The organism is Microcoleus sp. bin38.metabat.b11b12b14.051, from assembly GCF_013299165.1.
Taxonomy (GTDB): domain Bacteria; phylum Cyanobacteriota; class Cyanobacteriia; order Cyanobacteriales; family Microcoleaceae; genus Microcoleus.
In genome coordinates, this window is sequence record NZ_JAAFKD010000032.1 from 1 (window position 1) to 57,671 (window position 57,671).

At 46.3% G+C, this 57,671-nt stretch carries 48 protein-coding genes and 1 pseudogene; 27 read left to right on the forward strand and 22 right to left on the reverse strand.

Going from position 1 to position 57,671, the window contains the following annotated elements:
* Window positions 1-175, forward strand: a 175-nt coding sequence (locus QZW47_RS24860) for a zinc ribbon domain-containing protein (protein WP_293133331.1), incomplete at its 5' end; no start/stop codon positions are given.
* Window positions 176-219: 44 nt separating this feature from the next.
* Here the strand turns inward: QZW47_RS24860 and QZW47_RS24865 are convergent.
* The 5 genes from QZW47_RS24865 to QZW47_RS24885 all read right to left on the reverse strand — a co-directional run bounded on the left by QZW47_RS24865 (window position 220) and on the right by QZW47_RS24885 (window position 6,986).
* Complete coding sequence (locus QZW47_RS24865) at window positions 220-510, reverse strand: sulfurtransferase TusA family protein (protein WP_293133126.1); 291 nt, start codon at window positions 508-510, stop codon at window positions 220-222.
* 638 nt (window positions 511-1,148) lie between these two features.
* A complete protein-coding gene (gene dnaJ / locus QZW47_RS24870) occupies window positions 1,149-2,282 on the reverse strand; it encodes a molecular chaperone DnaJ (protein WP_293133129.1) in 1,134 nt (377 codons plus the stop codon).
* Window positions 2,283-2,417: 135 nt separating this feature from the next.
* Window positions 2,418-4,574, reverse strand: coding sequence for a molecular chaperone DnaK (dnaK, locus tag QZW47_RS24875; protein ID WP_293133132.1), 2,157 nt, complete (start codon window positions 4,572-4,574; stop codon window positions 2,418-2,420).
* Between the two features lie 290 nt (window positions 4,575-4,864).
* Entirely contained in the window at window positions 4,865-5,656 is a 792-nt protein-coding gene (gene grpE, locus QZW47_RS24880; protein WP_293133135.1) for a nucleotide exchange factor GrpE, read from the reverse strand.
* A 1,165-nt stretch (window positions 5,657-6,821) separates the two neighbouring features.
* Window positions 6,822-6,986: a hypothetical protein gene (locus QZW47_RS24885; protein ID WP_293133137.1), complete on the reverse strand. Its 165-nt coding sequence runs from the start codon at window positions 6,984-6,986 to the stop codon at window positions 6,822-6,824.
* Between the two features lie 198 nt (window positions 6,987-7,184).
* Between QZW47_RS24885 and QZW47_RS24890 the strand changes: the two genes are divergently transcribed.
* The 4 genes from QZW47_RS24890 to QZW47_RS24905 all read left to right on the forward strand — a co-directional run bounded on the left by QZW47_RS24890 (window position 7,185) and on the right by QZW47_RS24905 (window position 13,101).
* Window positions 7,185-9,194, forward strand: coding sequence for a GspE/PulE family protein (locus QZW47_RS24890; protein WP_293133140.1), 2,010 nt, complete (start codon window positions 7,185-7,187; stop codon window positions 9,192-9,194).
* 212 nt (window positions 9,195-9,406) lie between these two features.
* Window positions 9,407-10,501 carry a type IV pilus twitching motility protein PilT gene (locus QZW47_RS24895; protein WP_293133143.1) on the forward strand — a complete coding sequence of 365 codons (1,095 nt, stop codon included), beginning with the start codon at window positions 9,407-9,409 and terminating at the stop codon, window positions 10,499-10,501.
* Between the two features lie 210 nt (window positions 10,502-10,711).
* The gene (locus QZW47_RS24900; RefSeq protein ID WP_293133146.1) at window positions 10,712-11,839 is read left to right on the forward strand and encodes a type II secretion system F family protein; all 1,128 of its coding nucleotides are present in this window, start codon (window positions 10,712-10,714) and stop codon (window positions 11,837-11,839) included.
* A 647-nt stretch (window positions 11,840-12,486) separates the two neighbouring features.
* Window positions 12,487-13,101: a hypothetical protein gene (locus QZW47_RS24905; protein ID WP_293133149.1), complete on the forward strand. Its 615-nt coding sequence runs from the start codon at window positions 12,487-12,489 to the stop codon at window positions 13,099-13,101.
* Between the two features lie 41 nt (window positions 13,102-13,142).
* Here the strand turns inward: QZW47_RS24905 and QZW47_RS24910 are convergent.
* Window positions 13,143-13,372, reverse strand: a pseudogene (locus QZW47_RS24910) (saccharopine dehydrogenase-like oxidoreductase); the annotation flags it as partial.
* Window positions 13,373-13,625: 253 nt separating this feature from the next.
* On the opposite strand from QZW47_RS24910, the gene QZW47_RS24915 reads away from it, so the two are divergent.
* From QZW47_RS24915 to QZW47_RS24935, 5 genes are all read left to right on the forward strand, one after another.
* Complete coding sequence (locus QZW47_RS24915; protein ID WP_293133152.1) at window positions 13,626-13,964, forward strand: CU044_2847 family protein; 339 nt, start codon at window positions 13,626-13,628, stop codon at window positions 13,962-13,964.
* Window positions 13,948-15,495, forward strand: coding sequence for a serine protease (locus tag QZW47_RS24920; protein ID WP_293133155.1), 1,548 nt, complete (start codon window positions 13,948-13,950; stop codon window positions 15,493-15,495). The genes QZW47_RS24915 and QZW47_RS24920 overlap by 17 nt, the downstream gene beginning before the upstream one ends.
* Window positions 15,496-15,651: 156 nt before the next feature.
* A complete protein-coding gene (locus tag QZW47_RS24925; RefSeq protein ID WP_293133158.1) occupies window positions 15,652-16,569 on the forward strand; it encodes a hypothetical protein in 918 nt (305 codons plus the stop codon).
* Between the two features lie 563 nt (window positions 16,570-17,132).
* Entirely contained in the window at window positions 17,133-18,794 is a 1,662-nt protein-coding gene (locus tag QZW47_RS24930) for an ABC transporter substrate-binding protein (protein ID WP_293133161.1), read from the forward strand.
* A gap of 327 nt (window positions 18,795-19,121) precedes the next feature.
* Complete coding sequence (locus QZW47_RS24935; RefSeq protein ID WP_293133164.1) at window positions 19,122-20,132, forward strand: ABC transporter permease; 1,011 nt, start codon at window positions 19,122-19,124, stop codon at window positions 20,130-20,132.
* Window positions 20,133-20,295: 163 nt separating this feature from the next.
* On the opposite strand, the gene QZW47_RS24940 is transcribed toward QZW47_RS24935, so the two are convergent.
* Window positions 20,296-20,706 carry a hypothetical protein gene (locus QZW47_RS24940; protein WP_293133167.1) on the reverse strand — a complete coding sequence of 137 codons (411 nt, stop codon included), beginning with the start codon at window positions 20,704-20,706 and terminating at the stop codon, window positions 20,296-20,298.
* 108 nt (window positions 20,707-20,814) lie between these two features.
* Between QZW47_RS24940 and QZW47_RS24945 the strand changes: the two genes are divergently transcribed.
* The 5 genes from QZW47_RS24945 to QZW47_RS24965 all read left to right on the forward strand — a co-directional run bounded on the left by QZW47_RS24945 (window position 20,815) and on the right by QZW47_RS24965 (window position 28,170).
* Window positions 20,815-21,000, forward strand: coding sequence for a hypothetical protein (locus QZW47_RS24945; protein ID WP_293133170.1), 186 nt, complete (start codon window positions 20,815-20,817; stop codon window positions 20,998-21,000).
* 151 nt (window positions 21,001-21,151) lie between these two features.
* Window positions 21,152-23,020, forward strand: a complete 1,869-nt coding sequence (locus QZW47_RS24950; RefSeq protein ID WP_293133172.1) for an efflux RND transporter periplasmic adaptor subunit — start codon at window positions 21,152-21,154, stop codon at window positions 23,018-23,020.
* Between the two features lie 357 nt (window positions 23,021-23,377).
* Window positions 23,378-24,595: an ABC transporter permease gene (locus QZW47_RS24955; protein WP_293133175.1), complete on the forward strand. Its 1,218-nt coding sequence runs from the start codon at window positions 23,378-23,380 to the stop codon at window positions 24,593-24,595.
* Window positions 24,596-24,884: 289 nt separating this feature from the next.
* On the forward strand, window positions 24,885-26,105 hold the full coding sequence (locus QZW47_RS24960) for an ABC transporter permease (protein WP_293133178.1): 1,221 nt from the start codon (window positions 24,885-24,887) through the stop codon (window positions 26,103-26,105).
* 337 nt (window positions 26,106-26,442) lie between these two features.
* Entirely contained in the window at window positions 26,443-28,170 is a 1,728-nt protein-coding gene (locus QZW47_RS24965) for a phosphatase PAP2 family protein (RefSeq protein WP_293133181.1), read from the forward strand.
* 197 nt (window positions 28,171-28,367) lie between these two features.
* Here QZW47_RS24965 and QZW47_RS24970 read toward each other — a convergent pair whose 3' ends face one another.
* Window positions 28,368-31,418, reverse strand: coding sequence for a glycerol-3-phosphate acyltransferase (locus QZW47_RS24970; protein ID WP_293133184.1), 3,051 nt, complete (start codon window positions 31,416-31,418; stop codon window positions 28,368-28,370).
* 135 nt (window positions 31,419-31,553) lie between these two features.
* Here QZW47_RS24970 and QZW47_RS24975 point away from each other — a divergent pair, with 135 nt between their 5' ends.
* Together QZW47_RS24975 and QZW47_RS24980 are read left to right on the forward strand one after the other, a co-directional pair.
* Entirely contained in the window at window positions 31,554-31,748 is a 195-nt protein-coding gene (locus QZW47_RS24975; RefSeq protein ID WP_293133187.1) for a hypothetical protein, read from the forward strand.
* Window positions 31,749-32,145: 397 nt separating this feature from the next.
* A complete protein-coding gene (locus QZW47_RS24980; protein WP_293133190.1) occupies window positions 32,146-33,558 on the forward strand; it encodes an HD domain-containing phosphohydrolase in 1,413 nt (470 codons plus the stop codon).
* A gap of 124 nt (window positions 33,559-33,682) precedes the next feature.
* Here the strand turns inward: QZW47_RS24980 and QZW47_RS24985 are convergent, their stop codons facing one another.
* Window positions 33,683-33,850 carry a hypothetical protein gene (locus QZW47_RS24985; protein ID WP_293133192.1) on the reverse strand — a complete coding sequence of 56 codons (168 nt, stop codon included), beginning with the start codon at window positions 33,848-33,850 and terminating at the stop codon, window positions 33,683-33,685.
* A 26-nt stretch (window positions 33,851-33,876) separates the two neighbouring features.
* Between QZW47_RS24985 and QZW47_RS24990 the strand changes: the two genes are divergently transcribed.
* The 3 genes from QZW47_RS24990 to QZW47_RS25000 all read left to right on the forward strand — a co-directional run bounded on the left by QZW47_RS24990 (window position 33,877) and on the right by QZW47_RS25000 (window position 36,115).
* Window positions 33,877-34,470 (forward strand): pentapeptide repeat-containing protein, encoded by a 594-nt coding sequence (locus QZW47_RS24990; protein WP_293133195.1) that lies wholly within the window; start codon window positions 33,877-33,879, stop codon window positions 34,468-34,470.
* Window positions 34,471-34,596: 126 nt separating this feature from the next.
* Window positions 34,597-35,352, forward strand: a complete 756-nt coding sequence (locus QZW47_RS24995; RefSeq protein ID WP_293133198.1) for a DUF2993 domain-containing protein — start codon at window positions 34,597-34,599, stop codon at window positions 35,350-35,352.
* A gap of 472 nt (window positions 35,353-35,824) precedes the next feature.
* The gene (locus QZW47_RS25000) at window positions 35,825-36,115 is read left to right on the forward strand and encodes a DUF1816 domain-containing protein (RefSeq protein WP_293133201.1); all 291 of its coding nucleotides are present in this window, start codon (window positions 35,825-35,827) and stop codon (window positions 36,113-36,115) included.
* A gap of 296 nt (window positions 36,116-36,411) precedes the next feature.
* On the opposite strand, the gene QZW47_RS25005 is transcribed toward QZW47_RS25000, so the two are convergent.
* Window positions 36,412-36,552, reverse strand: coding sequence for a hypothetical protein (locus QZW47_RS25005; protein ID WP_293133204.1), 141 nt, complete (start codon window positions 36,550-36,552; stop codon window positions 36,412-36,414).
* 430 nt (window positions 36,553-36,982) lie between these two features.
* Here QZW47_RS25005 and QZW47_RS25010 point away from each other — a divergent pair, with 430 nt between their 5' ends.
* Window positions 36,983-37,255 (forward strand): DUF1816 domain-containing protein, encoded by a 273-nt coding sequence (locus tag QZW47_RS25010; protein WP_293133207.1) that lies wholly within the window; start codon window positions 36,983-36,985, stop codon window positions 37,253-37,255.
* Between the two features lie 222 nt (window positions 37,256-37,477).
* On the opposite strand, the gene QZW47_RS25015 is transcribed toward QZW47_RS25010, so the two are convergent.
* The gene (locus tag QZW47_RS25015; RefSeq protein WP_293133210.1) at window positions 37,478-38,281 is read right to left on the reverse strand and encodes an FkbM family methyltransferase; all 804 of its coding nucleotides are present in this window, start codon (window positions 38,279-38,281) and stop codon (window positions 37,478-37,480) included.
* 203 nt (window positions 38,282-38,484) lie between these two features.
* On the reverse strand, window positions 38,485-39,498 hold the full coding sequence (locus tag QZW47_RS25020; RefSeq protein WP_293133212.1) for a J domain-containing protein: 1,014 nt from the start codon (window positions 39,496-39,498) through the stop codon (window positions 38,485-38,487).
* Window positions 39,499-39,842: 344 nt separating this feature from the next.
* Here QZW47_RS25020 and QZW47_RS25025 point away from each other — a divergent pair, with 344 nt between their 5' ends.
* Both QZW47_RS25025 and QZW47_RS25030 read left to right on the forward strand, forming a co-directional pair.
* On the forward strand, window positions 39,843-40,022 hold the full coding sequence (locus QZW47_RS25025; RefSeq protein ID WP_293133214.1) for a hypothetical protein: 180 nt from the start codon (window positions 39,843-39,845) through the stop codon (window positions 40,020-40,022).
* 351 nt (window positions 40,023-40,373) lie between these two features.
* Complete coding sequence (locus tag QZW47_RS25030) at window positions 40,374-40,664, forward strand: hypothetical protein (RefSeq protein ID WP_293133217.1); 291 nt, start codon at window positions 40,374-40,376, stop codon at window positions 40,662-40,664.
* An 87-nt stretch (window positions 40,665-40,751) separates the two neighbouring features.
* Here QZW47_RS25030 and QZW47_RS25035 read toward each other — a convergent pair whose 3' ends face one another.
* Window positions 40,752-42,041 carry a glucose-1-phosphate adenylyltransferase gene (locus tag QZW47_RS25035; protein WP_293133220.1) on the reverse strand — a complete coding sequence of 430 codons (1,290 nt, stop codon included), beginning with the start codon at window positions 42,039-42,041 and terminating at the stop codon, window positions 40,752-40,754.
* A gap of 743 nt (window positions 42,042-42,784) precedes the next feature.
* On the opposite strand from QZW47_RS25035, the gene QZW47_RS25040 reads away from it, so the two are divergent.
* A complete protein-coding gene (locus QZW47_RS25040) occupies window positions 42,785-44,251 on the forward strand; it encodes an alpha-amylase family glycosyl hydrolase (protein WP_293133223.1) in 1,467 nt (488 codons plus the stop codon).
* Window positions 44,252-44,831: 580 nt separating this feature from the next.
* Here QZW47_RS25040 and QZW47_RS25045 read toward each other — a convergent pair.
* Complete coding sequence (locus tag QZW47_RS25045; RefSeq protein WP_293133226.1) at window positions 44,832-45,293, reverse strand: DUF2358 domain-containing protein; 462 nt, start codon at window positions 45,291-45,293, stop codon at window positions 44,832-44,834.
* Window positions 45,294-45,351: 58 nt separating this feature from the next.
* On the opposite strand from QZW47_RS25045, the gene QZW47_RS25050 reads away from it, so the two are divergent.
* Window positions 45,352-45,924: a hypothetical protein gene (locus QZW47_RS25050; protein ID WP_293133229.1), complete on the forward strand. Its 573-nt coding sequence runs from the start codon at window positions 45,352-45,354 to the stop codon at window positions 45,922-45,924.
* Between the two features lie 49 nt (window positions 45,925-45,973).
* Here the strand turns inward: QZW47_RS25050 and QZW47_RS25055 are convergent, their stop codons facing one another.
* Window positions 45,974-47,296 carry a histidinol-phosphate transaminase gene (locus QZW47_RS25055; protein ID WP_293133232.1) on the reverse strand — a complete coding sequence of 441 codons (1,323 nt, stop codon included), beginning with the start codon at window positions 47,294-47,296 and terminating at the stop codon, window positions 45,974-45,976.
* Between the two features lie 289 nt (window positions 47,297-47,585).
* Here QZW47_RS25055 and QZW47_RS25060 point away from each other — a divergent pair, with 289 nt between their 5' ends.
* Window positions 47,586-47,873: a WGxxGxxG family protein gene (locus tag QZW47_RS25060; RefSeq protein ID WP_293133235.1), complete on the forward strand. Its 288-nt coding sequence runs from the start codon at window positions 47,586-47,588 to the stop codon at window positions 47,871-47,873.
* Here the strand turns inward: QZW47_RS25060 and QZW47_RS25065 are convergent.
* The 7 genes from QZW47_RS25065 to gor form a co-directional block, all read right to left on the reverse strand.
* Window positions 47,846-47,986, reverse strand: coding sequence for a hypothetical protein (locus QZW47_RS25065; RefSeq protein ID WP_293133238.1), 141 nt, complete (start codon window positions 47,984-47,986; stop codon window positions 47,846-47,848). The two genes, QZW47_RS25060 and QZW47_RS25065, sit on opposite strands and share 28 nt — an antisense overlap.
* Window positions 47,987-48,031: 45 nt before the next feature.
* On the reverse strand, window positions 48,032-48,739 hold the full coding sequence (locus QZW47_RS25070) for an ROK family protein (RefSeq protein ID WP_293133241.1): 708 nt from the start codon (window positions 48,737-48,739) through the stop codon (window positions 48,032-48,034).
* Between the two features lie 155 nt (window positions 48,740-48,894).
* Window positions 48,895-49,581 (reverse strand): YqiA/YcfP family alpha/beta fold hydrolase, encoded by a 687-nt coding sequence (locus QZW47_RS25075; protein ID WP_293133244.1) that lies wholly within the window; start codon window positions 49,579-49,581, stop codon window positions 48,895-48,897.
* Between the two features lie 351 nt (window positions 49,582-49,932).
* Window positions 49,933-50,421 (reverse strand): Spy/CpxP family protein refolding chaperone, encoded by a 489-nt coding sequence (locus tag QZW47_RS25080; RefSeq protein WP_293133247.1) that lies wholly within the window; start codon window positions 50,419-50,421, stop codon window positions 49,933-49,935.
* 20 nt (window positions 50,422-50,441) lie between these two features.
* On the reverse strand, window positions 50,442-50,876 hold the full coding sequence (locus QZW47_RS25085) for a hypothetical protein (protein WP_293133250.1): 435 nt from the start codon (window positions 50,874-50,876) through the stop codon (window positions 50,442-50,444).
* Complete coding sequence (locus QZW47_RS25090; protein WP_293133253.1) at window positions 50,873-51,610, reverse strand: sigma-70 family RNA polymerase sigma factor; 738 nt, start codon at window positions 51,608-51,610, stop codon at window positions 50,873-50,875. The genes QZW47_RS25085 and QZW47_RS25090 overlap by 4 nt, the downstream gene beginning before the upstream one ends.
* Window positions 51,611-51,883: 273 nt before the next feature.
* Complete coding sequence (gor, locus tag QZW47_RS25095; RefSeq protein WP_293133256.1) at window positions 51,884-53,227, reverse strand: glutathione-disulfide reductase; 1,344 nt, start codon at window positions 53,225-53,227, stop codon at window positions 51,884-51,886.
* Between the two features lie 935 nt (window positions 53,228-54,162).
* On the opposite strand from gor, the gene QZW47_RS25100 reads away from it, so the two are divergent.
* Window positions 54,163-57,063 (forward strand): HEAT repeat domain-containing protein, encoded by a 2,901-nt coding sequence (locus QZW47_RS25100; protein ID WP_293133259.1) that lies wholly within the window; start codon window positions 54,163-54,165, stop codon window positions 57,061-57,063.
* The last annotated feature ends 608 nt before the right edge of the window (window positions 57,064-57,671 follow it).

Here is a 57,671-nt window from a genome sequence, read left to right on the forward strand (position 1 = left end):
GCCTCTGAATATCCGGGAATGGTCTTGCCCTAAATGTGGGACAAACCACGACCGCGATGTAAATGCAGCAAATAACATTTTGGCGGCTGGGCTAGCCGTTTCAGTCTGTGGAGCGACCGTAAGACCAGAACAGAGTAAATCTGTGAAGGCGGGTGCTACGAAGCAGAAAACCTAAGAAGTGATTCTTAGAATCCCCGTCTCTTCAGAGCGGGGAGTATGTCAACCGGCTTCCTGGAGTTCTGGGCGCTGCACTTTCATCGCAAAAAAGCCGGACTCCGACTCATCCGCCATAAATTGAGTTTCGAGAATTTGATAGCCTTCCATTTTCAGACTATCAGGCACTTGTTCGATCGGCTCCCCAGCATCCAGCCACACTTCCAAAACCGCACCCGGTGCCATTTGCTCCAAACGCAATTTAGTGCGGACAAAATTTAGAGGACACGGAGTCCCCCGCAGATCGATCTTGGCATCTGGGGATTTGGGATTTTCAATTGTGGATGTTGAAGTCATAGTGCGTTTTTTATTCTCAAATTTCCGATCTCAAATCCTGAAAGCCTAATTTTTTAGTAAACCAATTGCCGATAAATTATTCTTCCTGGGAATTTTGAGACCAATTGGTCTCATTTTTTTAACAGAGAATTAAACCACTTGTCGGCGAATTATTCTACCGCCGATTTTTGAGACCCAATGGGTCTCATTTTTTGAGGACTACTCCCACAAATTGTCGAACAATTATTTTTCTTGGACAAAATGTGCGCAATTGCGCACACTTTTTTTAACAGAGAATTAAACCACTTGTCGGCGAATTATTCTACCGCCGATTTTTGAGACCCAATGGGTCTCATTTTTTTTTGAGGACTACTCCCACAAATTGTCGAACAATTATTTTTCTTGGACAAAATGTGCGCAATTGCGCACACTTTTTTTTAACAGAGAATTAAACCACTTGTCGGCGAATTATTCTACCGCCGATTTTTGAGACCCAATGGGTCTCATTTTTTGAGGACTACTCCCACAAATTGCCGAGTAATTATTTTTCTTGGACAAAATGTGCGCAATTGCGCACACTTTTTTGAGAGATAATCCAACAAAACGCTGGCGAATCATGAAACAGGAAAATTTGACACCCACGAGTGTCAAATATTTGCTTATTTCTGAAACAAATTGCCCAGAAATCCTTCCAAGCCACCTTTACCAGTACGATCGCCCTTCAGCTTAGCAAGCTGCATCAGCAACTCCCGTTCCTCAGCCGTCACCTTAGTCGGAATGTCAATAGACACCAGAATTAAATGGTCACCGCGACTGACTGGATTGCCCAACTTAGGAACTCCTTTTTTCTCCAGAGTCAGAACTGTATTCGCCTGAGTTCCCGTAGGAATCAGCAATTCCGTCGGCCCATCTACAGTTTCAACTTCCAACCGGCAGCCCAAAATTGCTTGCAAGTAACTAATCTTGACTTCCGAATTAACGTTAATCCCATCCCGCCTAAATAGCGGATCTTCATTCACCGCCAAGAACACGTAAAGATCCCCTGGCGGCCCTCCCAGCTTTCCAGCATCCCCTTCATTGGAAACGCGCAAACGAGTACCGTTGTCAACCCCAGCCGGAATAGTGATTTTCAGCTTTTTCATCACTTCTTTCTGCCCGCGGCCACCGCAAGTTTCGCACTTGTCCTCAATCACTTGCCCAGTGCCGTTGCAGGTGGGGCAAACTGAAACTTGAGTAAAGCTGCCGAAAGGCGTGCGGGTAGCGCGTCGGACTTGACCGCTGCCGGTACAAGTCGAACAGGTTTGAGGTCTGGTTCCCGGTTTGGCGCCAGTCCCGGTACAAGTTTCGCAAGTTTCTAGGTGCTTGATGCGGAGTTCTTTTTCCCCACCAAAAACTGCTTCGCGGAAATCCAGACGCAAATCGAGCCGCAAATCGTCGCCGCGCACTGGGCCGCTGCGTCTGCGACCTTGTTGCTGGCCCGCTGCCCCTCCTTGCTGAAAACCCTGAAAGAAGCTTTCAAAAATATCAGCAAAGCTGTCGCCAAAGTCTTGGAAACCAGGGCCCGCCGCAGCACCGCTCACGCCTGCTTCGCCGAAACGGTCGAAACGGGCGCGGGTTTCGGGTTCTGAGAGTACCTCGTAAGCGCGGTTAATTTCTTTAAACCGCTCCTCCGCACCGGATTCTTTGTTGACATCTGGATGGTACTTGCGAGCTAGACGGCGGTAAGCACGCTTAATTTCCTCTTTATCTGCGCTGCGAGAAACGCCTAATATTTCATAGTAATCACCGGCCATAGAGCTGCTTGCCTGGAGGTAAATAACAAAAAGTGTACGAAAAAGAAACGGGCGACCTTTCCTGAAATTATGAATTAAAAATTAAAAATTCTCATTGTTAATTTTTAACTTTTAATTTTTAGCTGTTGAGTTGTTCTAAAGGAAAGGATTCATCTCATCAACGTCAGGTTCGGGAACCTTCGGTTTTGGTTCCGGCTGTCGCTTTGACTGTCGTTCCGGTTTTGGCTCCGGTTTTGGTTCCGGTTTTGGTTCCGGTTTTGATTCCGGTTTTGGTTCCGGCTGTCGCTTTGACAGTCGTTCGGGCTGTCGTTCCGGCTGTCGTTCCGGCTGTCGTTTTGGTTGTGGCGGAGGTTCCGGCGAAGCTTCGGGCACCATCTGCAGCTCTTCTGTCAGCAAAACACTGTCGTCGGTAGCTGCAAGCTCTTCTAATTCTGAGATTGTCTCGCTTTCAACTTCCGAGCCTGACGGGGCAGCCCCGCTGCGGGCTTGCTCGTAGACTGCTGTCCCGAGCGAGTATAGCAGTTGTTTGAAAGCTTCGATTGCGGGCGTGAGTTCCTCGCCTGTGATCTCGGGGTTAGCCATCGCCGCCTTCAAGGCTGTTGCTGCTGTTTCGGCTGCGATTTTGAGGTCGTCGCCCAGCAATTGCGCGTTGGTTTTCAAAGTGACACCACAATTATAGACTAGGGTGTCGGCTTGATTTTTGAGTTCGACAATTTGAGCGCGCTTGATGTCCTCGTCGGCGTAAAGTTCGGCTTCTTGCCGCATCCGCTCGACTTCGGTTTCGCTCAATCCTCCTGTATTGGAGATTTGGATGCTTTGTTCTTTGCCGGTTCCCTTGTCTTCTGCGGCTACCTTCAGAATGCCGTTGGCATCGATTTCAAAGGTAACTTCGATTTGAGGAACGCCGCGGGGAGCTGCGGGAATGCCTTTGAGCAGAAATTTGCCAAGACTTTTATTGTCTTTTACCAATGCGCGCTCGCCTTGGAGGACGTGAATTTCTACGGAGGTTTGTCCGTCAACAGCCGTGCTGTACATTTGCGATCGGCTGGTAGGGATAGTTGTATTGCGCTCAATGACTTTCGTGAATACCCCGCCCAAGGTTTCAAGGCCTAGGGAAAGCGGCGTCACATCTAGCAACAGCAAATCTTTGACTTCACCGCCCAAAACTCCGGCTTGAATTGCCGCGCCTACGGCTACAGCTTCGTCGGGGTTGACAGATCGATCGGGAGTGACACCGCCAAAATACTTGCTAATTGCCTCTTGAACTGCCGGAATCCGGGTGGAGCCTCCGACTAAAATAATCCTGTCTATGTCTTTGGGGGTAAGACTTGCGTCTTTGAGGGCTTGAGTCACCGGATCGATCGTGGCCTGCACCAAATGACCTACAAGTTTTTCAAACTGAGCCTTAGATAGTTCCATTTCCAGATGCTTAGGCCCTTTGGCATCAGAGGAAATGAACGGCAGATTAATCGAGGTAGATTCGCGGTTAGAAAGTTCTATTTTGGCTTTTTCTGCGGCTTCTCGGAGGCGCTGCAAAGCCATTTTGTCTTGTGAAAGGTCGCTGCCTTCTTGAGTTCGGAAAGCTTCTACCAGCCACTGAACTATGCAGTCATCGAAGTCATCTCCGCCGAGATGATTGTTACCTGCGGTGGCGTTGACTTCAAAAATTCCGTCTCCCAGTTGCAGGATCGAAACATCGAAAGTACCGCCGCCCAGGTCAAAAACCAAGATTTTCTGTTCAATATTTTGCTTGTCGAGGCCGTAGGAAAGAGCAGCCGCCGTCGGTTCGTTGACGATGCGGAGGACTTCTAAACCCGCGATCGTACCTGCGTCCTTAGTAGCTTGCCGCTGGGCGTCTGTGAAGTAGGCGGGTACTGTAATTACGGCTTGGGTAACAGGTTGTCCCAAATAAGCTTCAGCATCTTGCTTGAGCTTTTGGAGTACCATTGCCGAAATTTCTTGGGGGGTGTGAACCTTGTTCCGAATTTGGACGTTAACAGTGTCGTCTTTGCCTTTGATGCAGGTATAGGGAGTCCGGGAGCGTTCTTCTTCCGTGTCGTCCCACCTGCGCCCGATAAATCTTTTGATACTGTAGACAGTATTTACAGCATTAGTTACAGCTTGTCGCTTTGCCAGTTGACCTACTAAGCGATCGCCCCCCTTGCCAAATCCTACGATGCTCGGAGTTGTGCGGCCGCCCTCGGAATTGGCGATCACGACGGGTTTACCGCCCTCTAAAACTGCTACGCAACTGTTAGTCGTGCCTAAGTCAATTCCAATAATTTTCCCCATAGCGCCTCATAAAACTTTGTGGGATGTTTGGAAACCTCCAACTACAAGTTGGGGGAGGAAAAACGACTCAGCTTGTTTTAACAAGCATCACCCGACCGGAATTGTAGGAAACAAACTTGATGTCCTAAAGCAATATCAAAGACGGGTAAAAACATTTTTCAGAATTTCTGGAGAAAGCGCCGACCTGCTTTTAGTCTCGATCGAAGAACTTGGTGAGTCTCCCGCCGCTCTGCCCCCGAATTCTATTCGGGGGTCAGTGACTTCGAGGAATGTGGTAGCTTCTCTCCCGATTAACTTTCCGAACTATCGGGATTTTCATCTGAGGCTACCACAGATAGCCCAGCCGCCGCAACTTTTACTTTGGCGTGCCGCAAGACGCGATCGCCTAGAATGTAGCCGCGTTCTAGTTCTTGGATGATTGTACCTTCCTCGTGTTCGTCAGTGGGCTCGCTGAGGAGAGCTTCGTGGAGGTTGGGGTCAAACTGTTCGCCTTCTGGGCGCATCGGAGAAACCCCGATTTGCTTGAGGCCATCTACCATTTGCTTGTAAACGCTTTGGTAGCTTTTGTGAATGTTCATTTCGCCGTCTGTTTGCGGCTTGATGTGCGATCGAGCGCGCTCGAAATTGTCGATGACCGGCAACAGGGGCTTAATCGTGAGACATCTTGCCTGTAAATCTAACTCTTCTTTTTCCTTTTGGGTGCGCCTGCGGAAGTTGTCAAAATCTGCTGCTAGGCGGAGATTTTGATTTTTTAGGTCTTCTAGTTGAGCGGATGCGGCTTGCAACTGAGTTTTTAGGGCCTCTTTTTCATCTGTTACGGAGGCGAGTTCCTTCTTCCAAGACTCCGCCGCGTCTAACTGCGGGCTGTTGGTGGAACTGCCGGTGACGGTTTGCCCGGATGCGTTTGCTGGCGGGCGATCGTCCTGAGCACTTTGATAAGCTCTAGCAAGTTCGAGCTCCCAGTCAGCAGAGCCGTTCGAGTTTGCTGGTGCCGGCGGATTTTCGCTTGCCATTGGAGAGCCCTCTGGGGTTTCCCCAGTTGAGTTAGGATCTCGATCTTGCTGTTTTTCCTCGTCAATCATAAAAGCTGCGCGACAGAACCCTATCAATTCTAGCAGATACATTTAACCCGGTAAATCGAGAGAACTAGAATTTACGGTGTCTGGCACCATCTGATTGATAGGAAATATAGTGCTGAGGAGGAGGCATTTGTCAAAGCTTTGTATATTTTTTTGGGGAAATGACACTTTGTTGTTTTCCTCTATAATGACGTATTTTGGCGCTAACACCAGCTTTGTTGTGTTCTAATTCAGGGCTGGGGCGATCGCATTTTTGCTATTTTTACCAGAAAAAATTGGTTGAAAGTATGTTTATTTTAGGAATAAATTAATATTCGAGTATTAGTTGCTTTAATTATCTTCCTTCTATGTAGAACTCGGTGTCAAGACTCAACTATCAACTGTCAACTTAAAAATTGCTTTAAATGTTGCAGTAAACCGTAAAGTTTAAGTTTTTTTGCCAAGGGTTCAGTAGTTGCTGACAAGAAGCGTGAATGTAAAATCTATCTCGCTATTTTAGTCGCAGGCAAACTCAGATTTTTCTCCCAGTGGCAAGAGTCCGAACCGGTTTTAGTTTCGAGTTTTCAGCCATTGATTTTACGTTGCTAACTCGATAGCCAAATCGCGTTAAAACCCTTATTATACCATTGGCAATCAACAACGATCGGAAGTATTGAGTGGGAGGGTTTTAAAAGAGAGAGCAAGATAAATTTGGAGTGAGCGAACGAGCATAGCCGTTTTCAATAAAATCAGAGATTCACAATTAATTAACAATTAGTTAAGTCCCAAGAGTAAGATTTCACATCTCAGCCCGCTCGGTTGATACTCGGCTAGGGTTAGTTATCTGCTGGTCTAACCCTGAAAGTAAGTTGTTAATCTTGACGGGAATTCGGGGTGCTGTTTTTATGATTGGATACTGGAGTCTCTGGCAGCCTCAAATTATAGCGCATCAAACGATAGGCATTATCAGATTATCAAAAAATAATGCAAGTGTAGTTTAGCCCAAAAGCTAAACAAAAAGAAAAGACCAAAACAATTTAAGGTCTAGGCTGTGATGATTTATCTGGTTTTGGATAAATTTTTCTGAGGGGTTTCGTAAAAGCTATCATCGTGACAGCTCGCATAGCTAATCTTTAGCCTTGTAGAGCTAACGGCGCCGCCGCGGGCGGTGTAATCTCAGCGAACAATTTCAGAATAGAAAACATCGCGGTTCTGCGACAAAGCCCGCCCCGCTGCGATCGAACGGTACGGGCAATCCCCAAGCGCCTACCCTCTGGGCTATAACAAGAGTATCCCGCGGGTCGATCGGGCAAGCAAGCAACTTAGGCATCAACGAACCAGATCCGGTCAGCATCCGCAAATCCCTCAAACGAGTCGTCAATTTGTGGGCGAAACTAAGAGGGGAGTAGGAGTTTACGCTTTACGAATAGGGATTGAGCCATAAAAGTACGATAGCTCATCCACAAGCAAAGCATACGGGGGTTGAAACCCCGAGTTGGTTTTCCTCTCAGCACTTTTTGTGACTGAGTTTCCCACCTATTGAGTGTTTTATATGACTAACGCATCCCAGGGGCTTCGCTCCACATCGATAATTGCGGTCAACAAATTTACTCCGGCTCTCAACAAGATGATTCAGTCGGGCTACGTCAACAGCCAGCAACTGAATGAAGCTCAAATAGAAAGCCGGAAGTCGGGTAAGCGGTTGACGGAGGTATTGGAAGCACTTACCGGGCAGCCGTTGCCCCCTGAATTGCTGCGGCTTTACAAGAAACAGCAGATGTTTGAACGGAAGATTGTCTACGGCGTTGAAGCATATGACCCGGAGATGAGCGAATTGTCGAACGAGCAACTCGGAGCTATGCTCGATCGATTGAAGATTTCGATCGACATTTGTCACCAAGGTAGGTTTTTACCAGTAGCGAAGACTGAAACAGAGCCTCAGGCGGTTTTAGTAGCAATGGTAGACCCCGATAACCTCAACGCCATAGAAGATTTGCGGCGGATTTTACAGCCTCACGGCATGGCTTTGCAGCGACGGGTGATTACGCCAGACGACTATCAGGACATTACTGCAACCTATCAAGACGAGCAAGTTAAGGTAGCAGCCAAAATAGCAGAAGCCGATAAGCAGAGAAAGCTAGAGCTAGGGGAGGGAGATTTTGGCGAGCTCTCGCTAGAAGAGGTGAGTGCGGATCAAGAAGACCTAGCTAACACCCTAGACGATGCTGAGGCGGCTCCGGTAATTAAGGCTGTCAACATCATTTTGGCTAAAGCTTTGTCGGAAAAGGTGTCTGACATCCACGTAGAACCTCAAGAAGAATTCATGCGGATTCGGATGCGGAAAGACGGGGTGCTGCAAGAGTATTTCCGGTTTCCCAAGCAGGTAGTGCAATCGATTACAGCTCGTTTCAAGATTATTGCCAACCTGGACATTGCCGAACGCCGACAAGCTCAAGATGGTCGCATCCGCCGGGTGTTTGAGGGACGCACGGTGGATTTCCGGGTGAATAGCTTGCCTTCGCGGTACGGCGAAAAAATCGTGTTGCGGATTTTGGACAGTTCCAGCACTCAGTTAGGTTTGGGTTTGTTGATCTCGGATCAAGAAACTCTGGCTTTGGTGCGAGAGACTGCTAGCCGTCCGTTCGGACTGATTTTGGTGACGGGGCCGACGGGTTCTGGTAAGTCAACTACTCTGTACTCGATTCTGGCGGAACGGAACGATCCGGGGGTTAATATCAGTACGGCGGAAGACCCGATCGAATATGCTTTGCCAGGAATTACCCAATGTCAAGTAATTCGGGAAAAAGACTTGACTTTTTCTAACATTCTGCGGGCGTTTTTGCGGCAAGACCCTGACGTGATGCTGGTGGGGGAAACCCGGGACAAGGAAACGGCCAAAACAGCTCTGGAAGCTGCTTTGACCGGACACTTAGTGCTGACGACGCTGCACACGAACGACGCGGCTGGGGCGGTGGCGCGTTTGGCAGAAATGGGGGTAGAACCGTTCATGGTTTCGGCAGCTCTCTTGGGCGTGTTGGCTCAGCGTCTGATGCGGCGCGTTTGTGACAAATGCTGCATTCCTTACCAACCTACTACTGAAGAACTCGGCAAGTACGGTCTGTCAGCTTCTCAAGAAATCGATCTGACTGTCAACAGAGCCAACACCATACTGCTGGAGGAAAGGAAAGAACTAGCAGAACGCGATCAACTTTGTCGCAAGTGTGGAGGCCTAGGCTACAAAGGACGGGTAGGGGTTTACGAGTTCCTGAAAAATACTGAGCGGCTGCAAACTCTGATCACTCAAGGAGCTGCCACAGAGCAAATTAAGGAAGCTGCGGTAGAAGAAGGGATGAAAACGTTGCTGGCTTACAGCCTACAGTTAGTGCGGGAAGGCGCGACTACCTTTGAAGAAGTCGAGCGGGTGACGTTTACTGACTCCGGGCTGGAGGCGGAAATGAAAGCCAAACGCAAGCAGGGACTTACCTGCAAAACTTGTCGGGCGGAATTGAAGCCGGAGATGCTGGATTGTCCGTACTGCTTGACACCGCGCTTTTTGGATTGATTGGGGAGTCATTCGTCATTAGTCATTAGTCATTAGTCATTCGTCATTCGTCATTAGTCATTAGTCATTAGTCATTCGTCATTAGTCATTCGTCATTAGTCATTAGTCATTAGTCAGCAGAAAAACAACTAGCAACTGACAACTGACAACTAACAATTGACAAGTGAGTTAAATTGGTCAATAACTATCAACTCGATCTAGGAGAGGTATCTATGGGTCTGATGATTGAAGACGTACTGGAGTCCCTGGTAGAGCAAGGGGGTTCGGACATACACATCCAAGCAGGCGCGCCTATATTCTTCCGCGTCAGCGGGAAACTAACTCCTCAGTCGCAATACGGCGACATTCTGTCTGCTGAGGAAGTGCAGATCCTGATTTTCCAAATGCTCAACAATATGCAGCGCAAGCAGTTGGAAATGGAGTGGGAACTCGACTGCGCTTACGGGGTTCGGGGATTGGCTCGGTTCCGGGTCAATGTCTACCGGGAGCGGGGTGCTTGGGCTGCTTGTATGCGGGCTCTGGCTTCTAAGATTCCTAACGCAGATGCTTTAGGTGTGCCGCAGATTTTGCGGGATCTGACGGAAAGACCCAGGGGTATGCTGTTGGTGACGGGACAAACCGGTTCGGGGAAAACTACTACGATGGCGGCTTTGTTGGATCTGGTCAACCGGACGCGGGCAGAGCACATTCTGACGGTTGAAGACCCGATCGAATATGTGTTTCCGAATATCAAGAGTTTGTTTCACCAGCGCCAAAAGGGCGAAGATACTAAGAGCTTTGCTAATGCACTGAAAGCTGCTTTGCGCGAAGATCCTGATGTAATTCTGGTAGGGGAAATGCGGGACTTGGAAACGATCGGTCTGGCAATTTCGGCGGCAGAAACAGGTCACATGGTGATGGGAACGTTGCACACTAATTCGGCTGCTGCAACGATCGATCGGATTTTGGACGTGTTCCCGCCCATTCAACAACCCCAAGTTCGCGCCCAAGTATCTAACTCTTTGGTGGGAATTTGCAGCCAAAATTTGGTGGTGAAAGTTGGGGGCGGTCGCTGTTGCGCTATGGAAATCATGGTGAATACTCCAGCTATGGCTAACTTGATCCGGGAGGGCAAAACTCCGATGATTTACTCCCAAATCCAAATGGGGGCGAAATTGGGCATGAGAACGATGGAAATGGCGCTGGCTGAACTTTACAAGACCGGTAAAATCAGTTGGGAATCGGCAATGGGCAAGGCTTCTAAGGCTGACGAACTCGAACGCTTGATCGGCCCGGCACCTGTTGGCGAAAAGCAAAAGACTCATTAATTAATTCAGTCAGGCAGTCAGTCGATTTTAGATTTTAGATTTTAGATTTAAAACTATAGTCTAAAATTTGGGGATCGACCGTGATGATTGTCGTGCCTTGTACCAGTTTTTGGGCGGAGTCAGTAGTCATTAGTTAGGAGTTAATACCCAAAAAACTAATGACTAATGACTAATGACTAATGACTTTTAATAAAATTTCAGAGGTGAGCTGTGGCTACCAACGTTGTTCGCGAAAAACCGAAAGGTAGTTTTGATTTGAGTGCAATCCAGGAGCAATTTGAGTATAACCTTACCAGTCTTACTGTTAAGGATATGGCTATTTTTGCTCGTCAGTTTGCGGCTATGTTTAATGCAGGGGTGGCGATCGTGAGATGCCTTTCGGTACTCCACGAGCAGTGTTCTAATGCTAAGTTGAAGCGAGCGCTCAGGAGCATGAATGCTGATGTCCAGGAGGGGATAAACTTGGCAGAGGCGATGTCTAAGTTTCCTGATGTTTTTGACCAACTCTTCGTCAGCATGGTGGCGGCGGGAGAAGTCGGTGGGGTGCTAGATGAAACCCTCGACCGTTTGGCGGTGATGATGGAAAAAAATCACAAAACTGAGGCGGAAATTAAGTCGGCTATGTCTTATCCGAAGACAGTGCTGTTTATCGCGATCGTGATTTTTTTCGCGATGACTATATTCTTGCTGCCAACTTTCGCGAAAATATTTAAGGATATTGGCGCCGATTTGCCAGCTTTTACGCTGTTTATGCTAGGAATTAGCGCGTTTTGTACGGCTTGGCCTCCGATCCAACAAGTGACGGTGATTGGGGTGATTGCAGCGCTAAAAATAGCGTTCGATATGTACTACAAAACTCCTATAGGTCGCCTGCAAATTGATAGGATTGCGATGAAGTTGCCAATTTTTGGAGATTTGATCGAAAAATCGGCGGTGGCGAGGTTTTGCGTCATCTTTGGCTCGCTGACGCGATCGGGCGTGCCGATTCTCAGTTCTTTGGAAATTGTGCGAGATGTGGCGGGGAATCAGGCGATATCGAATGCGATCGAATATGCCAGACAGGAAATTCAAAGCGGCGGCATGATCAGTATTGCTTTGCAAGAACAAGCTGTTTTTCCGTCTTTGGCTATTCAAATGATGGCAATTGGCGAGGAAACAGGGGAACTGGATAAGATGCTGATGAAAGTTGGCGCTTTCTACGAAACGGAAGTGGAAGAAGCAGTCAAAGGACTTACCAGTATGTTGGAACCTCTGATGATTGTGGTCATCGGTGCGATCGTAGCTTCGATTTTGCTGTCGATGTACCTGCCGATGTTCGCAGTGTTTCAGAAGATGTAAAAAGTCAGTTGACAGTTGACAGTTGACAGTTGACAGAAGAGCCCGCCCGCGGAGTCGAGGGGTTGACAGCTTGCCCGAAGAGCGACTTGCCCGCCCGCGAAGTCGAGGGGAGTCGAAGAGTTGTCAGTTGACAGAAGAGCCCGCCCGCGGAGTCGAGGGGTTGTCAGTTGACAGAAGAGCCCGCCCGCGGAGTCGAGGGGTTGTCAGTTGACATTGGCTTTGTTTGAATTTTTAATAATGTTCAGTCAGTGGTAAGCTGTTCGACATTTAAATTGCATGATTACCCCTCCGAAGTCCTTACTACAAGGGAATCAGCTTGGAAATTTAAATGACGATTAGCTTATCGTCTTGGCTACATTTTAAATAACAAATCACCAATTACCGCCAAGTAATCACCAATGACTAATGACGGCAGGAATGCTGTTCGCGAGTTCTCTACTGCACAAATGACCACCCTTCGGCTCCCCTCGACTTCGCGGGCGGGCAAGTCGCTCTTCGGGCAAGATGACAAATGACAAATGACCACCCTTCGGCTCCCCTCGACTTCGCGGGCGGGCAAGTCGCTCTTCGGGCGAGATGACAAATGACAAATGACAAATGACAAATGACAAATGACCAATGACTAATTAATTATTAATTGATTTAAAATGTCTGTCAAACAATCACATTACGAGGCTTTATTAGCACAGTACAGCGAATTTTCGGCGGCGATCGCCCTGCTGAAAAAATATCGGCTGTACATGGAGATGATTCCGAGTATCCGTCGCGCTAACGAAAGTTTAATTAGCATTCCTTTGCCGATTGCGCGCTTGCGGGAGGGGGTGTCCTATGCGGGAGGTGGGGGGACTAGCATATCGCCGGGACAAGCAGTTTGTTTGCCTTGCGATTTGGTGATTTTGATGTGCGATCCAGAGTGGAAAGTTAAAATTGGGGTGGAAATTTTAGTTTTTATTCACCGCCCTGGTGAAGATTTTTCTGATTTGTTGGGGCGCTGGCGGCAGTGTCAGGTTTGGTTGGATAAAACTTACGAGTGGGTGATGCCTTACCGCTACAGACATATTTTTAGCGCTGAGGCTGAGGCTGTTCATCCGCTATTTGTGTTGTTTGATGAAAGTAGCGATCGCATTCAGCGCGGTTTGATGGCGGCGGGTTTGCCGTTTGTGGTGGAAAGTTTTGAGTCTGCAATTGAGGAATTAGAGGATGGAGAGTTTCTCGGTAGCCCAGAATTGGGGAATATGGGTGAGGAGAGTTATGAGTTGTAGCTGTGTGGTGCGATCGATAGTTTGGAAGTTGGTACTGATGATTTTTGGGGATTTCGATTATCTGCGACGGTGCCGAGTTTTACTCGATCGCGATCGTCCATTCCCGCTAGTTCCAACATGATATCATCAGCGTGTTCCATATTTTATAACTTCAATAAACCGTCGGTCGTATCTAACAGTGCTTCCATTTCTGCATCAGTCATTGCTTCGGCTTTTGCGACGCGATAACCGGGAAATGGGCGATGTCTTCGCGGATGGTGGCTTGATAAGCTGTTGCGGCATTTAAATTGTATATCAAAAAACCATCAAAGTATTGTGGGGTGGGCGTCCCGTCCGCCATAAATATGCAATTTAAATGCGCAACAGCTTAAGCTTCCGAATTGGCAATTCCGATGGTAAGGTACGCCGAGCCACTTTGCTACTATAGGTAGTTTCTGAACAGGTAATTTGCATAAGTCTTGTCTATAAAAGAAAATAGAGATACCATATACTACATCGTCCCAAACAAGATAACGAGGTCAAGTGTGAAGCGCATAGTTGAATTTCCTTTAGAAAGTGGCGACTCCATTTTTGTGGAAGTAGAAGATCCAGCCCCAATTGACGATTGCATTGGTTTGCGCGATGAAATCGTTCAAAAGGCGCAACAGACTTTCGAGTCGGCACTGGAAAAAATCAAGCCCCTAACAAATGCGATCATGACCAAGGTGCGTAGCTTGAACGAGCCAGCAGATGAAGTGGAGGTTAAGTTTGGTATAAAAATGAGTGCTGAACTTGGGGCCGTTATTGCTTCTGGCAATGCCGAAGTCAACTATGAAATTACGCTGAAGTGGCAACGAAAGTCAAACGATGACAGTAGCACTTGAACCATCGATCGTCAGGATTTACTCAAACAGTAGCGGCAAAGTTGTTGGTGCTGGCTTTTTAGTCTCTGAAAAGCATATCCTGACCTGCGCCCATGTGGTAGCTGGTGCTTTGGGACTGCCGAAAGAAACTGTCGAGATGCCGGATGCAGAAATCACTTTAGACTTCCCAATCCTGGCATCCCAACGGCCGTTCAAAGCCAAAGTAGTTTTCTGGCGACCACTCAATCGTAATAAGTTTGAAGAAGATATTGCTGGATTAGAGTTAGAGAGTCTTCCGCCCAATGGATTTCGCTGTGTGCGATTGGTTACATCTAACGACTTGTGGGGACATCCTTTCCAAGTTTTGGGTTTTCCAGAAGGTCAAGCCAATGGTGTTCCAGCTTCTGGTGTGTTACGCACACGAAATGCTAAAGGTTGGGTGGAGCTTGAGGATGTGAAACAGATGGGTTATGCCTTAGAACCTGGTTTCAGTGGTGCGCCCGTGTGGGATGACGAACTAAAAGGTGTAGCAGGTATGGCTGTAGCGAGGGAAAAAGAACGACTACAGGTGAAAGCTGCGTTTATTATTTCTGCTACTCAACTGGCTAAAGCTTGGCCTAAATTGAATCAGCAGGTTATCCACCCGGAAATTTGGAGACCTGTACATACCCAAGTTAACGATACTGTGGAACCAAGGCCTATTACTATAAATTTACAGGGACTACCAAGAATTAACTATAACTATGACTTTATAGTTGATAGTGTCAATTATAAAGAATTGAGTGATGCAAGCAGGATTTATAGTCTAAATGTGTTTAACAAGGGCTGCGCTGATGGAGTAATTGAGAGTCGTAGTCAACATGGTGAATTAATCGAGATTCGAGGGATTAAAGGTGTAAGAATTCCAGCTCAGGTTTGGGACTTTGGGGTACAATCAATAGAAAGGTTGTGGCGGCTTTCCACGGAAGGATATGAGTTTCTAGATCCAAGAAATTCATTAGGCAACTCAGAGACAACGGAAGTAAGAAACATAACAGTTCCTCCTGGTGGCATCTTAAAAATCACGAAAATAGGCGAAAATGCTCTGGTTTATAACCAAGCAACATTTTTGTCGGGCTTATGTTTTAAGTCACCAAGCTTTTCTGGACTGTTAGCTCTTTGCGAAAAAATTCAAAAAAAGAACATTGGAAGCCTTGTAAAAAGTGAGATTTTTCGAGGTTTAATGAGAGAAAATCTCAGTTTGCCACTAGATGAAGCTACTAGAATTTTTTCATCTTCAAGCTGGGTCGATAATCAAAAATTAGAAGCTCTGAAGGAAATCTGTGAACTAATGAGGCAAGAGAATATAAATGCTAGCAATTTCCTCGACAATATTTTAGGGAATATGCTCAGGATTACAGGTTTAGAAATGCTCAATTTTCCCTTGAACGTTACTGAGGATTTCATCAAAAATAGCAACGGATTTCTCCAGTGGCTCGATTGGGAGAGAGCGCAAATAGTAGAGGAAAGGCAAGGGGCATTGTTTATTCAACGTTTGCCTCGTTCCAATTAGGTAATAAGCAGAAAGTACGCCCTGCTAATCAGACTTTGCCTGCAACGAGTATCAAGCGATTGGATAATAAAGCAACCTGACTTAGCTGAGAACCCTATTTTTAAAGATGGATTGGTAAGCTACGAATAAAATATGAATTAAATGGAGTAAAAAAAAATGAGCCAGAAAGATCAAAGGCCTTCATCAAGTTCTAATCAAAAGCCTGGAGGGGAAAATGAGAATAGACAGCCAGGAAAAACCAAGACAATCATCTATTTAATTATTTCCGCGTTTATTTTTGGTGCATTCATTGCATCAGGAGTTACTTTCTTACTTCTCAAAGGAGGTTATTTAGCTTTAAACAACCCTACTCCACCACCCATTCCAACGCCGACTCCATTACCCACTCCGTCATTGGTTCCAACGCCGACTCCATCACCAACTACTTCATTGGTTCCAACGCCGACTCCATTACCCACTCCGTCATTGGTTCCAACGCCGACTCCAACTCCAACTGGGAGTCCAAACATTAGTGCACAACCAACTGAATCGCCTCAGTTGGGCAATGAGGTCACTCGTCAAGGAGAAAACAAGAATAATGAACTTCCTGGATATTTTCCAAATAAAGGATTTACCGCGCCTCCGTCTGACTTGAGTCGGTTCAAAAAAGTTAATTTATTGCTCAAAGACATGGTAATATCCGGTGATAATTATATAAATTTTGTGAAAGGAACAATTTTAATTCGTGGGAAGTTATCTTCACCAGTATTTAGCTTAAGAGGAAATACAAACGAACAACGAGTGGGTTTTCAACTAGATGGTTCTCAAAAGGGGTTGCTCCTACAGTTGGGTCAACAAGATTTATCGGCTGGAGATACCAACTTAACTTATTTAGTAAGAATATCAGTTGATGGAAAATTGCTTTGGGCTGGAGAGTGTAAATACGGACCAAACAATCAAATTGTATCTGTACCTCTAGGTGTACCTGGAGCTACAAGTGTAGTGATAGAATATTCTATCACTGAACAGGGAGGTTTTTATTCTTATAATTTCCCCCCCCTGTATTTTACTAGGGCTGAATTGTTGTATCAATAATGGTTGGCAATACTAGCGATCACCTAAAATTTAATATTGATTGATGAGTCGGGAGTTGCTCGGGCTATGGTTAGGTAATATGCCCGGTCATTAAAAGGCTCAAGGTTATATCAATACATCGGACAGTTTTATATCTAGTCGAGTGTCCGAAACCCAGACTGGCTATATGGTAGATTATTATTTCAAAGTTTAAGTAAGCGCGCTAAGTTTCCTAAAATGCGTTAAAAATGGCAGGGCTTCCTCGCCCTAGGCTTACAGGGCCGTTAAAAAACTGTCCGAACTATTGTTATATGAGTTCCCAAAAGTAATGCTAAGTAACTGGGCAAAATTAATTACATCAAAAGTCTTAACTAGGCAAGGCTTTCAGGTGAGAGTTTGTGTAATTAATTCTGTGCAACTACTTACAAAAAAGTGTTTTTTCACGGGTCAGCTATGGCACAGGTGCGTCGCTTTGAGATTGTAGATCGACTTGGGAGATTTTCAATGGCGACGCACCCTACGACTACTGTTACTGACTACAAACTTTTAAGATAGCTGATTTTTACCGGGAAGGAGCGATTGAGATGAAATTAATAAAATCCTGGCGTTTATTTTTATTAGGTCTTGTTTTTGGGATGGCTTTAATTCTATCCAATTGCAGCACTAATTCAAACACAGTTAACAATAATAATTCTCCAACTGCGACAACTCCTGGTGCTGTTCCAGCGGGGGCTTTAGTCTACGGCGCGGGCGGCCCACCGGTGAATCTGGAACCGGGAAATGTTACTGATGGTAATTCGGTGATTGCGATCGACCAAATTTACAATCGCTTGACTGATTTTAAACCGGGAACCGTAGAACTGGAACCGAGTCTGGCGACTAAATGGTCGAGTTCGACAGATGGCAAAACTTGGACTTTTAAGTTGCGATCCGGGGTGAAGTTTCACGATGGGACGGATTTTGATGCGGATGCTGTCAAGTTTAATGTCGATCGCTGGTGGGATGCGAAAAATCCTCAGGGGTATCGGGATTCTGGCAAAAATTATCAGATTTGGAAGGACTTTTTTGCTGGATTTAAGGGCGATAAAGATTCCCTGGTCAAGGATGTGACCGTTGTTGATAAGTCTACGATTAGGTTTGTCTTAAATCGGCCTTTTGCGGCCTTTCCGGCGGCGATTGGGTCGGGTTATTTTGGGATCGCGAGTCCGGCGGCGGTGAAAAAAGTGGGGGCTAAATACGGCACTCCGGGGTCGCTGGCGGTGGGTACGGGGCCTTTTGTATTTAAGGAATGGCGATCGGGCGATCGCATTATCTTAGAAAAAAATCCGAATTATTGGAAAGCTGGAACGCCGAAAGTTAATCAGTTGGTACTTCGTTTTGTGGACGATCCGGCGGCGAGATTGGCTCAATTGAGGGCTGGTCAACTTGATTTTACTGTGGATTTAACGCCGGATCAATTGAAAGAGGTGCAGGCGGATACTAATTTAGAAGCTGTGGTGCGGCCTTCTTTTAATGTGGGTTATTTAGCCTTAAATCCGAGTTATGGGCCTTTGGCTAAATCGGAGGTGCGGCGGGCGATCGCCCAAACAATCAACAAACAAGCTATAGTCAAGGCTTTCTGGGGAGAACTTGGCAAACATGACTCGCAATTTATCCCGCCGTCGCTGAATTGGGCGGAGTCTGACAAAGTTAAAGATTACGAATTTAACCCGCAGCAAGCTAAAGCAATGCTGGCGAAGGCCGGTTATCCGAATGGTTTTGATTTGGATTTGTGGTATATGCCCGTCAGCCGTCCCTATTTTCCTACGCCGAAACCGATTGCTGAGGCTTTTGCGGCGGATTTGAGCGCGATCGGGATTCGGGTAAAATTGCTGACAAAGGATTGGTCTGCTTATTTAGCCGATCGACTAAAACCTCCGGGCTTTCAAGCTTTTATGATGGGTTGGACTGGAGATTATGGCGATCCAGACAATTTTTATTATCCTCACTTCGGGCCTGGTTCGACGGCGGATTTGGGAAATTGGAAAAATCCGAAGGTTTTGGAACTTTTGGATCAGGGAAGGGCGAGTGGGGATAAAGCAGCTAGGGCGAAAATTTATGCGGAAGTTGGCGAGATTTTGTATGGGGAGGCTGTGCGTTTGCCGATCGTACATTCACAGCCACTTTTAGGGAAACGCAAGAATATTCAAGGTTGGATTCCAAGTCCTTTGGGTTCGGAGTCTTTTGAGGATGTCAGTAAATCATAGTCCAATACGGTTGACTTAAGAACAATCTGATGAGCAAAAAATGCCTGTATTGCCTATCAAATCGATCTCTGAAATTTGTCAAAAACTGTTAAGTCAACCGTATTGAATCCTAGTCAAGATTTGGTTTGATTAATAAGTAAGGAAGGTTCGTAGTGCGGACTTCAGTCCGCAGATTTTTCAGAGTGTCTTGAGGATGTGAGTAAGTCATAGTGAAGATTTGGTTTGATTAATAAGTAAGGTTCGTAGTGCGGACTGAAGTCCGCTTTCATGCTGCGGACTAAAGTCCGCACTACGAACTTATAATGAGATCACATTTAAAATAAACTGATGTTCCAATATATTGTTAAACGTTTACTAGGAATATTGCCAGTTTTGTTCGGAATCACTCTGCTAGTATTCATTTTTTTGCATTTGATACCTGGAGACCCGGCGACTGTGCTTTTGGGAGAACGCGGAACTCCCGAACAAGTAGAAATCTTGAGAGCGAGATTGGGTTTAAATCAGGCTTTATTTTTGCAATATTTGGCTTTTTTAGGGAGTTTGATGCGCTTTGATTTGGGAAATAGCATTATTAGCGGAATTCCGATAATTGATGAAATTATAACTCGCTGGCCTGCTACTTTGGAACTGTCGGTGGCGGCGATGTTGGTAGCACTTGCGATCGGAATTCCGGCGGGAATTTTGGCGGCGGTTCGGAAGAATAGCTGGCTGGATAATCTGACGATGAGCGGTTCTTTGATTGGGGTATCTTTACCAGTCTATTGGTTGGGTTTGATGTTGATTTATTTGTTTGCTGTTTATCTGAAATGGCTGCCCCCTAGCGGGCGAATTAGTGTGGATTTGGGGTTTGGTTTTAAGTCGATTACGGGTGTTTATGTTGTGGATTCTTTGCTGAGGTGGAATTTGGCTGCTTTCCGGGATGCGATCGCCCATTTAATCCTTCCAGCCTTGACTTTAGGAACTATCCCGCTAGCTATTATCGCTCGAATTACTCGTGCTGCGATGCTGGAAGTGTTATCGCAAGATTACATCCGCACGGCGCGGGCTAAGGGTTTGCCGGAATTTTGGGTGATTTTGAGACACGCTTTGAAAAATGCGTTTTTGCCGATCGTCACAACTATCGGTTTGCAGTTTGGTACGCTTTTAGGCGGTGCGATTTTGACTGAAACGATTTTCTCGTGGCCCGGAATTGGTTCTTGGATTTATAGCGGTATCCTGACGCGGGATTACCCTATTGTCCAAGGCGGAGTAATTTTTGTGGCTGTGACTTTTGTGCTGATCAATCTGGTGGTGGATATTTCCTATGCTGTTTTTGACCCGAGAATTCAGTACCGTTAATTGAAAGAGTTCAGATTCGGCGATTGAAATCGCATCTACACAAACAAAGATCGGATTCGGCGATTGAAATCGCATCTACACAAACAAAGATCGGATTCGGCGATTGAAATCGCATCTACACAAACTTTCGTCCGCCTGCGCGGACTGAAAGAGTAGGACTAAATTAAACAGAAAATGCTTGTTTAACATCGGGCTGTAGCAGGTAGTAAATGCTAGCGATAGCAAAACCCAGAGATAAAAAATTGACGGCTGCACCTGCGGTACCGAACAGTTTAGCAATTTGGGCGAGGATGGCGATGACATGGATAATGAATGTTCCTGTCCAAGCCCAAGTTTTGAGTTGAAACAAACCCCATGCTAAAACTAAGGAAATAATTCCGATAATAATAGCGATTCCAGCAAAAATTGCAATGAACCCGCCGATGACAGTGCCAACTTTGGCACCGAATCCCACTGCACCGAGACCGCCTAAAACGCCTGCAAATAGTAGGATGAACAAGCCGTCAAGCAGGCTGAAGATGCCGCTAATTAACTGTAAGATTGCCAGAACTGTAACGCTTTGAGGACGATTCATGTTTGGGTTTTTCCATTTTTAACAAATTTGCAAAATATTTTAACCTGTTGCGGGGACAGGGCAGAGATATATTCAGGACTTCGGCACCGCGATCGACAAATCGGGTTTATGAGATTCAATGTCTTAAATATGTTGTCGTTTGTCCCACGCACTGTGCGATCGCCCTACAAGACAAGCCACGACGTACACCAAGCCGATCGCCCGCTGGCCGATCCCGCCTCCGTATATTGTGAGTTGCGTGCGATCGAAGCTTGGGCCCACCTCTTGAGGCTGAAAAAACTTAACATTTTTTAATAAGTTGCAAAGATTAGCTATAATTGTTTACAGGTGCTGGTTGGGGAACTTTTTTTAAATCACCCGATCGGATGAGTCTGAAAGACGATGCCGCGCATCAGAAAAAATTTTACCTTTAAGGTAATCCTGAGATTTAATTAGGTGAGTCGGTATGATCGTTAGCCCCAAAAAGGAAGCTGCTCAGGTCAAGGTGGAAGATACTCAGATTGCAGACACCAAGGCCCCAGAGACAAAAATTGCAGATAAAAAAACCGCCCAAAAGCAGTCCCCTAAGAAACCCGCACGGAAGATGCCGCGATGGGCGATCGGTTTGGTTGCAGCCGGGTTGCTAGCTGTACCGACTACCTTATATATATCAAAAAGTCGATCGCAGCCGAAAGTAGATGCGATCGCAGCAATGACAGTGCCGGTGGAAGCGCAAAACCTGACGGTGCGGATCACCTCTAGCGGGACAGTGCAACCCGTACAGCGCGTGAATCTCAGCCCCAAAGGCTCCGGCCGGATCGCAGAGTTATTTGTCGAACAGGGCGATCGCGTGGAAGCAGGACAAATGGTCGCCCGTATGGAAAGCCGCGACGTGGAAGCTCAACTCGCCCAAGCCAAAGCCCGCGAAGCCAGCATTCGAGCTAAACTTGCCAAAATTGAAGCTGGAAATCGATCGGAAGACATCGCCAGCGCCCGCGCGCGTGTAGAGCAAGCCCAGGCTACTCTAGCGCAACTCCAAGCCGGCAGTCGTGTAGAAGAAGTTGCAGGAGCCAGAGCCCGATTGCAGCAAACTCAAGCCCGTTTAGAGCAACTCAAAGCCGGCAGTCGCGTAGAAGAAGTCAGCCAAGGGCGAGCTCGTCTAGCCCAAGCTCAAGCGCGTTTAGCAGACGCTCAAACTGGCAGTGTCAAACAAGAAATTGCCCAAGCACAAACGCAAATTGAATCGAGTAAAGCCCAAGCTGAACTAACAGCTCAGCGGGTGGAACGCAACCGCCCATTAGTGCAAGAAGGTGCTCTTGCTCAAGATAAACTCGATGAGTTGATCAAAGAAAATCGCACGGCTCAAGCTAAGGTAAGAGAAGCCCAAAAACGCTTGCAACAACTGCAAGAAAGTCGCGAGTCGCAAATTCAGCAACTGCAAGCTGCTGTGGAAGTAGAACAGCAAGGATTGAAGCAGTTACAAAACGGCACGCGATCGGAAGAAATTACCAAAGCCGAAGCAGAAGTTGCCGAAGCTAAAAGCAAATTAGCACAAACCGAAAACGGCAACCGTCCAGAAGAAATCGCTAAAGCCCAAGCCGCAGTTGCTGAAGCAAAAAGCCAATTAGCCGTACAAGAAAACGGCGCTCGCCCTGAAGAAATAGCCTCCGCTAAAGCTGATTTAGCCGAAGCTCAAGCTCAAGTCCGCTTCCAAGAAGTGCAGTTAGAAGATACGAAAGTTCGCGCTCCTTTTGCAGGAGTTATTACCCAAAGATACGCGATTCAAGGAGCTTTTGTAACTCCAGCAACTTCGGCATCCGAGGCGACTTCGGCAACTTCGACATCGATTGTCGCTCTGGCTAGAGATGTGGAAGTTTTGGCGAAAGTCCCGGAGGCAGATATCAGTCAAATTAAACCGGGTCAAATAGTTGAAATTGTGGCTGATGCTTATCCCGATAAAGTGTTTAAAGGCCGCGTTAAGTTAATTGCGCCGGAAGCGGTGAAAGAGCGAGATGTAACTCTGTTTCAAGTGCGCGTTGCGATTGACACGGGCAAGGATTTCTTGCAGTCTGGAATGAATGTAGATTTGAAATTTGTCGGTCAAAAGCTCAGCAATGCTTTGGTTGTTCCAACGGTGGCCATTGTGACTAATAAGGGTCAAACCGGCGTGCTGGTTCCCGATGAGAAGCAGCAGCCGAAGTTTAAGCCTGTGACTGTTGGCTCGACTATTGGTAACAAGATTCAGATTTTAGAGGGTGCTAAAACGGGCGATCGGGTTTTTACTGAACTTCCGGCTGGTAAAAAGTTGGAGGATATTATTAAGAATCAAAAGTAGTCATTGGTCATTGGTCATTGGTCATATCATGTCCGGTGGATTGAGCACAATAAGATTGGTTTGTAGTGCGGACTTCAGTCCGCCAAACGCTCCGGACTGAAGTCCGCACTACGAACAGTTTTGGTTTGTAGTGCGGACTTCAGTCCGCACAATAAGATTGGTTTGTAGTGGGGACTTAAGTCCGCCAAATGCTGCGGACTGAAGTCCCCACTACGAACCGTTTTGGTTTGTAGTGGGGACTTAAGTCCGCCAAATGCTCCGGACTGAAGTCCGCACTACGAACCGTTTTTGCTTTTGATGAGTAAATCCTGCAATAGAAAAATCGAAAATCCAAAATCTAAAATCTAAAATAGACTCATGGATATTGTTGAAAGTGTCAAAATGGCTGTCACAACTTTGACAGCTAATAAGCTCCGCAGTAGCTTGACGATGTTAGGAATTATCATCGGTAATGCTTCCGTAATTTCGATGATTGGTATTGGCGAAGGAGCTCAAACCTATATTGCGGGACAGGTTAACTCTTTGGGTTCCAACTTGCTGTTTATCATTCCCGGAAGTCCAGATGCCCAAAGTCGCCCGGTGATTCCTCCTCAGACTTTGGTGTTGGATGATGCTCTGGCGATCGCCTCTCAAGTTCCTTCTGTCGAACAAGTTGCACCCACTCTCAATGACAGTCAAATCGTTACTTACCGCAATAAAAACGTTTCGTCTTCGATTGTGGGAACTACTCCCGAGTTTTTGTCGGTAAGAAGCTTTGATATTGCTCAAGGTCGATTTTTAAACAAGTTAGATTTAGAAAGACAAGAAAATGTAGTTGCTTTAGGCTCAGAAGCTGCTGAACAATTGTTTGGGAATACGCAGCCTGTCGGTCAATATGTCCGCATAAAAAACGCGACTTTTCAAGTAATTGGAGTGATGCAGGCGAAAGGTTCGAGTTTTGGTGACAATCAAGATATGAATGTTTATTTGCCGCTAACAACGATGGCTAACCGCATTGTCGGTCGCTCGTCTCCTTACGGCACTAAGGTAACATTTATTTCGGTTTCGGTGAAAGATGAGAAGTTAATGAGGGCGGCGCAATTTCAAATAGAAAATTTGCTGCGCTTGCGCCACAATATTACTAAAGAGGATGATTTTACTGTCCGAAATCAGAAGGATTTAATGAAGACTTTGGGCAGCATTACTGGTGCTTTGACTCTGATGTTGGCTTTTGTGGCGGCAATTTCGCTGTTTGTCGGCGGCATCGGGATTATGAATATAATGCTGGTTTCGGTGACTGAACGTACTAAGGAAATTGGATTGCGAAAGGCGATCGGTGCTTCTCCTCAGGATATTCTGATTCAGTTTATGATTGAGGCTGTGATTTTGTCGGCGGCTGGTGGCGCGATCGGTACTGGGTTTGGTATCGGCGGTGTGTTTTTGGTGTCTGCTTTTAGTCCTTTGCAAGCTAGCGTGTCTCCAGTGGCGATCGCCCTTGCGGTTGGTGTTTCTGGTAGCATTGGCTTGTTTTTCGGCATCGTACCCGCAAAACAAGCTGCTAAATTAGACCCGATTGTCGCATTGAGAAGCGCTTAAAAAGAAGGAAGAAGGAAGAACGAAGAAGGAAGAGGGAAGAGACAAGAACCAAGATAGTTTTACATTCTATTCTGCACGCACACAGTCTATGTCTAAGATGCACAGTTTATGATAATAAAACTGTTTTTCGTCAGTTGTTGAACCTCGGAAGGAGTGAAGTTCTTACTACAAACCTAATTACCAAGTTATGAATTTTATTGAAAGCGTTTTATGATAATAAAACTGTTTTTCGTCAGTTGTTGAAGCTCGGAAGGACTGAAGTCCTCACTACAAACCTAATTGCCAAGTTATGAATTTTATTGAAAGCGTTAAAATGGCCGGTCAAACACTGCTCGCAAACAAAACTCGCAGCAGTTTAACGATGATTGGGATGATTGTGGGAAATGCCTCGGTAATTGCGATGATTGGGATTGGAGAAGGTGCTCAAAATTTTGTGGGCGGACAAGTTAAATCCCTGGGTACAAATGTATTGATTGTGAGAGCCGGAGTGCCTAATGCTAGCCGCAGTTCGATTAGAAATGCGCCTCAAACACTTATAGTAGAAGATGGTAAGGCGATCGCAACTCAAGTCCCGTCGGTACAAGGCGTCTCCGCAGAACTCAACAGTTCTGAACTTGTTCGCTACGGTAACAAAAATGTGTCGTCTCTGATTTTCGGCACAATTCCAGAATTTCTGACTGTCAGAAACTTTGAGATGGCTAAAGGGCGATTTTTGACGGAACTCGATGTCAAGCAAAACAATCAAGTTGTGGTTCTTGGTTCAGAATTAGCCGAAAAACTGTTTGCTAATACCAATCCCCTCGGCGAACAAGTGCGAGTCAAAAATGTCAGCATGAAAGTAATTGGAGTATTTGCGCCCAAAGGCACATCTTTTGGTACAAATTATGATAACTCGGCGGTTGTGCCGATCGCCACAATGGCCAACCGGATTGTCGGGCGAAAGTCTCCCTACGGTTTAGCTGTCACTTCGCTGTTTATTTCGATTCAAGATGAGTCGAAAATGGATGCTGCTCAATTTCAGGTGGAAAATTTGCTGAGATTGCGACACAAGATTACCACAGAAGATGACTTTACGGTCAGAAATCAGAAAGATTTAATGGCAACAATGGGATCGATTTCCGGGGCCCTGACACTGATGTTAACTGCTGTGGCTAGTATTTCGCTGTTGGTGGGGGGAATTGGGATTATGAACATTATGCTGGTTTCCGTCAGCGAGCGCACCCAGGAAATTGGGCTGAGAAAGGCGATCGGAGCATCCCAAAACGATATTTTGTTTCAATTCATTATCGAAGCTGTAATTTTATCGGCGGCGGGCGGGATTGTCGGTACTTGTGTAGGTGTCGGCGGGATCTTGCTTGTAGGTAATTTCACGCCCCTGCAAGCTGGTATTTCGCCTGTGGCGATCGCCCTGGCTGTTAGCGTATCGGGTACAGTAGGCCTCTTTTTCGGCGTTGTTCCGGCACGTCAGGCCGCCAAACTTGACCCCATCGCCGCTTTAAGAAGTGCTTAACAAATAATTACAAAAATACCTTACTTAAGTATATACCAGCGTCGCTTAATACATAACATAATGTTACAATTGAATTATACTCACATTATATATTTAAAGATCAATAAAATCATTACAAATGTAAATTTTGAGTAAAGTTCATGTATTTTTATATCATCGATAAATTAAAAACTTTATACAAACGAGTGAAAGATTAAAGATTCAATAAAGTTTCGATCCGGGTATTTACTTACTAACTGAAAAGTCTAATAATCTAAACTACGAGCAAACACTTATAGGATTTTTATCGAGACTATAAGTGCTTGCTATTTAATGAAAAAATATCAAATAATCACCAATGACATCTCTTACCGGTACTCCTAAATTCGACTATCTCGAAGGAACTTCAGGCTCAGATCAAATTAATGGTTTGGATGGCAATGACATAATATACGGCAGCGGCGGAGACGACTTCCTCCAAGGCGATCGCGGTAAAGACAAAATCTGTGGCGACTCCGGCAACGATTCAATTTTCGGCGGTGCAGACGACGATATCATCTGGGGCGGCAAAGGCAACGACCTAATTTTTGCCAATTCCGGCAACGACATCCTCGACGCCGGCAAAGGAAGCGATACTCTCAGCGGTGGTGAAGGCGATGACATTTTTACGATCGGCAAAGGTAGCGGCGGCCCAACCGTAGCCACGGCAGACTACATCACCGACTTCGAGAAAGGCAAGGACAAAATTCGGTTGCTCGACGGCCTGACATTTGGAGACTTAAACATCCAGCAAGGCACAAACGCTAACAGCAACAGCACCGTTATTCAAGACAAACTCACAGGCGAATATTTAGCAGTGTTGCAGGGAGTCAACAGCAACACCGTCACCCCCGACAACTTCACAACTTATCTTTCGGGAAACCCTATCAGAGATTGGAACACAACGATGCTGGATGCCATCCGGACAGCCAGCACCCCGCCTCCGCTAGCCTCCCGCAACATGGCAATGGTTTCCGCAGCAATTTACGATGCGGTGAACTCGATTAGCAAAAAATACACCCCTTACCGCGTCAGCATAGATGCACCCGCAGGCGCGTCAGAACAAGCAGCAGCAGCAGCAGCAGCCCAACAGGTATTAGTCAGCCTCTATCCAGCACAAGCAGCAAAATTCGATGCAGCATACCAATCATCTCTGTTTACAATTCCTGACGGCAAATCCAAAGATGACGGCATCGCCCTCGGGAGACAAGTTGCTGACCAAATTATCAGTTGGCGGAGTACAGACGGCGCCACAAAAGTAGTACCGTACACCCCTAAAAATGCTCCCGGCAGTTGGCAGCCGACTCCCCCAGCCCTGGCTGCGGCGCTGGCGCCCCAGTGGCCTAGCGTGACTCCTTTTGCGATGACTAGCGGCTCTCAGTTCCGCCCGTCGGGCCCGCCCGCCCTCGATAGCGCCAAGTACGCAGAGGAACTAAACTTCGTCAAAGAAATCGGCAAAATTGACAGTCTGACGCGCACCCCAGACCAAACTGCGATCGCCAAATTCTGGGCCAACGGCTCAGGTACTTTTACTCCTCCCGGCCACTGGAACCAAATAGCCTCAGAAGCATCAGCCCTCGTCGGCACGTCCTTGGAAGATAGCGCCCGCTTGTTCGCCCTGCTGAATATTGCCGAAGCCGATGCAGCTATTACCTCCTGGGATTCCAAGTATCAGTACGACTTCTGGCGCCCAGTAACAGCGATTCGCCAAGCTGACAGAGACAACAATCCCGACACGACAATCGACGACAAATGGACGCCACTGTTGATAACACCGCCCTTCTCGGAATACACGTCAGGCCACAGTACCTTTAGCGGTGCCGCCGAACCCGTCATGAACTCTGTATTTGGTGCAGATTTTGGGTTTGCCAACAAGGGAGACAAATCTATCAACAGTTTGCGAACCTTTGAAAACTTTGCCCAAGCGGCGGATGAATCGGGGATGAGTCGCATTTTCGGAGGCATTCATTTCATGAGTGCTAACGTAGACGGTTTGAGTTCTGGTAGAAAGGTGGGTAACTATGTTGTCCAGAATTTCTTAGTTTAGGAAAATCGCGAGTCGATCGGGAAATGGAAAATGGAAAACTTTTTATTTTCCATTTTTCATCAAAACACGTCTTCCGTAAATCTTTTATTGATGGATCGACCGCAGATAAAATGCAGATAAACACAGATAAACGCAGATAATTTGCAGATTTAAAAGCTTGGTAATGCAATGCAAGTCTCAACTATTCAAGCGCGTTTTCAATCGAGCAATTCAACAGTACCGAGATATCCGTCAACTCGCACTTTTTGACCGTCTCGCAGGCGAGTTGTGGCTTCAGCAACATTCATCACAGCCGGAATTTTGTACTCGCGAGCAACGATCGCTCCGTGAGACAATTGGCCGCCAACTTCGGCTATAATTGCTGTTGCTCCCAATAGCAGTGGCGCCCAACCAGCATCGGTATAAGGTACTACAGCGATCGCATTTTCGCCTAACTCTGTGGTGACACTCCGGCAAATCTTGACAAAACCTTCGACGCAGCCGATACTGGCGGGGATTCCCTGCATGATACCGGTTGTAGATGTTGCGGGGTCGATCGACCTTTTGCGAGAAGTTGGCAGTAAATTGCCGTAGACTACAGGGGGAATCGGGCGATCGCGATCGGTTAACAGGCGATCGCGCCTCAGCCGAATCGTCTCCTGAAAAGAAACACTCGCACCGCTGCGAATCCACTGCTGAATCTCCCCAAATTCCAGATAAAAAATATCACCAGGTTCCTGAAACACCTGCATTTCCAATCCGCAAGCTTCAATATCTAGAAAAGTCCAGCGCAGGTAAGCCAACAACCGGGCGTAAATTTCGCTAATTTGGCTTTTGACTGTAGCTCGTTGCTGACATTTATCTAAACGCCACTTTTGAGCAAAAGTCAAACTTAATTTATCAGTTGCTGGTAAATTAGCAACAGCAGATTTATGAGCCATAGTTACCAGCAATTTGCGGTAAGTTTCCGGCTGTTCCCGCCAAGTGGGAACAGCGATATCCGTTCCCACTTCACTCAAATATCCATAACTATCAAGCCACTGTTCAAACTCTGCTTGTAAAGCCGGAGTTTCAGCAAATATCTGTGCTAACTGTGCTGCTGAAACATTCTCGCCCGACTGCGAAATCGCAACTTCTCGCAACTTTTGAGCCAACTGCTGCAAAGCTCGCACCGAAGCGATTTCTGGAGCAGTATCATTAACCAGCCATTCATCGTTAACCCGAAAAATTGCTTTGCGAATTGCCAGCCCGATCGGCCCTAAGATATTGTAGTAAGTAATCGGCTTCAGCCACTCCTGAATTTTTTCAGATTTATCCAACAACTCCGACAGATACTGATAATTGGGAATTGGGAATTGGGCATTGGGCATTGGGCATTGGCCATTGGGCATTAATATTTCTTCTTCCCTCGAACCTTTTCCTTCTTCCTTCTTCCCTCTTCCTTCTTCCTTCAAAAGACTTTGCAGAGCGGGCTGAAATATCGAAGTGCGATCGACCTCAAATTCTGCATTCAGCGCCCGTTCACGCTGCACCAGACGCCACAAACCGGGCAAATTCGGCAAAACTTTCATCAAAGGCGGCTTACCCATCTTCTGCCCTCTGAGCAAAAACTCCAAACCCTGCTCCGGCAATCCCATCATCCGAAAGATCTCGCCCAACAAAGTCGCGTTAAAATAGGCGTGGGAACCCAGCAAAGTCGCTGTTTCCTTGAAATTTAGACCAGCCGCGCGATCGCCCAAAACCACGCTAAAAATCTCTCCCCAAACCCCACAAGTCAGCGGCCGATTAATCGACCAAGTTAGCGGGCGAATGGCACCGGGAATCACTTCTGCGGCAATAGTGCGAGTCCAAAACGGCTGCAAATTAGTAATCGGGCGGCTTTGCAAAATCCAAACTTTTTCCCCGTCCCAACTCCACTCAATATCCTGCGGGATGCCGTGAAAAAAAGCTTCTATTGTTTGCGCTAGTTTGAGTAATTCAGCTATAATTTGTTTGTCAATAATTGAACTAATTTCGAGTTCGTTTAAATTTCGTTCTAAATTTTCAGGCTGAGTAAAATCAACTTCCAAATGTAGCGGAGTAACTTGTCCACCAACAACAGATTCCGCACCTCCCGGCAAAGCTTCAATAATTATCTGGGAACCGCCATCTAAAGGATTGCGACTGAACATAACTCCGGCAACTTTGCCCTCAATATAAGGCTGAATCAAGACAGCCATTTGAGTATCTGGGATTTGTCGTTGGCGGCGGTAAGCCACAGCTTCCGAACTCCAATAAGACTGGCGGCAGCGGTTAATGCCATCGAGCAATTCTGCTTCAGTCAAAACAGGCCCGATGGTTTCATATTGTCCGGCTGCGGAACTAATATCGCCATCTTCTCCCGCCGCCGAAGAGCGCACAATCATGCGGTTGGATATCTTCGATTTCAGATTTTGGATGACAGAATTATTGATTGAAATGCGATCGGCATTTCCCTCATTCCCTCTCCTCTCTTCCCTCTCCCCTCTTCCTTCTTCCTTCTTCCTTCTTCCTTCTTCCTTCTTCCTTCTTCCTTCTTCCTTCGATGCCAAAATCCAGCCAGCAGGAACATTAAAACCAGCGCGTTTTAGCTGAGACAACCTAGCAGCCTTATCGCCGCAGATTCCAGCATCCAACGAGTCATCGAGAGAAAACAATTGTTCCGATTTAGACAAAGCCATATCATCACCCTGACTGAGATTAATTGCTGCTAATAAAACTCCCAATCCTGCTGCTGCTGAGAATTCCGGCAAAGATTGACGCCACACCCAAACCCAGATGGGCGTACACAGACAGCCACAGCGAGAAGCAAACAGTCTCGCCCGATCGCCCTTTTCCCAGAACCGATCTGCCAAACCCCACACCAGTAGCCCCCAAATGCCCGAACAAACAGCCACCGGTGGCGAAAATACCAAAAGACCCCAAACAGCGTTAGTGACGCCTCCACCTCGGGCGATCGCATATCTGGCGGCCACTAGAGGAATCAACAGGGCGATCGCGATCGCAGGCGCATCAGGAAACCAAAACCGCCCCGCCAAAACAGGCAAAATACCCCGGGCAATTTCCGCCAACACCGCAGCAATCCCCGCCAACTTCCCCCCGTGAATGAAAGCAGCCGACACGCCCGCATTCCCGGTACCCAACCGCCTCAAATCCTTGCCACCCAGGAGTTGCACCGCCCAGCGAGTCAGCGGCAAAGCACCCAGAGCAAAACTGGCAACTAGCAGCAATGCGATCGTCAACAACGGCATAAAGGAGCCCTCGAATTTCCATCTCTAAGCATTATGGCTGCAATTCACTCACTTTTTCAGTCTTCAGATATATCGCAGGATCACCAATAGCACATAAAATACAATAGAAGTAGAGTAAATAAGGATTTCAACCTAATGGTAGAACACAACCTAACGATTCCCCTCGCAGTTCTTGGTGTTGGATTTGTGGCAGCAGTTGGTATCGGTTCAATTGCCTGGTACAACTCCAAGCGCCCCCCGGGTTGGGAATCCAAAGAACGACCTGATTTTGTTCCAAAAGTTGATAAAGATGATTTGATTGCGGATGCCTCTGAGTCCAAAGGTAAATAATACAAACTTTTTCGAGACGAAGAAAACCTCAGATAGGACTTGTCGATTAATGAAAAAACTTGGTCGTTGCCAGCCGGAATGCTGCAAGTCGAACACCTAAGTTTTTCATTTTACCGCAAGTCCTATTTTCAGAGATGATAATTTTACAAATACGTATATAGTCCTGGACACAACTGGTACAAAATCAGAAATCTTTTCTAGGCACATTGTTGCGATCGGGTGATATTTATCATATCTGCAAGAGACCGCTAAAGCGCAATATCGATCGCCTTCACCTAGGCGTTTTTGTCCGTTGTAGAGCCACAAACCATCAAAAACTCGGATTTTTTGCCAAAAGTATTTTCGAGAAGCTCGATCGCACGTTACAATACATTAAGAGCCGGCACCGCCTTTTGCAATGAATCCAGAATCAACTCTCGCCAGACTACAAGCTACACTTCCCGACGGAAAACTGCCTTCGAGCTACGGGGTATACTTCAAAAACACTCTCGTAGCCCTGTGTCACGCCCTGGAAGACCACATCTTGCAAACCAGCAGCGGCGACGATCTCGCACTCAAACCACTGGTTTTGGTGACGTTTCAGCAGGGAAAGTGGTATTTGCAGGAAGCCGATCGCTATTTCGATATTGCTAATGCCTCTCGACAGGTTGTTATCGGTGCAGTAGCCGACAGCGGTTTCGCTACCCACAAAACCGGTCATTTAGAAAATGTATCTTTAATAGAACTCGATGAGATCGACCCGATCATCCAAGAATGGAATTTAATCATTCTCGCCCCGACATACAAAGCAATGGTGCTTTGTCGCGAACTTTCAGACGAGGAATACTTGCCAGAGGGCAAGCCAGAAGTCGATACAGAGCGAAAATTCTACGGTTTGTGGTCATTTGACCAGTCCTTGGTGTCGGCGTCAGCAGAAATTTTTATAGAACAAACGCGACATTATAATCCCACGCTAGCTGACAGTTTGCTGGAAATTCACCACTCGATTCTTGCTACCAAAGGCCCGCCCTTGGCAGACATTAGCGGCGTAGTATCGCGCATCGTCACCTACCTGCAAAGTTCTCAGCAGCAAATGGTGGCAATTAACCGCCAAACCCGCGATTTGTGGGAATTGGAAGGTCAAGCTTTGCGCGTCAGCCGCAATTTGAACGCCAACAAACTGCAAGCTTTTCTGCGGATGGCCCAGCGCGTAGACGAACGCGATACCTCAAATCCCACAGCGTCTTTGCAGGTGGCGGCTTTGTCGGAAACTTTGGGTCAATTGTTGGATTTGCCAGCTTTACAGTTGCGTCGTCTGCGGCTGGCGGGATTGCTGTTTCGAGTCGGCTTAGTTTCGGCGCCAAATGAAGTATTCGATCGCACTTCCGATAAATTCGACCAAGGAACTCTCTCATTCTGGCGCGATCGTAGTTTCATCGGTTCCCAACTCCTGCAAGCAATGCCGGAGCTATCACCAGTCGCCGAAATTGTCAAGCACAAACTCGAAAACTGGGACGGCAGTGGTAGGCCAGAAGGTTTGCGAGGCGAAGAGATACCGATTGCTTCGCGGATTGTCGGGTTAGTCGCTTGTTTTCAAGATTTGACTCAACCGCGGGGCGATCGTCCGGCTTTGAGTTTGACAGCAGCTTTGGAAAAGTGCCGCGAATTTTCAGGCACTCGCTTCGATCCAGCTTTGGTGGAAACTCTCGGTAACGTCGTCAGACTCGCAGACATGGGCTTGATGGAGTTACCAACGCGCCCTAGCCAACTGCCTAATATCTGGTTGGAAGATTTGGGCGATCGCGCTCCGGCAGCAGCCCCTGCCTTATAAAATAAGTTGGGAATTGGGCATGGGGCATGGGGCATGGGGCATGGGGCATAGGGCATAGGGCATAGGGCATAGGGCATAGGGAATTGGGCATAGGGCATAGGGCATTTAGTGCTCGGACTGATGACTAATGACAACTGCCAACTCCCAACTGACAACCGCCAACTGCCAACTGCCAACTGCCAACTGCCAACTGACTAATGACCTGTTTGGCCAATGCCCCATCCCCGATGCCCGATGCCCCATCCCCGATGCCCGATGCCCGATGCCCGATGCCCCATCCCCGATGCCCCATGACTAATGACTAATGACTAAAAACTAATGACTAATGACCTCGAAGCCATACGCCAAGGCAAAATTCATATATTGGCCGGCATAAATTTAGCTGGCGCCGATTTAGCGGGAGCAGATCTCGCTGGTGCCGACTTATCTCAAGCTAACTTAACAGGAGCAAATCTGGCCGGTGCTAACTTGCAGCGGGCGGTACTGCGAGCAAACCTTCGCGGTGCTGACTTGAGTGGTGCTGACTTGCGCGGCGCAGATTTTCGGAATGCTGACTTGCGCGGTGCTTCCTTTGCTAACGCTTTAGTCCGCGATGCAAGTTTTGGGGGTGCTTTTTTGACCGCAGTCTCGATCGGCAATTTGGACTTAAGCGGTGTCGATTTGCGCGGCGCGGACTTGCGGGGCGCTAATTTGTCTCGCGCCATCTTGCAGCAGGCTGATTTGAGCAATGCCAATTTGTCCGGTGCAGACTTGTCCTGGGCTGATTTGGAAGAAGCTATTCTGAATGGAGCCGTACTGCGAGGTGCTAACCTGACGGGGGCTAATTTGCTCTGTGCTGCGATCGAACATACCATCTGGGATGGAGCTTTGCTCGATCACGCTTGTCTCCAAGGCACTCCCCTGAGCCCTTAAATTTCAAAAATGTTACCTTCAAGGCAGACAAAAACAACATCTGCTTATAAAGTGAATAAGAACAAGCTATTTTAACATTTCTTAATGAGAGGTTATAATAGCGACTGTAGATCAGCAAACGCATAAATGGTAGCAGCTTTGTTTAGCGGTACATCCTTTCAAGGTCAAAGTGGCGATCGCCTTGTCAGCAAAGTAGCAGGAGCTGCGATCGCGGCCTTATTCAAACGTTCAGAAAAGGCAGAAGCCAACATCCGAGTCGAACCTGTGGCCAAACTATTGCAGGGAAGCATCGACGGTTTCGACTTCGTTGGCAAAGGTATGCTAATGTACAACGGCCTACGCATAGAGGTGATGGAACTTTACTTGCAAGCACTCTCCATTGATTTTGGGGCGATTTTTGCAGGTCAAGTCAAATTGCGGCAGCCTACCCAGGCAAATATGCGAGTCGTCTTAAGTCGATCGGATTTAACCACCTCATTCAACACGCCTTTTGTAGTTGAAAAACTTCAAAAGCTGAGTTACCAAGATCAATCTCTGCACTTTCAAAACACTGAAGTCAGCTTCGGGGCCGACAAATCTATTCGGCTTCAGTCCGAAATTACGATCGGCAATTCCAGCGAACCAGTCAAAATAGATATTACAGCTCAGTTGCAAGTAGAAGACCGACGCAAAATCCAATTTGTCAGCGTTACTTACGGCGGTGACGGGCAAGCCATAGACTTGGCTCAAGCTATAATTGTCCACGTAAATAACTTGCTAGATTTAGACAAATTTGCCTTAGAAGGTACTCAACTGCGAGTAGACAGGTGTCGAGTTCAAAACGACGAGCTGGTTTTCTACGGTTGGGCTGGCATCGAACAGTTCCCCAAAGGCAAGCGCTAAGCCTCAGCCTGCTCAGGTTTGCGGAAAAATCAGATTGGTTTAAGGAATTTGATAGCTCAACAAAACAACCCGCCCCGGCGGGTTTTGCTATTTTAGCCACAGTTCTTCAGCTATGAGGTTGCTAGCGTACAGTCTCTATATTCCAGCGTATTTCGCCAACCAATCGATCGCGGATTTAATTTGTCAGCAACTGCTGACTTAAATTTTTAAGTCAGCAGTTGCGCTTGGGCGCTCTTTCTTTATATACATGAAAGAGCGCCCAAGCGCAACAACCTACCTGTTCAAAATCTGCACTCAGGTTGAGGCGATCGCCCAAATAGTATTGATAAAGTGAGATTGTGTTAGATGCAGAAACCGGGTTTGAGAGACAAAATTCTGCGAAAGGGCGATCGCGAAAAATGGACAACCCGGTTGATGAGAGTCGCGATGACGCAAGTCCTGTTAGAAAATAAATAACCCATAAAGAGGAAATATGCTTGGATTTTATTTATTTGGTCTCTACCTCGCAGCCTTGTCCGTATTTGTCGGGCCCAGCCGCCGCGCACCCGAGAAATGGTGGGTAGAAATCGTCACAGATTTGCCCTACTGTACCTACTATTTTGGCCCCTTCGAGACCGACAAAGAAGCCTCCTGTCACACTCCGGGCTATATAGAAGACTTGGAAAGCGAAGGAGCTAAAAGACTTAGCGTCCGCATCAAACGGTGTCATCCTTCGGAACTCACCATCTGCGAAAGTGAATTCTCAAACAGTATCGCTGCTTAATAGTTTTGATAGTTTAGGCTGCAAAAACCTGGTTTTTTAACTGATAAACTCGGTCTATCGAGACAAGTATCGGTTGAAAAACCAGGTTTTGGCGCGTCAAGCGCGGCCAAGTTATGCTTGATATAGCAATCGCCACAGCGGTGAGGACATAAATAACCTCATGAATAGAGCCTATAGCCCATAGCAGAAACCGTTTGATTTCCTTGACGAAGCAACTCTTCGACTTCCCTCGACTTCGCTCGGGACAAGTCGCTTTTCGCGCAAGCTGTCAACTGTCCACTGTCAACTGTCCACTGCTATATCATGTCCGATAGATCGCAATAATAGTCGATCGCGCCTGTGTTCGTAGTGCGTCCTGGCGTCCGCTCTCCGGCCCAAGAAGGAGTCCGCACCGATCCGTTTTTGTAGTGAATAGTCGATCGCGATATTATTCCCATACGCCATTGTTAACACTTTAGCAATGAATTTATAGACAAATAAATAGAAGCATTTGAATTGAATGAATGCAAAAAGCATTTTTTATAGTGCCGTGTTGGATCGCGAGCCCCTGAGACCGCTCAAAAAGCTAAATTGAGATCCTCCGGAGGAAAGCAAGAGCAAGGGGAATATTTTCTACTCATAGTATTTAGCCGTTCGCATTCTCCGAACTCAAGGATATTGGGTCTAATTGTCGTGATTGCTTAGCAGACTTTTGACTTGTAGCTGCGGCTTAAGAATCAACTTGTTCTACACCAAAATGCTGATGTTAGGTAGTATTAAGTCTCAACAATTGCGGTGGCTAAATCAGCACAGAGGCTGAGCCGATCGAACTATTTGTTTTGCTAAATTAAGGAAAGTATAACATACTTGACTTTGGGGAGACATACTATGTTCGGACTTTATCTATTCGGTATGTACGTTGCAGCTTTCTGGATACTGACTCAACCGATGGGTAGCAGTAGAGGTCGCGAGTGGTGGGTAGAAGTTGACACAGATTCGCCCAAACGCACCTATTACTTTGGCCCCTACGAAACCAAGGATGAAGCTTCTAATAATACGAGTGGCTACATCAAAGATTTGGAAAAGAAAGGAGCTAAAAAAATTAGCATTAACATCAAGCAAGGTCGCCAGCCCAGTCAGCTAACTGCTAGCGATGAGTAATATCACCTTAGGTTTAAGCTTTGGCTCATTGGTCAACCTGCTTGCAGGTCAGAGTTCAGGATAGTTGTCCGTCTCGATTAGATGCTTGGGGCGATCGACAACTTTCGGCATTCTGGACTCTGACTGCAAACAAGATTAATTCAAACTCAATCTTTAGCCATTAATTAAAAGCTGGGTGTCGAATTTGGGTTTTGTTAATTTTTTCTCAACAATACGCCACAATCAGACAACGCGCTGCCACTTTGCAATTGCTGCTTGATTCTTGGTAAAAATGAAGTTGTTTGCATAGGTTTTACCTGGAAGAATTTTGTCAAATTGTATGCTAGAATCTGGCTGGTGTAGAACTAGACTGAACTTATCAATCGGTAAAATTTGTCTGCCTAACATGAAGAAACCTTCGTAACCGCAGTTAGAAAAATAGTTTAACAAATTTTCTACTGCCCCGGGCTTGTGACGTTCTTCTGCTTCGATTAAAAAGTTAGGTTGATCGCGCTCGATTGTCTTTTGAGCACCTTTGATTACAGCTAGCTCGTGACCTTCTACATCAATTTTCATAAAGCCTACTGGCGAGAAGTTGAAGCTATCGAGAGGATAACAATCAACAGTAAATTTCCGTAGTTCAACCGCAGGAAACTGGTTGTCTGGTTCGATAGTGGCGAGAGCTAGGTAATCGTTGCCTTCAATGGTAGGGATGACTAAATCTGTTTGCTGCTCGCGATCGGAAAGAGCACAGGAATGTATCCGTACCGCTTCGCCCTTACAGCTCTCCTCCAGCAGTTTCACAAGTATCGGGTTGGGTTCAAAAGCTTCACAACCTGCTGAAGAGCGAGCTAAGTCATGGGTGAAACATCCGCTGTTGGCTCCGATATCAAACGCCAAGCGAGACGGATCGCACAAGTAGCGAGCCACAGTAATCTCTGGATTTCCCCGCCATTCCCTCCAAGTATCTCGGAGAGGCTTAACCGCAGCGCTCGGTAGTAACTTGTCGATGATTCTAGCTAGCGAGTATTCAATTTTTTGGAACATAGCTGTTGCCTGCTTTGATCATCTGAAGGAGTCAAGTTGATACTTCCTCCAACCAGAAGTTAACTTATACTGCTGTCGATGCTCTGAAAGCATCGGGTTTATGCTAGCACACAGCGATCTAGCTTTTGGGGCAACCGATCTAAGTTTGAGGGGCCGCGAACAATTCTTAACAATTTGCGAGCATTTTGGCATCAAAATTAAAATTAAAGTGCCATCTGGTTTAAAGTGTTGCGGGGATTAAAAGTGCGATTTGCCTTGATTTTTTCGTAGCATTCGCGCTCTAGGGCTGTGAGTTCTTTCGGCGGGACGATCGCAATTTTTACCAACAAATCAGTGCGTTCATCTTTCTTCGGTTTCGGCCATCCTTTCCCTCGCAGCCGCAAAGACTGACCCGATCGCATACCCGGCGGAAATTTTACAACGATCGTACCTTCAGGCGCCGGCACTTCAATAGAAGCTCCCAACACCGCTTCGTCGGGAGTTATCGGCACTTCGCAGACCAGATTCTCTCCTTCAAATTGAAAGAAAGGGTGAGGTAAAACTTCTAATTTTAGGTACAAATCTCCCTGCTGCTTCGTGTAAGGATCAACTTGACCTTTACCTTTAACCCGAATTTTGCTACCGCTTTTCACTCCCGCAGGAATCGAAACTTCGCCTGTGGCGACTCGCTTGGAAGTGCCGCCAAAGGCTTCCCCCAGAGTCAGGGAAATCACCACTTCAGTGTCGAGAGAGTTTCCTGCGGTGCGGTTTTCGTACCCGGCGAAATCTTCAAATCCGCCAAAACCTGTGGGCCCGCCGGTGCTGGTGCGGTAGTTGCTGTAATTCCACTTGCTGCTGCGGCTGCTACCAGCACCGCTGCTGGCGGCGCGGCCGAGCAAAGCATTGATAAATTCGTCAAAACTGCCGTACTGGCTGAAGTCAACGCCGCCAAAGTCTACATTCGTACCCGCCCCACCCGGCCATCCCCCGCCAGTTGCAGCCGCTTGCTTCCAGTATTGACCGTATTGGTCGTATTTTTTGCGTTTTTCTGCGTCTGAAAGCACTTCATAAGCTTCGTTTACTTCTTTAAAACGAGCTTCGGCTTCTTTATTCCCCGGATTCATGTCCGGGTGATATTTCCGGGCTAGTTTGCGAAAAGTTTTTTTAATTTCGTCTGAGCTGGCAGTTTTGTTGAGCCCCAAAATAGCGTAATAGTCTTTAAAATCCGTTGCAGCCATTAAGTAATCCTCTCTTTATTAGTTATTAGTTGTTAGTTGTTAGTTGTTAGTTGTGAGGAAGCATAAATCCCAAATTAGAGCGACTTGTACAGCGTAGCCGAAGGTAGCCGAAGGGTACTTTTCCTTCTTCCTTCTTCCTTCTTCCCTCTTCCTTCGAGCAAGTCAACTGTCAACTGTCAACTGTCAACTGTCAACTGTCAACTGTTAACTCTTCCTTCTTCAGATTATAGGTTATCAAAGATTGGGACTCGATCGAGTTCGGTTGTTGCTTGCAGGACATCGCAATTTCCGCACCCCCCTGCTATTGGATATTTTCAGGAGTTGTGCGCCTTTGGGATTTTCGTGTGCGTACCATATCTGATCGCCCGTCGGGGAAAGCTGCTGCGGTTGTTGGTTCGATCGCCCGTCGGGTTGACGCCCTTGCTGAGGATCGCTCTTTTTTGCTCTTTTTTTTCTCAGATGTGCGATCGAACTTCTCTTTCTCTAACTGTTCACCAATGCCAACCCTAGCTGGTTCTCATTAGCAAGTCCCGTCGAATCTGCTGCCTAAATTTTGAAGCTATCATACCCTAAAGCGTGCAGTAATTCAACCATCTTTCTATATATTTTTTATTTTCCAGACTGATGGTATACTGTGTTGCTTTTACAGCCTCTGCATATACTTAAGTCATAAAAGTACAACATAATTTCTCGCTTGTCTGTTAACTAGAACACACACTTTCAGAAAAATTAAGATAGGATTGTATAATCATCAGCTTTTAACGCTACCAGAGTGCTACTATTATGAATTATTTGCTAAGTTGGCCTTGTGGCTGCTGCGACGATTGGAAAGATAGTTCCGAGAGTTGTGTTGTACTCAGAAACGGGCAGCGCATTTGCCAGTCTTGCTACGATCGCAAATACAAGAATCAGAAGCTATCCGCCAGACGCAGGCGATCGAACATATCTGTATCGCAGCAGACCGCAACAGAGACTGTGCCTTATTAATGCGCCGGGGCTGGAATACAGCCAAGTATTTGACAACGGGAGCATCAGCCGTTGAAATTAATAATGAACTAAAAAAAATAATTTCCTCATCAGTGAGCTTGTCCGCTCGCCGAGTCTTTCATAAAGCCGAAGACCAGCCATCAGTCATCAGTCATCGGTCATTGGCGATCTGTCACTAATTTATTTATCATCAGTCACTGACTAGCAGATAACAGATTTTAATTTAAAAAACTAATGACTGACGACTAATGACTAATGACTAATAACTAAATGATAGTTCCATCAGGAATCGTGGCATTTTTCAGGACTACGACAATGCCGCTGCGGATGTAAAAACCTTGGTTTTCGCGGTTGGCTTCTTCCACTCGGTCTTTATTAATGATTTGAACGTTGCGGCCGATGCGGGCATTTTTATCTACAATCGCGCGGCGAATTGTAGTATCTGCACCGATACCGAGGGCGACTCCACCATTGTCCAAACTCGAATGCCGTTCGGCGTCCGGTTCGTAGAAGTCAGCGCCCATAACCAGGGTATCTTGAATCGTACATCCAGCTTCAATACGCGATCGAACTCCCAACACAGAATGGTCGATCCGGCACTGTTTGAGAATACACCCTTCAGCAATAATCGATTCAGTCACATGAGTATCTAAAAGCTTAGTCGGCGGCAAGAAACGCGGGCGAGTGTAAATCGGCGCCTTTTCGTCGTAGAAACTGAAAGGAGGCTTAGGCTGTTTTGTCAGCGCCAAGTTAGCATCATAAAAAGCCTCAATGGTTCCGATATCTTCCCAATAATCGTCAAACAAATAAGCTTGAACGTTGTGGTCTTTTGAAGAATTCGGAATAATCTCTTTACCAAAATCAGTTTGGTTGGGAGATTCTTTCAGGAGTTTAATCAGAACTTCTTTTTTGAAGACGTAAATCCCCATCGAAGCAATGTAAGGACTTTCCTGAGCCTGCTGCGGTGTCAGTCCCAGTTTAGTAGTATCCACCTGCATTTGTTTGAGCGCATCGCCTTTTGGCTTTTCGCTGAAAGAAATAATGCGGCCGTTGTCGTCGATTTTCATCAAACCAAAATCCGAGGCCCGCTTCTCGTCCATTGGCAAAACCGAGAGGGTGATATCGGCATTGGTTTCGCGGTGTCTATCCACAAACTTCTGATAGTCCATGCGGTAGAGGTGGTCGCCTGAGAGAATCAAGTATTCGTCAACGTCCCACTGTTCAAGCAGCGAGATATATTGGCGAACTGCGTCCGCTGTCCCTTGAAACCAGTTAGGGTTTTCCTGAGTTTGCTGGGCGGCGAGCACCTCGACAAATCCCTCGGTGAAGCCCGAAAACTGGTAAGTGCGAGAGATGTGCCGGTTCAGGGATGCCGAGTTGAATTGGGTGAGGACGTAGATTTTGACTATTTCGGAGTTGATGCAGTTGCTGACAGGAATATCGATGAGGCGATATTTGCCTGCGAGGGGAACTGCGGGTTTGGCTCGCAGTTTGGTTAGGGGGTAAAGGCGGGTGCCGACACCGCCACCGAGGATGATGGCTAAGACGTTTTTCAAGGAACTTTCTCCCTAGGATCTATTAACTCTCCAAGTCCAGTGTCCGATGGTGAGGGCTTCTTGACAAGGGGGGGAGCAAGGAACTTTTGAGTTTTGAGTAGTGATTTCAGTTGCTGGCGCAGAAACCGGGTTTGTTAATCTAAATACTTCGTTCCAATCCTCAAGAGCAGTTAAAAAACCCGTTTGTGAGAGTTGGAGTGCCTGGGGGAGAGGAGTTTTGTGTTTTGAGTTGTGAGTTAAAATACCCATCAATCAATAATTGATGTTTTGAAAAGTTGGGAGTTGTGAGTTAAAATACCCATGACTAAATAAGGGCAGTTTCACCAAACAATCAGGTTTGGGCTATGGGCTGTTAATTACAAGTGTTTTGGGTCAATTCCCTGTTGTGGCAATAAGTCCATCTGGCGATCGATTGCCCCGGTGGTTTTGGTTTCAGCGCCTGCGATCGCACTTGGGGCGCACTTGGTGCTCTGTTTATACTTGAGTTAGCTGCAATTTTTTTCCTGGCGTTCCTATGTTGTAAGTTTCTCAAACTCCGCAGCATTCAGGAAGCGCCACCTGCCGGGATGATAAATTTATAGGCTAAAATCACTTAGAAATCTCAGATAGACTCCAAATTTGTGGGATGTTTGGCGATCGGTCGATCGACAAAACTCGGCAAAGTGTCTATTTTTCTACCAAAAGCTAGATTCCCTAGTAACCTCTGCTACTGTAGCCTAAGCCGTAAAAGACAGGAAAAGTATATGCAAATTCAAACGCCTGACTGGGTTAAACACGCGGTATTTTACCAAATATTCCCCGATCGCTTTGCCAAAAGCAAACAGCCCCGCAAACGCCTCCTGCAAAACTTTATGTGGGAAGAATGGCACGAAATCCCCACCCTTCAAGGCTACAAAGGCGGCGACTTGTGGGGCGTTATGGAACAGCTAGATTACCTGCAAGACTTAGGCATAAACGCAATTTATTTCACCCCGATATTTCAGTCAGCCTGCAATCACCGCTACCACACCCACGACTACTATCAAGTCGATCCAATGTTAGGTGGAAATCCAGCATTTAAAGACCTTCTAGACGCCGCCCACGCTCGCAACATCAAAATCGTCCTCGACGGCGTATTCAACCACGCCAGCCGCGGCTTTTTCTTCTTTCACGACATCCTCGAAAACGGCCCCCATTCTCCTTGGGTAGATTGGTTTAAAATAGAAGGCTGGCCACTATCTGCCTACGACGGCAATTTTCCGGCTAATTACGCAGGTTGGGACGGAAACCGAGCCTTACCAGAATTCAATCACGACAATCCTGAAGTGCGAGAATACATCATGGAAATCGCCGAATACTGGGTTAAATTCGGCATCGACGGCTGGCGGCTGGACGTTCCTTTTGAAATTAAAAGTCCGGGATTTTGGCAGGAATTTAGAGAACGAGTTAAAGCAATTAATCCCGAAGCTTACATTGTCGGGGAAGTTTGGGAAGATGCCAGAGAATGGCTCGATGGCAGTCAATTTGACGGAGTAATGAATTATCTGTTTGCGGGGCCAACTATTGCTTTTGCTGCGGGCGACAGAGTTGATTTAGCCCAAATTGAAGGCCGTTCTTACCATCCCTATCCGCCGCTGTTTGCTAAACAATATGGCGAAAAAATTCAGCAGGTTTTGGAACTTTACCCCTGGCCGATCCAGCTAACTCAACTCAATTTGTTGGCGAGTCACGATACAGCCCGGTTAATCTCCATTGCTGGAGGCGATAAACCTAGCGTCGAACTCGCTAGTTTGCTGTTGTTAACTTTTCCCGGAGCTCCGAGTATTTACTACGGCGATGAAGTTGGTTTACCTGGTGCTCTCGATCCCGATTCTCGCCGCGGTTTTCCCTTAGAAGCTCACTGGGAACTTGATGTTTTAGATTATCACAAGCAGTTGATTGCTTTGCGGCACAAATATGCTGCCCTCCGCACCGGAGATTACCAGATTCTGTTTGCTGAGGGAACGGTTTACGTTTTTGCTCGGATTTTGGGGGATGAGGAAATAGTTGTGGCTGTCAATGTGGCTACCGAAGCAGCTCATATTAGCTTTGAGGCACCTAACTTGAAATCTCCTCACGAGAAATTGCTGTTCGGTAAAGGCGAGTTTGTTTGGAAAGGTGAAGGGGAAACTCGATCTTTAGAATTGATCCTGCCGGCGCGATCGGGATTGATTTTAGGTTCGGATAATTAGTTTAAAATGTCCGCTAATTTGCATAAACCGATTGGTTTGTCAAGATAGGTTTGTAGTGAGGACTTTAGTCCGCATTGAGGAAGGACTAAAGTCCTCACTACGAACCTTTAGTTTGATTGGGCTGCAACCAATGTCAGTTGGTGCTAAGACGGTGTAGAGACCAGGACTTTGGAATAAATCTCATAAACCTGCTGCTTCAATAACAGTTAGGAGTGTTCTGAAAGCGCTGGCATTGGTGGCAGTCTAGATCAGATCAGCCATGATGTTTTTCAGAAGAGTAAATAGCAGAAAATTAATCTGAGCGAACGATTATTTTAGCAGTTTACAAATAGCAAAAAATTGCTCTGAGGGCTGATGATTGTTTGAGTTATTATAGGTTACTCTGGTTGCTTGTGTGGATGGTGGAGGACGATCGACTATCAGTCAACCGATTTGAGATTTTAGACTTCGACTTCGCGAGCGTCGAACGATTTGAGATTTTAGATTGACCCCACGGATAAATGCGGGGGCTTGAGGATTTGAGATTTGAGACTTCGACTTCGCGAGCGTCGAACGATTTTGGATTGATTCCACGGATAAATCACGTGGCGGGTACCACCTTTGAAATTCTTGGTAAAACCCCGAGCCCAGTATCCCCGCCCTTGCGGAAAAACTGCTTGAGAATCTCTCCGGGATCTCTGTCCCAGGTGTCGATATGTTGGTAAATTAAACCGTCCTCATCCAGCTTGTAGGTTGAATAGCCGTTGAAGAAGATCCGAGCTTTCCAGGGTACGCGCAGTGTCCCGCGAACAGTCCAAGTTGCCACAATAGTATCAGGGCTTGTCTGACTTACGTCGTGTAGGTCGAAGTAAATTTCGGTGAAAAATAGCTGCCCGTGAAACCGCAGTGTCCAAAAGATAATCCGGTAGTTGATTTTTCCTTTAAATTTATTAACAGGGTCTTGAAAATAAACATCTTTTGTGTAGATGTCATAGGAGATGTCTTTCTCAAAAAGGGTTGGGAGATCCGCTTTCAGTGTGTCTGCTGCTTGTTCTGCCTGCATTGGATATTCGATGGCGCTCAAACTACCACCTTGTGACAGTATTAATTTATAAGTGTAAATGGATAGTCTTGAACGATCGCTCGACGATCGCAAATTTGATAGTTTATCCTGCTCTGATTTTAACTCTAGCGGTGTTGTGCGCCTCGGCGTTTCTGCTGACCCCGATTTGCGACATCGAAACCTTGGCACAGATTTGACACAACACTCCCACTCCTCTGACATTCTCGCAGAAATCACCAGCGGCAAGCTGTTGATGGTAGATAGCCGTCGCCGGAACGGTCTAATTTTGATTAAACGCTTCCACGCGGAGTTTGCCGGGCCTGGGGCTGCGGTTGGAGGTGCTTTTGATGTTGACTCGCAGCAGGCGATTCCCGTGGGGGATTTTTGTTTGGTTTGCCCTGTCTCGGCAGCAGACAGACAGAAAGCTTTTGGAGTTCGGCGGCATTGGGTGCGGTTGACGGAACAGTTAACGCGAAAGCCTGTGGCTTTGGAACGCGCACAAATGATTGTCATTCAATTTGAACAATATTTTGATTTGGAAACGGTAGCAGAAATTCCCGATCGAGCTTTGGCACTTTTAGTCGGCGTATTTCCCCAAACCATTCGCGCGGCGCGACTGCTCGATGGTTAAAAATCACCTGGTAATTTGCTGAATTTTATACCACGCTCCGATTTTTTTGTCAAGTCAAAATCGCAGCGATGCGATCGACTGTGCGCTGATTTTCCTCGGGAGAACCCACAGTAATTCGCAAACCTCCTCCGGTGTGCCGAATCAAAGTACCTCGCTCTTTTAACTGCTGCATGATTTGTTGGTGTTTTTGTTCGATAGATGCGCCTTCAGTGGCTTTCGCGCGCAGGTAAACGAAGTTAGCTGCACTTGGCCAAACTTGTAATGTTGGATGCTGAGTTAGCGCTGCAATTAATTTGGCTCTTTCGGCGATAATTTCGGGAATTACTGCTAGCAATAACTGCCGCTGCGCTAGAGCGAATTCGGCTGCGGTTTGCGAAAAACTGGGGAGGTTGTAGGGAAGGCGAATTTTTTCTAAGGCGGCTGTGAGTTCCGGATGGGCGATCGCATATCCGACTCTCATTGACGCCAGTCGAAATGCTTTAGAAAATGTCCGCAAAATTATCCAGTTCGGATGCTGGTGCAATCTGTCTGCTAAAGTGTTTTGGCTGAATTCAAAATAAGCTTCGTCAATTACTACTAATATATTTTCGGGTAAAGTAGACAACCATTCTATTTCATTGGTTGTTAAAGCATTGGCTGTGGGGGAATTGGGATGCACGACAAAGACGATACGCACGGGGGGATTTTGATTTTGGTCGTTAGCGCAGCCCGCCCCTACGGGAGCCTCATCAACGGAGAGGATCGCTCTTTTTGCTGCATTAATGTCGATTTCAAAATTATCCTCTCTGCGCGCCACGCTGACAACGGGAATGCCGAGGGTTTTGGCGGTAATTCCGTACATTGAAAATGTGGGATTGGCGACGAGTATCGAACCTGCGCCGCCCAAGCAAGTAGCGATTAAGAGCGATCGAATTAGTTCGTCAGAACCGTTACCGACAGAAATATTGTCGGCTGTAATGGCGGTTTGTGGTGGTTTGACCCCCCCTAGCCCCCCCTTGTTAAGGGGGGGGACGTTGAGGCTCTCCCCCTTGTTAAGGGGGGGGACGTTGAGGCTCTCCCCATTGTTAAGGGGGGGGACGTTGAGGCTCTCCCCATTGTTAAGGGGGGGGATATTTAGGGATTCGTTGACATATTGGGCGATCGCCTGTTTCAGGGCTGCGTGGCCTCCATCGGGATAGCGATTTGTCTCGATTAACTGCTGGTAAGTCCAGGCTAGCTTTTGTTTTAATTCCTCTGGTAAATCATAGGCGCATTCGTTAGTGTCGAGGCGATCGAGTACGCTTTGGGAGTGCGTTGATTCTCCTGAGGCGCCGCCCGGATGGGGAGTGTAGGCGGTAAGTTCGGCTAAGTCTTTGCGGATAAAGGGAAGCATGATCTGATTTTAAACTTTTGATTTGAGATTTTGGTGAGCTTGCCAAGCAACACAGCAGTCTACAACAATTACGAATGCAAAAATTTTATTTTTTTACATCGCTGCTGAAATGTTTGCAGCATCCCGACTTACTTTTGCTGTATCAAAGGCATCTAAACTTAGGATATAGCCTTTTCTATCTCAAAAGCAAGAGGCAAGAGGTAATTGAGTTTCTGTCGGTCGATTGATGTGGGGGCTGCTGCAAATTGATTATTTTGATAAAGTAACTGCTGACATTTGGAAACCAACTATGAAAGTTAATTCTTCGCATCTCTGTAAAAATGCCACCGCTACCCTGATAGCTTTGAGTGTGGCTGTTCTCCCTTCAGCAATGCCCGCCTCGGCTCAAACTAATTCCGCTCCAGCACAGAACAATAATGGTTCTAATCGAGTGATTTTAGATACAACTCCGTTTCAAGAAAGCAAGGGCGACAACAATCACTGGGGTGCTTTGGGTTTGTTGGGCCTCCTCGGCTTGCTTAATCTGTTTCGCAAGGATGAACCCAAACGCTACCGCGAGCCGATGGCTGGGGAATAATTGTTAGAAATGGCGATCGCCACACCAGCCAAAAACCAAATCCACTGTCTGGGATACAGAAACCGGGTTGTTTGTAAAACTACAAGATTATTGCTTTTAATCGTAGTAAACAACCGGGTTTCTTTGATATAAACGGGCAGTTTTGCCAGAAAGTTTATTCAATCGCGCCACAAAGCAATTCCGCCCAACAACCCGCTGACATTCGGTACTATTTTAACCTGGGGCGGTAAATCAAAAGCAATTTTTTTTGTATTGCCACCGCCGATGTAAATGCGATCGCAGTTAAAGAGATTTTGCAGAGAGGTGAGTGCTTTTTCCAGACGGCGGTTCCACCTTTTGGCACCTACGGTATCTAAGGCCAAACGCCCTAGTTGCTGTTCGTAAGTTTCCCCTTTGCGAAACTGGTGATGCCCTAATTCGAGATTTGGCACCAAGATACCATCGACAAATAAGGCAGAACCGAAACCGGTGCCGAGGGTAATTACTAATTCTACTCCCGTCCCGGCAATTGAACCCAATCCTTGAATATCGGCATCGTTAGCTACTCGCACTGGTTTTCCCAAGCGATCTTTGAGAGTAGTTGCTAGGTCAAAATCTATCCAAGACGGATCTAAATTGACTGCGGTTTTGATGATGCCGCGACACACAACGCCGGGAAAACCGACGGATACTCGGTCAAATTCGCCTTGTCCGCTGGCCAAAGAGGCGATCGTCTCTAGTACAGGTTCGGGCTTGGGTGGTTGAGGCGTTTCTAAACGGCTGCGTTCAGTTAGGGGTTCACCTTCAGCGTCCAAAACCATAACTTTGATGCCACTTCCGCCAATGTCAACGGCTAAGGTGCGAGTCGATTTATTTTGTTCAGTCATTTGATTGTTGAAACTTGCAATTTTGTCAGTCGATTTGAGATTTGAGATTTACTTTCCTGCAAGTAAATCTGGGAGATTGAACAGTCGTCTCTAATTGGTGCTTTCCACGACAGGATGCGGGGGCTGCTATCAATTTTTGGCGCCGTCAAGTTTTATTATTTGAATTGGCAAAACTTTGGTATCGCTTCCCAAATTTCATCTAGGACATTTCCCAAAGAATGATCGTCCTCTAGTTCGATTAATTTCACCCAGGGACGATGCTCGGAAAAACTTCTGCTAGCTTGAATCGGTACGATCGTATCATGCTTACCGTGCAGAATTAACGTAGGGACTGGTCGCATTAATTTTTCTTCAGGGTATTGACCCATATCTGCCACAAACTGATAATTTAACGGCAGATAACGCTGTTCGCCGTAGTGGTAAACTGGCAAATATTTCTCAGACTGCCACTTTTCTAACTGTTGCTGTCCTAACTGTGGCAGCCAGTGGGAGAGAAATTGAAAAGCCGGTGCTAGCAAAACTATTTGTTTTACTGATAGTTGTCGCTGGGCCAGCCAAGCCGCTGTCAGTCCGCCAAAACTAGAGCCAATGATGGTAACTTCCTCTAGTTTTTTTACATTTTCTACAGATTCCGTGGATTGGGTTTGCAGAAATTCTGTTTCTATTTGGTCTAATTGGCGCGTGAGAGTGAGGCGCGAAAAATCATTGTGATTGAGATCGGGAGTTTTGAGGTCAATTCCTAGGGAATAAAAGCGATCGCGAAAATATTTAGCCTTAATTGAATCTGGAGTTGAAGCAAATCCGTGTAAATAAATGTAACTAGAATCGTTTTGTAAATTCATCCAAAAAATTTTATGAGATTTACCAACTAATTGTATTAAATTGTGCCACAGGTGAGGGAAGAGAAGAGTTTTTAACCGCAGAGGGCGCAGAGGGCGCAGAGGGAAGAGTGTTGCGAGGGTTTTGCCTCATCCCTCCCCTCTCTGCGCCAAGAGCGCTCTCTGCGGTTAAATCCTCTTAATCTCTACTTCATTTCCTTGTAATCCACCCCATAACTCGTATCTCTTCGAGTCAAAGTCTCCAAAGTTTGTCTCGTTTTACTGGATGTATTTTAACTTAAATGATCGAGGAGCGCGTTGCACACGGCTACAAGTTGATTTTTTAGTAGGGTGTGCAGTGGGTAGCGGTGGAGATTATTGGGCTTTTTGACTGTTTTGTTTTCTGGTTTTAGCAGCTTCCCGGCGCTGCTGCATCAGTTGAGATAATTGGGTGCGCTGTTCGGCGGTGAGGAGTTCCCGCATGGCTAGCGTATTTTCAAATCGCAGCTCTTGCAACTGCTGTGTCAATCCTATGATTTGGCGGTGTTTGTCGCGGATTTGGCTGACATTTGCTGTGGTGCCCGACATCATTGTTTCCAATTCTTGTCTGGTTTGGCGGACTGCTTGCATTCGCTGGGAAACCTGGTCTTTGTAGCGATCGCGAACTGCCTGCATTTTCTGCTTTTGATCGGCGCTTAAATTAAGTTTGTCGAACAGCCCGTTTTCTTTGCCACCAGCTCGATTTGGACGCTGGTTTTGGGCAATATTTTCCGGTTGGTCGGGGCTGGGAGCTGCGGTTGCAGCGGCTGTAGTGCCGAGGGCAAACATTAAAAGAGCTATGGCTGAAATTCGGCGAATAGACATAAAATATTACCTGTTTGAGATTAGTTATTTGTGGGCGTTTCGCTATCAGCAGCAGTGCTGAGAGTCAACCAGTCTGTTTGCGGGCAATCGAGCAAGTTTTCGGTGTGAGAATCGTTCAATACACCCTCCCAATTATTTACCATAAATGCTTCTAGGTGCGCCGCCTCATCGGCGTGTAATTGTGCGGTAACTAGGGCGCGATAACCAGATCCAAAAACTAGCAGAGCAGCGGCGATTCCAGCAGGAAGAGTCCATTGGGAAAATCTGAATTTTTTTGAACTTTTACAAGATTCAATAAATTGCGAATCCCCTAGATGATTTAGCTCTGACGCCGCGTCATTCCTCTGTATTGCTGCTAAAACTTTTTGCTCAAAGTCGGGGGCAGCATCCGGAACATTAGGGCGATATTGCTTTAAAAAACTAACTAATTTTCTGTCGCTATTTTCATCGTTCATAGTTCCTCAACCCCCTGTTTTTGCAAAAATTGCCGCACAGAATTTCTGGCATAAAACACGCGAGATTTGACTGTTCCCGCTGGCAGTCCCAAGATTTGGGCTACTTCTTTTTGCGGGATGTCTTCTAAGTCGTGCAGTACCAAAACGCTGCGGTGTTCAAAGCTCAATTGCTCCAGTCCTCGCTGCACTAAATCTTGATAGTGCAACTGCATCAAGTTGGATGTGTTATCTTTGAGAATAACGCGATCGATTGTTTCTTGATTTTTGAGTTGGGAGTCAAAGGAATGCTGTTTAGCAAAGGCTTGTCTTTGGTCTGATGCGACGTTCCAAGTGATGCGATACAGCCAAGTTGAAAAGTTTTCCTGGTGTTTGAGTTTGGGTAATCCTTTCCAGACTCGCAGGAATACTTCTTGCGTTAAGTCGTCTAGAAGTGATGCACCGCAGAGTTGGTAAAGGGTTGACCTGACTTTTTGTTGGTAGCGTTGGTAAAGGTGGCGAAAGCAAGTACGATCGCCCTTTAAGCATCGATCAACTAAGTCGGAGTCGGAACAATCATCGATTAAAACATTGGCTGGCACACCTAACACCTGTGAAGTCTCCTCCACCTGTTCGTTATCTGAGGGGTTTAGACAGGACAAGTGCGAAAAAGGTTCAAAGGATTGAAAATTCTTTTTTTCTGGGGCTGCGGGTAGATAGGATGGTAGATAGGACGGCGGTTGAAACCGCATCGACATAGACAAAACCCGCCTCCGCGGGTTGAAGATCCGACGGGTAGATCAGATGGCGGTTGAAACCGCATCTACACAAACACTCACGCGCCTCCGCGGGTTGAAGAAGGAGGGAAACGGCATTGCCGTTTCCTGATTTTGCCGTTTCCCGATTTTAGCTTTAGGTAGATCAGACGGCGGTTGAAACCGCGTCTACACAGACACTCACGCGCCTCCGCGGGTTGAAGAAGGAGGGAAACGGCAATGCCGTTTCCTGATTGCTGCATTCCGATTTTAGCTTTACCGCAAAGTTACAAACTCTTCCGCAGTTGATGGATGAATGCCAATAGTTGCATCGAAATCTTTCTTCGTAGCTCCCATATTAACGGCGATCGCCATTCCTTGAATAATCTCGCCCGCGTCTTTGCCAACCATGTGCACGCCCAAAACTCTGTCAGTATTAGTTTCAACAACTAACTTGACAAAAGTCTTCTCATCTGCGCCTGTCAAAGCGTGAAACATCGGCCGGAATTTAGCTGTGTAGCACTTAATTGAGTCACCAAATTTAGTTCTGGCTTCCTCTTCACTTAAGCCGACTGTAGCAGCTTCCGGCTGGGAAAACACGGCTGATGCGACATTTTCGTAACTGATTGCTCTGGGATTATTGCCAAATTCCGTATCGGCAAAAGCGCGTCCTTCGGCGATCGCAATTGGTGTTAGATTAATCCGGTTGGTGCAATCTCCGACAGCAAAAATGTGTGGTTGATTGGTGCGGCTGTCTTTCGTAACTGCGATCGCACCTTTTTCGGTTTCAACTCCCGCATTTTCCAAAGCCAATTTTTCCAAATTCGGCAAACGTCCCGTAGCGCACAAAACCGCATCTACTGTCAAGGTTTCTGTTGATTCTCCCGACAGTGTTAATTTTAGGCCTTCTGGGGTTTTTTCGATTTGGGCGATCGAGCTTCCTGTGACAAAATTAATGCCATGCTTAACCATGCCTTCTTGGACGTTGGCGCGAATTTCTTCGTCAAAGTAGTGCAAAATGCGATCGCGCCGGATGATTTGAGTTACCTCACTTCCCAACCCGTTCATAATGCAAGCAAATTCAACACCAATGTAACCGCCGCCCAAAATTGCCAACCGTTTCGGCTGCTCTTTTAACAGGAAGATTTCGCGGGAAGTAATCGCGTGTTCGATACCAGGAATATCAATTCTGTGAGCTTCGCCACCGACAGCAATTAAGATTTTAGCAGCCGTGTATTTTTTGTCACCAACTTCGACAGTATGGGAGTCGATAAATTTGGCGTATCCTGAGATCAATTCAACTCCAGCTTTTTCGAGGAAGCTAATGTGCAGTTTGCTCAGCCGTCGGACTTCAGTGTCTACGGTGGTGACGAGTTTTTCCCAGTTGAAACTGGGTTCTACTGGGCTCCAACCGTAGCCGATCGCATCTTCGTACAGGTGCGAAAATGTAGAGGCGTACACCATGAGTTTTTTGGGGACACAGCCGCGAATGACGCAGGTGCCGCCTACTAAGTCATTTTCGGCGATCGCCACTTTCGCCCCGTAGGATGCCGCCCGCTTGGAACTCGCCAATCCGCCGGAACCTGCACCTATCACAAACAAATCGTAGTCGTATGTCATAATTGTCACTACTTGCCTATTTCAACTTGATTGACGATTTTTGCGCTTTACTTTTTTTAATTATATCTCAAATTTTTTTCATTTTTTTGAGGTTGACGGCTTTACTTCTTCCCTTTGATATGGTATTATTAGATAATAGAAATTCGTGCGTTAATTTTAAAATTGCGTCCACTCCCATTATTAGAGTATAGCACAAGAAAGTAGCCAAAAATATATAAAAATGTAACTATTTTTAGGCTGCAAATAACCAGGATTTATCATTGCGAACTCTTAGCGAAGCAATCGCCAAGACTCAGTATTTCTCGAAGTAGTAGATACGGGAAAATAAACCTAGAGGTACAACAGAATGTCAAGCAATCATAACCCCTGCGATTACTTCGCTTCACTTCGTTTCACTCGCAATGACATATTTATGTTTTTTGGCACGCACCTAATTAAAATCTGTCATTGCGAGCGTCCCCGCGAAGCAATCGCCAAGACTCAGTATTTCTCGAAGTAGTAGATACGGGAAAATAAACCTAGAGGTACAACAGAATGTCAAGCAATCATAACCCCTGCGATTGCTTCGCTTCACTTCGTTTCGCTCGCAATGACATATTTATGTTTTTTGGCACGCACCTATAGCCTTTCTCACATTAATTCGCGGATGAATTTTGACCTGAAAAGCTTGCTGCTGTACGGGTTGTAGCATAATTTAGCATACCTCATCTTTCTGAGAAACGCTATAATTAAAATCTGTCATTGCGAGCGTCCCCGCGAAGCAATCGCCAAGACTCAGTATTTCTCGAAGTAGTAGATACGGGAAAATAAACCTAGAGGTACAACAGAATGTCAAGCAATCATAACCCCTGCGATTGCTTCGCTTCACTTCGTTTCGCTCGCAATGACAAAAATATACTATATTATAAACATAAATTTATATTCGAGCTAGCTTTATGATTGATTGGCTTATGCTCTGGGGAGTGACACAAGCAGCAGGCATTCTCGTCCAACCCATCTTAGAAGAGTTGGCAGTAGACGGCGCAAAGGATTTGGTAAAAGATTTTTTTAAAGATTCCCTAAAAAACGTCTTGTTTGGCGAAAAAGACCCCCGACAAGTCGCAGCGGGTAAAGCCCTTAAAAAGTTTTTGGAGTTGGTACAACAACAGTTGAAAATCGGCGGACTTTCCCAAGAACAGATTAAGGTGTATATTAAAGATGTTAAAAAGTTTATCGGCAACAAGTCAGTTAAAGAAATTTTAGGTAAAGCCTTTGAGAGCGATCGCGAATCCCTCGATGCAGAACTTCTCGAACAAACCTGGACTCAACTCGATTTAGCACCTCTGCCGGCCAGATTTAAGTGGAAAACCATCGCCAATCAGTATCTCGCCGAAGTTCAAGAAATTCTCTTTGACTCAAAAGACTTGCGGGATATCTTGAATGCTCAAAATCTCGACAGCATTCAGAAAAACACCAAAGAGATGGCGGGGATTATCCCCGATTTTAACTTGAGGGAATATCAAAACGCTCTGTGCAAGCATTACAGCAATCTCGATTTAAGCAGCGTCGATGCGAATACCTATGATTATCGCGCCAAGCTGAAGGTTTGGCAAGTCTTTATTTTTCAAGATGTGCGATCGATTTACGAGTCATTTCTGCCCCAAGCTTACGAAATCCCTAAAGAATATCAACGGCGGCTGCAAGATAGCGATCGATTAGAGGCGATCGAACTTGAAAATTTAGAGAAATATCGGCGCGGTTATCTCTCTCAGGCGATCGTCTCCGTGTTAGATGTCATCAACGACAAGGCAAATTATCCGTACATTGTGATTTTAGGCGATCCAGGTTCCGGCAAATCTACTCTGTTACAATGCTTAGCATTAACTTGGGCGCGATCACCCTTAAATAGCGTCACATCTCTCCCGATTCCGCTGCTAATAGAATTGCGGATTTACATTCGCAACATGGAATCAGGAAAATGCAAAAACTTCCTTGAATTTTGCCATAAAGATTCTGGTTTTATTTGTGACTTAAATCAGCATCAATTGCACGAACAGCTTAAAGCAGGCGACGCCGTAGTGATGTTTGACGGATTAGATGAAATTTTCGATTCTGGAAAACGAGAAGATGTAATTACCGCGATTCATCGGTTTACCAACGAGTATCCGCGCGTGCGAGTGATTGTCACATCTCGGATTATTGGTTACAAAGCTCAACGGTTGAAAGATGCGGGGTTTCATCAGTTTATTCTCCAAGATTTGAATGCGGAACAAATTCAGGATTTTGTGCACCGCTGGCATGAATTGACTTTTAGTGATGATAGGGAAAAAGCGCGAATTAGTCAGCGCATGAAAAAAGCACTGGAGTATTCATCAACGATTCGAGATTTAGCAGGAAATCCGTTATTGTTGACCATTATGGCAATTTTGAATCGCAGTCAAGAATTGCCGAGAGACAGGGCGGAACTCTACAATCAAGCTTCGCGGGTATTGCTGTATCAATGGGATGTAGAAAGGTCTTTAGTAGAGGATAGCAGGCTCGATCCAAAAACGATTGATGCTAAAGACAAGCAAGAAATGCTGCGGCGAGTCGCGTGGAAAATGCAAGCAGCACCTGAAGGGTTGGCTGGCAATATCATTAGCGCCGAAGATTTGGAGAATATTCTGACAGGATATCTGAAACAGAAAGATTTCGATCGATCGACTGAGCGGGCAAGGTTGATAATTAATCAACTGCGAACCCGCAACTTTATTTTATGTTATTTGGGTGCGGATAATTACGGTTTTATACACCGAACTTTTTTGGAATATTTCTGTGCATCGCAAGTAGTGAATAGGGTTCAGGCTCTAGAACTCTCGCTGGATGAATTGAAAACAGAAGTTTTCGCCCCGCACTGGCATGATGAATCTTGGCAAGAAGTTTTGTGTTTGATTGCGGGATTGATTGCTGGAAAGTTGACAGGGGAATTGATTGAGTTTCTGATGGATGAGGATGGGGAATCCCAAAAGTTTACCAATCTGTTTTTGGCGGCGAAGTGTTTGGATGAGGTGAGGGATAGGAAGGAGATTGCTGAGGTTGATAGTCAATTGCTTAAACGCTTAAAAGAGTTAAGGAAGTACGACCTAAATTACTATTATAATAAATATTTTGGAGAACAGGTGAATTTAGTTAGTAAAATTCGCACTCAAGCAATAAGTGCGATCGCCTTTGCTTGGAAAGATGACCCGGAAACCTTACCTTGGCTCAAACAATGTGCTCAATCTGACGATGATTCGTCTGTGCGAAGTGCAGCAGTCCAAGAAATAGCACGGGGGTGGAAAGATGACCTGGAAACATTGCCTTGGCTCAAACAATGCGCTCAATCTGACGACGATCAAAATGTGCGCTCTTCAGCAGTGATAGAAATAGCATGGGGGTGGAAAAATGACCCAGAAACATTACCTTTTCTCAAGCAACGCGCTCAATTTGACGATAATTTTCCTGTGCGATATGCAGCCATCCAAGAATTAGCACGGGGGTGGAAAGATAACCCAGAAACCTTACATTTTTTCAAACAATGCGCTCAATCTGACGATGATTTATTTGTGCGATGTGCAGCAGTCCAAGAATTAGCAGGGGGGTGGAAAGATGAACCAGAGATATTTGAATTATTGTGTGATATTGCTGTTAATGATCCTTTTGAACGCAAGCACAAATTCCAAGATAATTCGCGACAAACAGCACTTGAAAGTATAGTTGAGCAATACCCCGATCGCCCAAAAACCTTAGAAATACTTCGCGATCGATTTGCCAACGATCCAGATGAACAAGTCCGCAAATTTGCCGAGAAAGAATTGGCAAAACTAGACAACCTGTGATATGAACGTAAGTTTTTTATGCCACGTCGCAGATTTCAGAAACCGGGTTTCTTGCATAATTTCTCGCCACCAAATGCAAAACTCGTAGAAACCCGGTTTCTCGCCCACATCGCAGATTTCAGAAACCGGGTTTCTTGCGTAATTTCTCGTTACCAAATGCCAAACTCGTAGAAACCCGGTTTCTCGCCCACGTCGCAGATTTCAGAAACCGGGTTTCTTGCGTAATTTCTCGCCACCAAATGCAAGACTCGAAGAAACCCGGTTTCTCGCCCACGTCGCAGATTTTAGAAACCGGGTTTCTTCGGAGATTTCTCGTTACCAAATGCAAAACTCGAAGAAACCCGGTTTCTCGCCCACGTCGCAGATTTTAGAAACCGGGTTTCTTCGGAGATTTCTCGCCACCAAATGCAAAACTCGAAGAAACCCGGTTTCTCGCCCACGTCGCAGATTTCAGAAACCGGGTTTCTTGCGTAATTTCTCGTTACCAAATGCAAAACTCGTAGAAACCCGGTTTCTCGCCCACGTCGCAGATTTCAGAAACCGGGTTTCTTGCGTAATTTCTCGTTACCAAATGCAAAACTCGTAGAAACCCGGTTTCTCGCCCACGT

Bases quoted from the DNA above. Each gene is read 5' to 3' on its own strand.
- QZW47_RS24865 (WP_293133126.1), bottom strand. From the start codon at position 510: ATGACTTCAACATCCACAATTGAAAATCCCAAATCCCCAGATGCCAAG.
- dnaJ (WP_293133129.1), bottom strand. From the start codon at position 2,282: ATGGCCGGTGATTACTATGAAATATTAGGCGTTTCTCGCAGCGCAGAT.
- dnaK (WP_293133132.1), bottom strand. From the start codon at position 4,574: ATGGGGAAAATTATTGGAATTGACTTAGGCACGACTAACAGTTGCGTA.
- grpE (WP_293133135.1), bottom strand. From the start codon at position 5,656: ATGATTGACGAGGAAAAACAGCAAGATCGAGATCCTAACTCAACTGGG.
- QZW47_RS24885 (WP_293133137.1), bottom strand. From the start codon at position 6,986: ATGCTGACCGGATCTGGTTCGTTGATGCCTAAGTTGCTTGCTTGCCCG.
- QZW47_RS24890 (WP_293133140.1), top strand. From the start codon at position 7,185: ATGACTAACGCATCCCAGGGGCTTCGCTCCACATCGATAATTGCGGTC.
- QZW47_RS24895 (WP_293133143.1), top strand. From the start codon at position 9,407: ATGGGTCTGATGATTGAAGACGTACTGGAGTCCCTGGTAGAGCAAGGG.
- QZW47_RS24905 (WP_293133149.1), top strand. From the start codon at position 12,487: ATGTCTGTCAAACAATCACATTACGAGGCTTTATTAGCACAGTACAGC.
- QZW47_RS24920 (WP_293133155.1), top strand. From the start codon at position 13,948: ATGACAGTAGCACTTGAACCATCGATCGTCAGGATTTACTCAAACAGT.
- QZW47_RS24925 (WP_293133158.1), top strand. From the start codon at position 15,652: ATGAGCCAGAAAGATCAAAGGCCTTCATCAAGTTCTAATCAAAAGCCT.
- QZW47_RS24930 (WP_293133161.1), top strand. From the start codon at position 17,133: ATGAAATTAATAAAATCCTGGCGTTTATTTTTATTAGGTCTTGTTTTT.
- QZW47_RS24935 (WP_293133164.1), top strand. From the start codon at position 19,122: ATGTTCCAATATATTGTTAAACGTTTACTAGGAATATTGCCAGTTTTG.
- QZW47_RS24940 (WP_293133167.1), bottom strand. From the start codon at position 20,706: ATGAATCGTCCTCAAAGCGTTACAGTTCTGGCAATCTTACAGTTAATT.
- QZW47_RS24945 (WP_293133170.1), top strand. From the start codon at position 20,815: ATGAGATTCAATGTCTTAAATATGTTGTCGTTTGTCCCACGCACTGTG.
- QZW47_RS24950 (WP_293133172.1), top strand. From the start codon at position 21,152: ATGATCGTTAGCCCCAAAAAGGAAGCTGCTCAGGTCAAGGTGGAAGAT.
- QZW47_RS24955 (WP_293133175.1), top strand. From the start codon at position 23,378: ATGGATATTGTTGAAAGTGTCAAAATGGCTGTCACAACTTTGACAGCT.
- QZW47_RS24960 (WP_293133178.1), top strand. From the start codon at position 24,885: ATGAATTTTATTGAAAGCGTTAAAATGGCCGGTCAAACACTGCTCGCA.
- QZW47_RS24965 (WP_293133181.1), top strand. From the start codon at position 26,443: ATGACATCTCTTACCGGTACTCCTAAATTCGACTATCTCGAAGGAACT.
- QZW47_RS24970 (WP_293133184.1), bottom strand. From the start codon at position 31,418: ATGCCGTTGTTGACGATCGCATTGCTGCTAGTTGCCAGTTTTGCTCTG.
- QZW47_RS24975 (WP_293133187.1), top strand. From the start codon at position 31,554: ATGGTAGAACACAACCTAACGATTCCCCTCGCAGTTCTTGGTGTTGGA.
- QZW47_RS24980 (WP_293133190.1), top strand. From the start codon at position 32,146: ATGAATCCAGAATCAACTCTCGCCAGACTACAAGCTACACTTCCCGAC.
- QZW47_RS24985 (WP_293133192.1), bottom strand. From the start codon at position 33,850: ATGGGGCATCGGGGATGGGGCATCGGGCATCGGGCATCGGGCATCGGG.
- QZW47_RS24990 (WP_293133195.1), top strand. From the start codon at position 33,877: ATGACTAATGACCTCGAAGCCATACGCCAAGGCAAAATTCATATATTG.
- QZW47_RS24995 (WP_293133198.1), top strand. From the start codon at position 34,597: ATGGTAGCAGCTTTGTTTAGCGGTACATCCTTTCAAGGTCAAAGTGGC.
- QZW47_RS25000 (WP_293133201.1), top strand. From the start codon at position 35,825: ATGCTTGGATTTTATTTATTTGGTCTCTACCTCGCAGCCTTGTCCGTA.
- QZW47_RS25005 (WP_293133204.1), bottom strand. From the start codon at position 36,552: ATGGGAATAATATCGCGATCGACTATTCACTACAAAAACGGATCGGTG.
- QZW47_RS25010 (WP_293133207.1), top strand. From the start codon at position 36,983: ATGTTCGGACTTTATCTATTCGGTATGTACGTTGCAGCTTTCTGGATA.
- QZW47_RS25015 (WP_293133210.1), bottom strand. From the start codon at position 38,281: ATGTTCCAAAAAATTGAATACTCGCTAGCTAGAATCATCGACAAGTTA.
- QZW47_RS25020 (WP_293133212.1), bottom strand. From the start codon at position 39,498: ATGGCTGCAACGGATTTTAAAGACTATTACGCTATTTTGGGGCTCAAC.
- QZW47_RS25040 (WP_293133223.1), top strand. From the start codon at position 42,785: ATGCAAATTCAAACGCCTGACTGGGTTAAACACGCGGTATTTTACCAA.
- QZW47_RS25045 (WP_293133226.1), bottom strand. From the start codon at position 45,293: ATGCAGGCAGAACAAGCAGCAGACACACTGAAAGCGGATCTCCCAACC.
- QZW47_RS25050 (WP_293133229.1), top strand. From the start codon at position 45,352: ATGGATAGTCTTGAACGATCGCTCGACGATCGCAAATTTGATAGTTTA.
- QZW47_RS25055 (WP_293133232.1), bottom strand. From the start codon at position 47,296: ATGCTTCCCTTTATCCGCAAAGACTTAGCCGAACTTACCGCCTACACT.
- QZW47_RS25060 (WP_293133235.1), top strand. From the start codon at position 47,586: ATGAAAGTTAATTCTTCGCATCTCTGTAAAAATGCCACCGCTACCCTG.
- QZW47_RS25070 (WP_293133241.1), bottom strand. From the start codon at position 48,739: ATGACTGAACAAAATAAATCGACTCGCACCTTAGCCGTTGACATTGGC.
- QZW47_RS25075 (WP_293133244.1), bottom strand. From the start codon at position 49,581: ATGAATTTACAAAACGATTCTAGTTACATTTATTTACACGGATTTGCT.
- QZW47_RS25080 (WP_293133247.1), bottom strand. From the start codon at position 50,421: ATGTCTATTCGCCGAATTTCAGCCATAGCTCTTTTAATGTTTGCCCTC.
- QZW47_RS25085 (WP_293133250.1), bottom strand. From the start codon at position 50,876: ATGAACGATGAAAATAGCGACAGAAAATTAGTTAGTTTTTTAAAGCAA.
- QZW47_RS25090 (WP_293133253.1), bottom strand. From the start codon at position 51,610: ATGTCGATGCGGTTTCAACCGCCGTCCTATCTACCATCCTATCTACCC.
- gor (WP_293133256.1), bottom strand. From the start codon at position 53,227: ATGACATACGACTACGATTTGTTTGTGATAGGTGCAGGTTCCGGCGGA.
- QZW47_RS25100 (WP_293133259.1), top strand. From the start codon at position 54,163: ATGATTGATTGGCTTATGCTCTGGGGAGTGACACAAGCAGCAGGCATT.